The sequence below is a fragment of the Streptomyces sp. 796.1 genome (assembly GCF_047525675.1).
Lineage (GTDB): Bacteria > Actinomycetota > Actinomycetes > Streptomycetales > Streptomycetaceae > Streptomyces.
Genome location: NZ_JBLIWA010000018.1, coordinates 50,722 through 107,152 on the forward strand (window position 1 = coordinate 50,722; position 56,431 = coordinate 107,152).

Annotated in this window: 48 protein-coding genes, 1 pseudogene and 3 CRISPR repeat arrays (1 of these 52 cut by a window edge); of the genes and pseudogenes, 30 read left to right on the forward strand and 19 right to left on the reverse strand. The window is 72.8% G+C overall.

Annotation, left to right across the window (positions count from 1 at the left end):
• On the forward strand, positions 1–1,950 hold a 1,950-nt coding region (locus ACMA1D_RS14240; protein ID WP_414724316.1), incomplete at its 5' end, for an ABC transporter ATP-binding protein.
• A gap of 356 nt (positions 1,951–2,306) precedes the next feature.
• On the opposite strand, the gene ACMA1D_RS14245 is transcribed toward ACMA1D_RS14240, so the two are convergent.
• Complete coding sequence (locus ACMA1D_RS14245; RefSeq protein WP_414724317.1) at positions 2,307–2,765, reverse strand: hypothetical protein; 459 nt, start codon at positions 2,763–2,765, stop codon at positions 2,307–2,309.
• Between the two features lie 190 nt (positions 2,766–2,955).
• Here ACMA1D_RS14245 and ACMA1D_RS14250 point away from each other — a divergent pair, with 190 nt between their 5' ends.
• The gene (locus ACMA1D_RS14250; protein ID WP_414724318.1) at positions 2,956–4,377 is read left to right on the forward strand and encodes a S28 family serine protease; all 1,422 of its coding nucleotides are present in this window, start codon (positions 2,956–2,958) and stop codon (positions 4,375–4,377) included.
• Between the two features lie 227 nt (positions 4,378–4,604).
• On the opposite strand, the gene ACMA1D_RS14255 is transcribed toward ACMA1D_RS14250, so the two are convergent.
• Entirely contained in the window at positions 4,605–5,513 is a 909-nt protein-coding gene (locus ACMA1D_RS14255; RefSeq protein ID WP_414724319.1) for a LysR family transcriptional regulator, read from the reverse strand.
• 141 nt (positions 5,514–5,654) lie between these two features.
• Here ACMA1D_RS14255 and ACMA1D_RS14260 point away from each other — a divergent pair, with 141 nt between their 5' ends.
• Positions 5,655–6,620, forward strand: coding sequence for an EamA family transporter (locus ACMA1D_RS14260; protein ID WP_414724320.1), 966 nt, complete (start codon positions 5,655–5,657; stop codon positions 6,618–6,620).
• A gap of 226 nt (positions 6,621–6,846) precedes the next feature.
• Here the strand turns inward: ACMA1D_RS14260 and ACMA1D_RS14265 are convergent, their stop codons facing one another.
• Both ACMA1D_RS14265 and ACMA1D_RS14270 read right to left on the reverse strand, forming a co-directional pair.
• Positions 6,847–7,722, reverse strand: a complete 876-nt coding sequence (locus ACMA1D_RS14265; RefSeq protein WP_414724321.1) for a sugar phosphate isomerase/epimerase family protein — start codon at positions 7,720–7,722, stop codon at positions 6,847–6,849.
• A 318-nt stretch (positions 7,723–8,040) separates the two neighbouring features.
• Entirely contained in the window at positions 8,041–9,423 is a 1,383-nt protein-coding gene (locus tag ACMA1D_RS14270; RefSeq protein ID WP_414724322.1) for a LacI family DNA-binding transcriptional regulator, read from the reverse strand.
• A gap of 1,239 nt (positions 9,424–10,662) precedes the next feature.
• On the opposite strand from ACMA1D_RS14270, the gene ACMA1D_RS14275 reads away from it, so the two are divergent.
• Together ACMA1D_RS14275 and ACMA1D_RS14280 are read left to right on the forward strand one after the other, a co-directional pair.
• Complete coding sequence (locus ACMA1D_RS14275; RefSeq protein ID WP_414724323.1) at positions 10,663–12,954, forward strand: ATP-dependent RecD-like DNA helicase; 2,292 nt, start codon at positions 10,663–10,665, stop codon at positions 12,952–12,954.
• A gap of 102 nt (positions 12,955–13,056) precedes the next feature.
• Positions 13,057–14,346 carry a citrate synthase gene (locus ACMA1D_RS14280; protein WP_414724324.1) on the forward strand — a complete coding sequence of 430 codons (1,290 nt, stop codon included), beginning with the start codon at positions 13,057–13,059 and terminating at the stop codon, positions 14,344–14,346.
• A 177-nt stretch (positions 14,347–14,523) separates the two neighbouring features.
• Here the strand turns inward: ACMA1D_RS14280 and ACMA1D_RS14285 are convergent, their stop codons facing one another.
• The 7 genes from ACMA1D_RS14285 to ACMA1D_RS14315 all read right to left on the reverse strand — a co-directional run bounded on the left by ACMA1D_RS14285 (position 14,524) and on the right by ACMA1D_RS14315 (position 22,454).
• Positions 14,524–15,036 carry a TetR/AcrR family transcriptional regulator gene (locus ACMA1D_RS14285; protein ID WP_414724325.1) on the reverse strand — a complete coding sequence of 171 codons (513 nt, stop codon included), beginning with the start codon at positions 15,034–15,036 and terminating at the stop codon, positions 14,524–14,526.
• 715 nt (positions 15,037–15,751) lie between these two features.
• Complete coding sequence (locus tag ACMA1D_RS14290; protein ID WP_414724326.1) at positions 15,752–17,176, reverse strand: MFS transporter; 1,425 nt, start codon at positions 17,174–17,176, stop codon at positions 15,752–15,754.
• Positions 17,177–18,306: 1,130 nt separating this feature from the next.
• Entirely contained in the window at positions 18,307–18,567 is a 261-nt protein-coding gene (locus tag ACMA1D_RS14295; RefSeq protein WP_349990911.1) for a heavy-metal-associated domain-containing protein, read from the reverse strand.
• A gap of 131 nt (positions 18,568–18,698) precedes the next feature.
• Positions 18,699–18,896, reverse strand: coding sequence for a helix-turn-helix transcriptional regulator (locus tag ACMA1D_RS14300; protein ID WP_414724327.1), 198 nt, complete (start codon positions 18,894–18,896; stop codon positions 18,699–18,701).
• 190 nt (positions 18,897–19,086) lie between these two features.
• Complete coding sequence (locus ACMA1D_RS14305) at positions 19,087–20,142, reverse strand: Gfo/Idh/MocA family oxidoreductase (protein ID WP_414724328.1); 1,056 nt, start codon at positions 20,140–20,142, stop codon at positions 19,087–19,089.
• A gap of 76 nt (positions 20,143–20,218) precedes the next feature.
• A complete protein-coding gene (locus tag ACMA1D_RS14310) occupies positions 20,219–21,235 on the reverse strand; it encodes a Gfo/Idh/MocA family protein (protein WP_414724329.1) in 1,017 nt (338 codons plus the stop codon).
• 298 nt (positions 21,236–21,533) lie between these two features.
• Complete coding sequence (locus tag ACMA1D_RS14315) at positions 21,534–22,454, reverse strand: sugar phosphate isomerase/epimerase family protein (RefSeq protein ID WP_414724330.1); 921 nt, start codon at positions 22,452–22,454, stop codon at positions 21,534–21,536.
• A 305-nt stretch (positions 22,455–22,759) separates the two neighbouring features.
• On the opposite strand from ACMA1D_RS14315, the gene ACMA1D_RS14320 reads away from it, so the two are divergent.
• The 12 genes and pseudogenes from ACMA1D_RS14320 (at position 22,760) to ACMA1D_RS14375 (ending at position 39,240) form a co-directional block, all read left to right on the forward strand.
• Complete coding sequence (locus ACMA1D_RS14320) at positions 22,760–23,848, forward strand: 5-dehydro-2-deoxygluconokinase (RefSeq protein WP_414724331.1); 1,089 nt, start codon at positions 22,760–22,762, stop codon at positions 23,846–23,848.
• A 283-nt stretch (positions 23,849–24,131) separates the two neighbouring features.
• Positions 24,132–25,019 carry a deoxyribose-phosphate aldolase gene (locus ACMA1D_RS14325; RefSeq protein ID WP_414724332.1) on the forward strand — a complete coding sequence of 296 codons (888 nt, stop codon included), beginning with the start codon at positions 24,132–24,134 and terminating at the stop codon, positions 25,017–25,019.
• A gap of 112 nt (positions 25,020–25,131) precedes the next feature.
• A pseudogene (iolB, locus tag ACMA1D_RS14330) lies at positions 25,132–26,061 on the forward strand (5-deoxy-glucuronate isomerase); the annotation flags it as partial.
• A 200-nt stretch (positions 26,062–26,261) separates the two neighbouring features.
• Positions 26,262–28,133: a 3D-(3,5/4)-trihydroxycyclohexane-1,2-dione acylhydrolase (decyclizing) gene (iolD, locus tag ACMA1D_RS14335; RefSeq protein WP_414724333.1), complete on the forward strand. Its 1,872-nt coding sequence runs from the start codon at positions 26,262–26,264 to the stop codon at positions 28,131–28,133.
• A gap of 251 nt (positions 28,134–28,384) precedes the next feature.
• The gene (locus tag ACMA1D_RS14340; RefSeq protein WP_414724334.1) at positions 28,385–29,878 is read left to right on the forward strand and encodes a CoA-acylating methylmalonate-semialdehyde dehydrogenase; all 1,494 of its coding nucleotides are present in this window, start codon (positions 28,385–28,387) and stop codon (positions 29,876–29,878) included.
• A gap of 270 nt (positions 29,879–30,148) precedes the next feature.
• The gene (locus ACMA1D_RS14345) at positions 30,149–30,604 is read left to right on the forward strand and encodes an iron chaperone (protein ID WP_414724335.1); all 456 of its coding nucleotides are present in this window, start codon (positions 30,149–30,151) and stop codon (positions 30,602–30,604) included.
• A gap of 616 nt (positions 30,605–31,220) precedes the next feature.
• Positions 31,221–31,709 (forward strand): ATP-binding protein, encoded by a 489-nt coding sequence (locus tag ACMA1D_RS14350; RefSeq protein WP_414724336.1) that lies wholly within the window; start codon positions 31,221–31,223, stop codon positions 31,707–31,709.
• A 346-nt stretch (positions 31,710–32,055) separates the two neighbouring features.
• Complete coding sequence (locus tag ACMA1D_RS14355) at positions 32,056–32,316, forward strand: hypothetical protein (protein ID WP_414724337.1); 261 nt, start codon at positions 32,056–32,058, stop codon at positions 32,314–32,316.
• Positions 32,313–32,519, forward strand: coding sequence for a hypothetical protein (locus ACMA1D_RS14360; RefSeq protein WP_414724338.1), 207 nt, complete (start codon positions 32,313–32,315; stop codon positions 32,517–32,519). Before ACMA1D_RS14355 ends, ACMA1D_RS14360 begins: the two co-directional genes overlap by 4 nt.
• Positions 32,520–32,875: 356 nt before the next feature.
• Positions 32,876–33,387: a CRISPR direct-repeat array (repeat unit 24 nt; unit sequence CGGACCACCCCCGCTCGCGCGGGG).
• Between the two features lie 448 nt (positions 33,388–33,835).
• Complete coding sequence (locus ACMA1D_RS14365) at positions 33,836–34,258, forward strand: hypothetical protein (RefSeq protein WP_414724339.1); 423 nt, start codon at positions 33,836–33,838, stop codon at positions 34,256–34,258.
• A gap of 1,544 nt (positions 34,259–35,802) precedes the next feature.
• Positions 35,803–36,951, forward strand: coding sequence for a methyltransferase domain-containing protein (locus ACMA1D_RS14370; protein WP_414724340.1), 1,149 nt, complete (start codon positions 35,803–35,805; stop codon positions 36,949–36,951).
• A 212-nt stretch (positions 36,952–37,163) separates the two neighbouring features.
• Positions 37,164–37,559: direct repeats of the CRISPR family, unit length 29 nt; unit sequence CGGAACACCCCCGCTCGCGCGGGGACCAC.
• Between the two features lie 185 nt (positions 37,560–37,744).
• Positions 37,745–38,016: direct repeats of the CRISPR family, unit length 29 nt.
• A gap of 474 nt (positions 38,017–38,490) precedes the next feature.
• A complete protein-coding gene (locus ACMA1D_RS14375) occupies positions 38,491–39,240 on the forward strand; it encodes a class I SAM-dependent methyltransferase (protein WP_414724341.1) in 750 nt (249 codons plus the stop codon).
• Between the two features lie 84 nt (positions 39,241–39,324).
• Here ACMA1D_RS14375 and ACMA1D_RS14380 read toward each other — a convergent pair whose 3' ends face one another.
• From ACMA1D_RS14380 to ACMA1D_RS14395, 4 genes are all read right to left on the reverse strand, one after another.
• On the reverse strand, positions 39,325–39,513 hold the full coding sequence (locus ACMA1D_RS14380; RefSeq protein ID WP_414724342.1) for a DUF397 domain-containing protein: 189 nt from the start codon (positions 39,511–39,513) through the stop codon (positions 39,325–39,327).
• 121 nt (positions 39,514–39,634) lie between these two features.
• Complete coding sequence (locus tag ACMA1D_RS14385; protein WP_414724343.1) at positions 39,635–39,823, reverse strand: DUF397 domain-containing protein; 189 nt, start codon at positions 39,821–39,823, stop codon at positions 39,635–39,637.
• A 125-nt stretch (positions 39,824–39,948) separates the two neighbouring features.
• A complete protein-coding gene (locus ACMA1D_RS14390) occupies positions 39,949–40,155 on the reverse strand; it encodes a DUF397 domain-containing protein (RefSeq protein WP_414724344.1) in 207 nt (68 codons plus the stop codon).
• Complete coding sequence (locus ACMA1D_RS14395) at positions 40,152–40,955, reverse strand: helix-turn-helix domain-containing protein (protein WP_414724345.1); 804 nt, start codon at positions 40,953–40,955, stop codon at positions 40,152–40,154. The genes ACMA1D_RS14390 and ACMA1D_RS14395 overlap by 4 nt, the downstream gene beginning before the upstream one ends.
• A 271-nt stretch (positions 40,956–41,226) precedes the next feature.
• On the opposite strand from ACMA1D_RS14395, the gene ACMA1D_RS14400 reads away from it, so the two are divergent.
• The 7 genes from ACMA1D_RS14400 (at position 41,227) to ACMA1D_RS14430 (ending at position 46,897) form a co-directional block, all read left to right on the forward strand.
• The gene (locus tag ACMA1D_RS14400; protein ID WP_349991680.1) at positions 41,227–41,442 is read left to right on the forward strand and encodes a hypothetical protein; all 216 of its coding nucleotides are present in this window, start codon (positions 41,227–41,229) and stop codon (positions 41,440–41,442) included.
• Between the two features lie 89 nt (positions 41,443–41,531).
• A complete protein-coding gene (locus tag ACMA1D_RS14405) occupies positions 41,532–41,885 on the forward strand; it encodes a hypothetical protein (protein ID WP_414724346.1) in 354 nt (117 codons plus the stop codon).
• Complete coding sequence (locus tag ACMA1D_RS14410) at positions 41,882–42,352, forward strand: hypothetical protein (protein WP_414724347.1); 471 nt, start codon at positions 41,882–41,884, stop codon at positions 42,350–42,352. The genes ACMA1D_RS14405 and ACMA1D_RS14410 overlap by 4 nt, the downstream gene beginning before the upstream one ends.
• Before the next feature lie 380 nt (positions 42,353–42,732).
• Positions 42,733–43,173, forward strand: coding sequence for a cupredoxin domain-containing protein (locus ACMA1D_RS14415; RefSeq protein ID WP_414724348.1), 441 nt, complete (start codon positions 42,733–42,735; stop codon positions 43,171–43,173).
• A gap of 172 nt (positions 43,174–43,345) precedes the next feature.
• Entirely contained in the window at positions 43,346–43,822 is a 477-nt protein-coding gene (locus tag ACMA1D_RS14420) for a hypothetical protein (RefSeq protein WP_414724349.1), read from the forward strand.
• 193 nt (positions 43,823–44,015) lie between these two features.
• On the forward strand, positions 44,016–46,322 hold the full coding sequence (locus ACMA1D_RS14425) for an FUSC family protein (protein WP_414724350.1): 2,307 nt from the start codon (positions 44,016–44,018) through the stop codon (positions 46,320–46,322).
• 245 nt (positions 46,323–46,567) lie between these two features.
• On the forward strand, positions 46,568–46,897 hold the full coding sequence (locus ACMA1D_RS14430) for a hypothetical protein (protein WP_414724351.1): 330 nt from the start codon (positions 46,568–46,570) through the stop codon (positions 46,895–46,897).
• A 219-nt stretch (positions 46,898–47,116) separates the two neighbouring features.
• Here ACMA1D_RS14430 and ACMA1D_RS14435 read toward each other — a convergent pair whose 3' ends face one another.
• Genes ACMA1D_RS14435 through ACMA1D_RS14445 form a run of 3 tightly spaced genes read right to left on the reverse strand, consistent with a single transcriptional unit; the run spans position 47,117 to position 50,641 of the window.
• Positions 47,117–47,875, reverse strand: a complete 759-nt coding sequence (locus tag ACMA1D_RS14435) for a succinate dehydrogenase/fumarate reductase iron-sulfur subunit (protein WP_414724352.1) — start codon at positions 47,873–47,875, stop codon at positions 47,117–47,119.
• Positions 47,872–49,938: a fumarate reductase/succinate dehydrogenase flavoprotein subunit gene (locus ACMA1D_RS14440; RefSeq protein WP_414724353.1), complete on the reverse strand. Its 2,067-nt coding sequence runs from the start codon at positions 49,936–49,938 to the stop codon at positions 47,872–47,874. The genes ACMA1D_RS14435 and ACMA1D_RS14440 overlap by 4 nt, the downstream gene beginning before the upstream one ends.
• Before the next feature lies 1 nt (position 49,939).
• Entirely contained in the window at positions 49,940–50,641 is a 702-nt protein-coding gene (locus ACMA1D_RS14445) for a succinate dehydrogenase cytochrome b subunit (RefSeq protein WP_414724354.1), read from the reverse strand.
• 84 nt (positions 50,642–50,725) lie between these two features.
• Here ACMA1D_RS14445 and ACMA1D_RS14450 point away from each other — a divergent pair, with 84 nt between their 5' ends.
• The 4 genes from ACMA1D_RS14450 (at position 50,726) to ACMA1D_RS14465 (ending at position 54,017) form a co-directional block, all read left to right on the forward strand.
• Positions 50,726–51,658, forward strand: coding sequence for a LysR family transcriptional regulator (locus ACMA1D_RS14450; RefSeq protein ID WP_414724355.1), 933 nt, complete (start codon positions 50,726–50,728; stop codon positions 51,656–51,658).
• A 430-nt stretch (positions 51,659–52,088) separates the two neighbouring features.
• A complete protein-coding gene (locus ACMA1D_RS14455; RefSeq protein ID WP_414724356.1) occupies positions 52,089–52,577 on the forward strand; it encodes a hypothetical protein in 489 nt (162 codons plus the stop codon).
• A gap of 112 nt (positions 52,578–52,689) precedes the next feature.
• Positions 52,690–53,127: a hypothetical protein gene (locus ACMA1D_RS14460; RefSeq protein WP_414724357.1), complete on the forward strand. Its 438-nt coding sequence runs from the start codon at positions 52,690–52,692 to the stop codon at positions 53,125–53,127.
• A gap of 242 nt (positions 53,128–53,369) precedes the next feature.
• Positions 53,370–54,017 carry a hypothetical protein gene (locus ACMA1D_RS14465; RefSeq protein ID WP_414724358.1) on the forward strand — a complete coding sequence of 216 codons (648 nt, stop codon included), beginning with the start codon at positions 53,370–53,372 and terminating at the stop codon, positions 54,015–54,017.
• On the opposite strand, the gene ACMA1D_RS14470 is transcribed toward ACMA1D_RS14465, so the two are convergent.
• Positions 53,966–54,718 carry a hypothetical protein gene (locus ACMA1D_RS14470; protein WP_414724359.1) on the reverse strand — a complete coding sequence of 251 codons (753 nt, stop codon included), beginning with the start codon at positions 54,716–54,718 and terminating at the stop codon, positions 53,966–53,968. The two genes, ACMA1D_RS14465 and ACMA1D_RS14470, sit on opposite strands and share 52 nt — an antisense overlap.
• A 234-nt stretch (positions 54,719–54,952) precedes the next feature.
• Here ACMA1D_RS14470 and ACMA1D_RS14475 point away from each other — a divergent pair, with 234 nt between their 5' ends.
• Together ACMA1D_RS14475 and ACMA1D_RS14480 are read left to right on the forward strand one after the other, a co-directional pair.
• Positions 54,953–55,333 carry a hypothetical protein gene (locus ACMA1D_RS14475; protein ID WP_414724360.1) on the forward strand — a complete coding sequence of 127 codons (381 nt, stop codon included), beginning with the start codon at positions 54,953–54,955 and terminating at the stop codon, positions 55,331–55,333.
• Positions 55,334–56,234: 901 nt separating this feature from the next.
• Positions 56,235–56,431: the 5' portion of a thioesterase II family protein gene (locus ACMA1D_RS14480; RefSeq protein ID WP_414724361.1), read on the forward strand. Its footprint extends 658 nt past the window's final position; only the first 197 of its 855 coding nucleotides appear in the window; it begins with the start codon at positions 56,235–56,237; the stop codon falls past the right edge of the window.

Consider the following 56,431-nt stretch of genomic DNA (forward strand, 5'->3'; position numbering starts at 1 on the left):
GGCCCCACGGAGGCCGGCGCAGCCCGGTCCGGCGCCGGCGCGGCGGGGCAGGCCGGCGCGCCCGCCGCGGGCCCCGGCGTCGCCGCCGCGATGGCCGGCATGCCGGCCACGCCCGAACTCCTCGCCAAGGTCGCCGCCCTGCCCCCGGCGACCGACACCCCCGACATCGACGAGGCCGCGGCGACCCGCCCGGAGCGCGACTACGGGCTGCGCCAACTGCTGCGCGGCTTCGGCAAACCACTGGCGCTCAGCCTGCTGCTCGTCTCGCTGGACGCGCTGGCCGGGCTGTTGCTGCCGGTGCTGATCCGGCACGGCATCGACCAGGGCGTGCAGCGCATGGCGCTGAACGCGGTGTGGGCCGCATCCGGCCTGGCCCTGCTGGTGGTGCTCGGGCAGTGGGCCGCCCAGATCGGCGAGACCCGGATGACCGGGCGCACCGGTGAGCGCGTCCTGTACTCGCTGCGCGTGAAGATCTTCGCCCAGCTCCAGCGGCTCGGCCTCGACTACTACGAGCGCGAGCTCAGCGGCAAGGTCATGACCCGGATGACCACCGACGTCGACGCGTTGTCCACGTTCTTGCAGACGGGTCTGGTCACCGCGCTGGTCAGCCTGCTCACCTTCTTCGGCATCCTGGTCGCGCTGCTGGTCATCGACGTGGAACTGGCCCTGGTGGTCTTCGCGACGCTGCCCGTGCTGATCGTCGGCACCGTCTTCTTCCGACGCCAGAGCGTCAAGGCGTACGAGTTGGCCCGCGAGCGGGTCAGCGCCGTCAACGCCGACCTCCAGGAGAACGTCGCCGGGCTGCGCATCGTGCAGGCGTTCCGCCGCGAGGACAGCGGCCAGCAGCGGTTCGCCGAGCGCAGCGACGCCTACCGGCAGGCCCGGGTGCGCGGCCAGTGGCTGATATCGGTGTACTTCCCGTTCGTCCAACTGCTGTCGTCGGTGGCCGCCGCGCTGGTGCTGATCGTCGGCGCCGGCCGGGTCAGCGACGGCACGCTCACCGCGGGCGCGCTCGTGGCGTACCTGCTCTACATCGACCTGTTCTTCGCCCCCGTGCAGCAGCTCTCGCAGGTCTTCGACGGATATCAGCAGGCCACCGTCTCGCTGGGCCGGGTGCAGGAGTTGCTGCGCGAGCCGACGACGACGCCGGTGGCCGAGGCGCCGCGGCCGGTGCAGCGGCTGCGCGGCGACATAGCCTTCGATGACGTGCAGTTCCACTACGGCACGGGCGAGCAGACCGAGGCCGCGCTGACCGGCATCGACCTGCGCATACCCGCCGGCCAGACGGTGGCCTTCGTCGGCGAGACCGGTGCTGGCAAGTCCACCCTGGTCAAGCTGGTGGCCAGGTTCTACGACCCGTCAGCGGGCCGGGTGACCGTGGACGGCACGGACCTGCGCGAGTTGGACCTCGCGCAGTACCGGCACCGGCTCGGCGTGGTGCCGCAGGAGTCCTACCTCTTCCCCGGCACGGTGCGGGACGCCATCGCGTACGGGCGCCCCGACGCGTCCGACGCGGAGGTGGAGGCCGCGGCGCGGGCGGTGGGCGCGCACGACATGATCGCCGTGCTGGACGGCGGCTACCTGCACGAGGTCACCGAGCGGGGCCGCAACCTCTCCGCCGGGCAACGGCAGTTGATAGCCCTGGCCAGGGCGGAGCTGGTGGGTCCCGACATCCTGCTGCTCGACGAGGCGACCGCCGCGCTCGACCTGGCCACCGAAGCCCTGGTCAACCAGGCCACCGACCGGCTCGCCGGGGCCCGTACCACGCTGGTGGTGGCGCACCGGCTGACCACGGCCGCGCGCGCGGACCGGGTGGTGGTCCTGGACCACGGCCGGGTCGTCGAGGACGGCACGCACGAGGAACTGCTGGCGCGCGACGGGCGGTACGCGCGGCTCTGGCACGCCTTCACGGGGGGCGATAAGGCCACGACGGCTGCGGTCGCGGGTTGACGGGCCCGCGCCCGGGCGCCGCGCCGCCGCCCCGGCTCGCCCCAACCCCGCGCCCGGGCGCCCGCGCAACGGTCCCGGCCCGTCCTGCCCCCGCCGGACGCCCGCGCCCCTGCCCCGTGCCCGTGCCCGTGCCCGGCTGTAAGGCCGGTTCAGCCCGGCCGCCCTGTCCTAGGACCGGGCCGCCGGCCCGTACCGGCCGCGGCATCACCCCAACGGGCGTACCGTCAGCCGGTCACTCCAGCCGGTCATCCCAGACGGCCACTCCGGACGGGGCGCCCCAGGTCGGTCACCCGGGCGGGGCGGGGCAGGGGGGCGCGGGGGCAGGCCGGACCGGGTCAGCCGAGCCAGCGCCCGGGCTACGGCTCCATCCCGCTCGCGCGGGCGATGGCCTCCACCTCGCGGCGGTCCGCCTCCCGTTCGGCCGCCTCGGCGGCCACCCGGCGTCTGTGCCGGTCGAGGAAGTCCGGGTCGCAGGCGCGGTCCTGCGGCACGAGGACCTTCATGCCCTTGGCGTAGGGCGTGTCCCCGAGGTCCACGACGACCCGCTCGTCCTGCGAGGTCAGCAGCCCGAACAGGACCAGGAGCTCGGCCTGGAGGTCGGGCGTGAACAGCTCGCGTTCCTCGGGGCCCATGCCCAGTTCGTAGGTGCCGCCGCGCACCGCGGGTGAGACGCTGAGCTCGCGGAGCAGCCGCATCAGGAGTTCGAGGGACGGCGGATCGATGCGCTGCGCGAGATCACTCAGGTGTTGGCGTAACCGTTCGGCCCGTTCGCTCGGTTCGGGGGCCGCGGGCCCCTGGGGTTCCTCTCGGTCCATGCCGACAGCATGGGTCATCTCACCCAACGAGGGGAGGGGGCCGACACAGCGTAACGGCGGCCGGCCGGGCGCTCCGGGGCCGGGACGGAAGTCACTGCACCCCCTGCGAACTGGGGCTAGCCGTTCGCAGGTGCTCCCTATAGGTTCACGGCGACCACTGTGAACTTTGTGAAACTCCTGGGGAGGGCGAATGCACAAGTCGCTCAGATGGCTGCTCACGCTGGTGGTGCTCATCGGCACCGTCAGTGTGGGCTCTGCTTCGGCCGGTACGGCCACCGCCGCGGAACCGGACGACATCAAGGAACGCATCCTCGACATACCGGGGATGAGCTTCATAGAGGAGAAGCCCTACGACGGGTACCGCTTCCTCGTCCTCAACTACGAACAGCCGGTCGACCACCGGCGCCCGTGGAAGGGGACGTTCAAGCAGCGGATCACGCTGCTGCACAAGTCCGTCGACCGCCCCACGGTCTTCTTCACCTCCGGCTACAACGTGAGCACGAGCCCGCGCCGCAGTGAGCCGACGCAGATCATCGACGGCAACCAGCTCTCCATGGAGTATCGCTTCTTCACCCCGTCCCGGCCGCAGCCGGCCGACTGGAAGAAGCTCGACATCTGGCAGGCCGCCAGCGACCAGCACCGCCTGTACCAGGCCCTCAAGCCGATCTACGGCAAGAAGTGGCTGGCCACCGGCGGCAGCAAGGGCGGCATGACGGCGACGTACTTCCGCCGCTTCTACCCGCACGACATGGACGGCACCGTCGCGTACGTGGCCCCCAACGACGTGGTCAACCACGAGGACTCGGCGTACGACCGGTTCTTCGCCCGGGTCGGCAACCGCGAGTGCCGCGCCAGCCTGACCGCCGTGCAGCGCGAGGCCCTGGAGCGCCGGGACCGGCTGGTCGCCCGCTACCAGAAGTGGGCCGACGAGCAGGGCCGCACCTTCACCGTGATGGGCAGCGCCGACAAGGCGTACGAGAACGCCGTGATCAGCCTGGCCTGGGCGTTCTGGCAGTACAGCCTGGAGAAGGACTGCGCCGACGTGCCCGCGCCGACCGCGTCCGACGACGTGCTCTACAACTACATCGACAAGATCTCCGGCTTCGAGTCCACCACGGACCAGGGCCTGGCCGGCTACACGCCGTACTACTACCAGGCGGGCACCCAGATGGGCTGGCCGACGGTGCAGTACAGCAAGCTGCGTGACCTGCTGCGCTACCCGGGCATCGACGCGCCGCGGCACTCCGTCCCGGCCGAGATCCCGATGCGCTTCGACCCGCGCCCGATGCGGGACGTGGACCACTGGGTGCGCCAGCACGGCCAGCAGATGCTGTTCGTCAACGGCCAGAACGACCCGTGGGGCGCCGAGCCGTTCCACGTGAAGCAGCGCAACGACTCGTACGTGTACACGGCGCCCGGCGCCAACCACGGTGCCAACATCGCCGGGCTGCCCGCCGCGCAGAAGGCGAAGGCGACCGCGCGCGTCCTGGAGTGGGCGGGCGTGCAGCCGGCGGCCGTGAAGTCCGGCGCGCAGACGGCGAAGCCGCTGGCCGCGTACGACAAGAAGCTCGACCGCCAGGAGTTGACCCGCGAGTCCGCACTGCGGCCGTAGCGGAGGCGGCTGGTCGACACCGGTACGTGCGCGCGTGGCCGGCCGGTGTGGTGACTCGCCGATGCGGAGGGGCGTCCGGATTCCGGGCGCCCCTCCCGCGCGTCCGGGCGCGGGACGGCGCGGCCGATTGCGGCAGGCCAGGCTGGGGTGGCCGGTGCGCGGCGGGGCCGCGGGCCATGGACTGCGGGTCGTAGCTGGCGGGGTGCGCGAGTGGGGCGCCGCGCGGGTCAGCCGGCCGCGCGGTGCGGCCAGTGCTCCTGGAGGATGCGTACGGTCTCGGTGATGGCCGGGCGGCGGGCGGCGCCAGGGCGCCAGAGCGCGTACAGCCGGCGCACGGGGGTCGGTTCGAGCGGTACGACGACGACCCCGTCCGGCACCGGGCCCCGGCCGAGGCGCGGCACCAGGGCGATTCCGAGACCGGCCGCGACCAGCGCCAACTGGGTGTGGTACTCGGCGACCTGGTACGCCAGGTCGGGTTCGTGGCCGGAGGCGCGCAGCGTCCGCACCAGCCAGTCGTGGCAGACCGAGCCGGGCGGCTGGCAGATCCACCGCTGGTCGGTCAGGTCGGCGCGGCGCAGCACGGCGCGGCCGGCGAACGGGTGGTCGCCCGGCACCAGGACGTCGGACGGGTCGTCGCCGATCACCGCCCGCTCCACGCCGTCGGGCGCCGGCAGCGGCGAGATGTCCCAGTCGTGGGCGACGGCCAGGTCGATCACGCCGCGGGTCACCAGATCGGGCGAGAGGTGCGGGTCCACCTCGATCATCCGGGTGTCCAACCCGGTGTGCCGGGTGGCGAGTTCGGCCAGTACGGAGGGGAGCAGACCGCGCGCGGCCGAGGCGAACGCGCCGATCGCCAGCCGGCCCGACGGCTGCCCGCGCCGCTCTTCGAGCGTGGTCTCGGCGCGCTCCACGATGGACAGCAGTTCCTGCGCGGTGTCGGCCAGGTGCTGCGCCGCGTCGGTGAGGGCAATGCCGCGGCCCTGCCGTTCGAGGAGTGTGGTCCGGGTCTCCCGCTCCAACTTGGCGATCTGCTGCGAGATGGCCGACGGGGTGTAGCCGAGGGCGATCGCCGCCGCACTGACCGAACCGTGTACGGCGACCGCGTGCAGCGCCCGCAACCGCGCCAGGTCCAACATGTGTCCGCCCCCTCCGCCCCTCGCCCGTATCGCCTTGTCGGCCCCACCGCCCGCCTCGGGGCAGCTTGTAGCAATGCTTCATCCAACCATGAAGACACTTGCGCTGGTGCTACAAGGTTCGGCGGAGCGATGCTCGACGGCATGCGACCCGTTCACATCGCCCTGGCCGTGTTCGTCGCCGCCGCCTGGGGCGTCAACTTCGTTGTCATCGAGATCGGACTCGACCACTTCCCGCCGCTGCTGTTCTGCGCCCTGCGGTTCGCCGCCGCTGCGGTACCGGCGGTGTTCCTGATCGGCAGGCCGCAGGTCGCCTGGCGCTGGGTGATCGGGGTGGGGCTCGCGCTCGGCGTGGCCAAGTTCGGGCTGCTCTTCATCGGCATGCAGCAGGGGGCGCCAGCGGGGCTCTCCTCGCTGGTGCTCCAGGTGCAGGCGGTGTTCACGGTGCTGTTCGCCGCCCTCGTACTCGGCGAGCGGCCCGGCCCGGCACGGCTGGTGGGGATGGGTGTGGCACTGGTCGGCATCGCGGTGGCCGCGGTGGACGAGGGCACCTCGGGCCCGCTCGTCGGGCTGGGCCTGGTGGTGGCCGCCGCGCTCTGCTGGGGCGTGTCGAACGTGCTGACCCGCAAGGCCGCACCGCCGGACGCGCTGCGGTTCATGGTCTGGGTGAGCGTGGTGCCGGTGCTGCCGCTGGTGGTCCTGTCGCTGCTGTTCGAGGGCCCGGACGCGGACCTGGAAGCGCTGCGCGGCCTCGACTGGAGCGGCCTCGGCGTGATCGCGTACGTGGCCTGGTTCACCACCCTGTTCGGCTTCGGCGCCTGGGGCCTGTTGCTGCGCACGTACGACGCGTCCGCGGTCGCCCCGTTCTCGCTCCTCGTGCCGGTCTTCGGGATGTCGTCCGCGGCCCTGCTGCTGAACGAGGAGGTGAGCCCGCTGCGCTGGCTGGCCGCGGTGCTGCTGGTGGGCGGAGTGGCGCTGACCTCCTTCGCCGGCGTCCGACGCGGGGGGCGGGCTGGCGGCGGGCCCGACGGGCGGGCCGGGGCGCGGGCCGGCGGGCCCGGCGATCGGGTCGCGGCGGAGCCGGCGGGGAGCGCCACTGCGGCGCGGTGACCGCTGCGGGCTGCGGGCTGCGGGGCGGGGGCCGGCCCGCGTCGGTGACCGGCCCCGGGAGCGGACCCGAAGCCCGGGGCCGAGAGCCGAGCCTGGAGCCGAACCACCGCGAACCCGGGCCCGAGCCCCAACCCGAGCCGGCACCCCAACCCGAGCCGGCACCCCGACCCGCGCGCGGGGCTCGGCCCAGCGTCGGGGCCTGAGGGGGGGCGTACGGGGCCCGCCACTACGGCCGGGCCTCGGCCCCCCGGCCAGCGGTGCCGCGCCGTGCGTCCTGCGACGCCTCGGCCAGGAGCGCGTGCAGCCGGTCGCGGCCGGCTGCGAGCAGCGGTGCCAACTCGGCCGCCTGCGGGTACCAGCGCTTCTCGTACTCCCAACACACCCACCCCGTACGGCCGGGGCCGGGCAGCGTGGTGCCCGTCGCGTCCTCGCGCAGCCACTCGGCGAGGCACGCGCGCAGCGGGAGCACCCCGGCGCCGAGCGGCAGCGGGGTCGTGTCCTCGGCCGACGCGACGTCCTTGACCTGCACGTAGCCCAGGTGCGGGGCGAGCACCGCGTACGAGGTGGCCGGGTCCTCGCCGCCCAGCCAGGTGTGCAGCACGTCCCAGACGGCGCCGACGTCGAGGTGGCCGACCGGACCGAGCGCGCGGCAGACGGCGGCCCCGGTGCGGTGCGAGTCGTGGGTCTCCAGGAGCACGCGCACCCCCACGTCGTGGGCGTACGGTGCGGCGGCGGCCAGTCGGCGGGCGGCCGTCGCGTCCGCCTCGTCAGGGTCCTGGTCGCCGCCGCCGGGGAAGACCCGGACGTACTCCGCGCCCAGGTCGTGGGCGAGCGTGAGGAGTTCACGCAACTCGGCGAGGACGGGTGCGTCGGGGCCTGCGGCGGCGACCTGCACGTAGCCGGCGACGGTGAGGACCGCCACGCCCGCCGCGCGGAACTCCGCGGCCACCGCCGTTCGTTCGGCCGGGCCGAGTCCGAGGTGCACCGGCTCTTCGGGGTGGGCGCGCAGTTCGACGCCCTGGTAGCCGTGTTCGGCCGCCAGTCGGACGACGTCGCGTACGGGCAGGCCGGGCAGGCCGAGGGTGGAGAAGGCGAGCTTCATGCGGGGCTCCAGGACACAGGTGCGCGCGGGCGCAGACGGCAGGACACAGGGGTGCGCACGGGCGCACACAGCCGAAGGGGGTACGGCACGCCGGGCGGTCGGCCCGGCCGGACCAACGCCGGCACGGGCCCCGCCCCGCGCCACCAGGGCTGTCGTTACCTCCGCGTGCCCCCAGAGGTCACTGTTACACCTGTGGGTGTGCCACTGCCGGTGGTTGCCCCCGGCTCCTGAACCGGTCGGTGACCGGCCCGCGACTGCCCACCGTCCCAGGGGCGCCCCAGCGACTGGGGCCCCCGTCGGCTCGGCACCGCCGACGGCTCACGACGTCTCGGCGGGGTCGGTGGGCGGTGGCGCCGTGGAGTTACGGATCATCAGCTCGGCGCGGATCATGGCCACGCCGCCGGGGGGCGCGGCCTCCCGACCCAGCGCGAGCCGGCCGGCCCGCGCGCCCGCCTCGTACAACGGCAGCCGTACGGTGCTGAGCGCCGGGGCCGCGTCCACACTGAACGGCAGGTCGTCGAAGCCGGCGACGGACACGTCCCGCGGAATGCTCAGGCCCATGTCGCGCAGGGCCGCGCAGGCGCCGAGCGCCACCGTGTCGTTCGCGGCGACCAGCGCCGTGATGCCCGGCTCGCGCCGCAGGAGTTCGCAGGTCGCGTCGTACCCGGAGGCCCGGTCGTACGCCCCGTGCACCACCAGCGGCAGGTCCGCCGGCGGCGCCGGCGCCGGCTCAGCGTGGGCGCCCCCGGCCGGCGCAGCGGCGGGCGCGCCGGTCAGCGGCCCGTCAGGGTCCGGGCCGTCCGCGGGCGCCGGGGCAGTGGACCCGTCCCGTACGGCGCGCAGTTCCGCGCGGGTGGCCGGCGGTACGGGGGCCAGGCGCGGCGCGCTGTCGGGGGCGGGCGGGCCGCCGTCGGTCCGCTGGCCGGCCGGGCCGCCGGCCTGGGGCACCTCGGCGGGCGTCGGGATGCCGTGCGCGGCCAGCGCGGCGAGGTGGCCCTCAAGGCGGTGCCGGGTGGTGGTGCGGTCGGCGGGCCCGGCGATGTAGCCGATCCGTCGGTGGCCGAGGGTGAGCAGGTGCTCGGTGAGGCGGCGGGCGCCCCCGCGGTTGTCGAAGGTGAGGGTGAGCGCGCCGGGCACCGGCGGTCGGCCGCAGAGCACCACCCGGGTGCCGGCCGAGGTGAGCCGCGCCACCCGGGCAGCCAGCCGCTCCGTGTACGCCGGGTCGTCCGCCGCGCTGCCGGTGAGCACCACGGCCCCGGCGCGCTGGCGCTGCAACAGGGTGAGGTAGGTGAGTTCGCGCTCGGGGGAGCCGTTGGTGTTGCAGACGACGGCTAGCTTCTCGGCGCCACCGGCGCTGGCCGGGCCCGTCGGCGCCTTGGCCGGGGGACCGCCGATCGCCGCGCCCCGTGCGTCGGGCCCGGGAGCCGCGGGCGGCCCGCCGCCGATCTCGGCCTGGATGGCCCCCGCCATGATCCCGAAGAACGGGTCGGCGATGTCGTTGACGAGGATGCCCACGAGGTCGGAGTTGGCCGCGGCGAGCGCGCTGGCCGGCCCGTTGACCACGTAGTCCAGGTCGTCGACGGCCCGTAGCACCCGGGCCCGAGTGGCCTCGGCGACCGGATAGTTCCCGCTCAGCACCCGGGAGACGGTGGCCGCCGACACCCCGGCCCGCGCCGCCACGTCCGCCAGGGTCACCGTCATCGCTTCCGCTCCATCCGCCGTCCTTCACCCCTACTGTCGTCGGTGCTGCCGAACCGGCCGTCGTGTCGATCGTGTCGTTGGTCGCGCCGCGGACCGTGGTCCTGCGGCTGGCCTTCGTGGTCCTGCCGGTGCCCACGGCGCGGCCCCGGCACGGCGCGGCGGCGCGCGGGGCGGCCCGTCCGCACGGGGCGCCGGGCCCCGTCGCCGAGCGGCCGGCGCCCGCCGGGCACGACCGGAGTGCCGGGCCGTGGTGCGCTCTGCGTACGCCCCCGGCCAAGGCGCAGGGTAACGGTGCCGGGTGCACGCACGGTGGCGGGCACCCGTCGCCCGCCCCACCGGCCGCCCCGACCGGGGCCCGCGTACGGCGTTTGGAACGGTGGGAGGCGTCGTACGTGACGCGCGGGCGCGCGGAGCACCGTGCGGAGGAGGCGCCCCGTATGCAACTCCCTTGCCGGGGGCGCTGGTTGCTGCCGCGGCCGGTCGGCGGTGCGGCGTGCGGCGGCGGTACGCGCGCGTGTGGGAGCGGGCGGCGACGTTGGGCGCGCGGGCGGCCAAGGGGCGTCCGGGGAGGGGCTGTTGGGGCTGGCGGGCGGGCGGGGCGGGGGACGGAGCGGTGGCGGAGCTGCCATGGGCTGGCCCAGGGAAGTGCGAGCGGGGCGAACCCCGGGCGACCCCGGGGGAGCCACATGGTAACCACGCCCGGGCCGGCTGCCGAGGCCACCTTCCACGGCCGTCGGCGGAGCGGCCCCCGGGCGGCTCCACCGGGCGTTTCCGCAGCCCGCGCGCCGTCCCGCCGCAGCACGTACCCGCTGACCGCACGTAACGGATAGATAACAGCGAGAAATCGTGCAACCCTTCCCGGCCGCAGGGGGTCGTTACTGTCACTGGCTCCTGCGGAGGGGAATCTGGGGGGATTTCGAGCGGAGCCAGTGGAGGGGGAACCTGAGGGGTCTGGTCCTTGACCGGGCCCCTCAGGAACAGCCGGCCCCGCCGCCGCCCCCTCAGGGACTCGACCCCGTAGTTCCCTCGCGAATTCGGGCCCGCCGCCCCGCAGTCCCGCAACCTCCCCCTCCCTCGGGGCCCTGTCCCCGACCAGCCGGCCGCGAACCGGCCACCACCTGGCGCTTCGTGGCGGGAGTGCGGCACCGCGGGGGCTGCGCCCGGCCCTGGGCGCGGTGCTGGTGGCGGAGTTATCCACAGGCTCGCACGAGTGTCGGACTCCGGCGGTACGGTCGCCTCATGTTCAAGCTCGCGGTGGTCGAAGGGGTCCTGGAGCGGATCACCTACTCCAATGAAGAGAACGGCTACACGGTCGCGCGGGTCGACACCGGAAGGGGCTCCGGTGACCTGCTCACCGTCGTCGGCTCGCTGCTCGGTGCCCAGCCGGGGGAGTCGCTGCGGATGGAGGGCCGTTGGGGCTCCCACCCGCAGTACGGCAAGCAGTTCACGGTGGAGAACTACACGACGGTGCTGCCCGCCACCGTCCAGGGCATCCGCCGGTATCTGGGCTCCGGCCTCATCAAGGGCATCGGGCCGCGGATCGCCGACCGCATCACCGAGCACTTCGGGGTGGAGACGCTGGACGTCATCGAGCAGCAGCCGGAGCGGCTGATCGAGGTGCCCGGACTCGGCCCCAAGCGGACCAAGATGATCGGCGCCGCCTGGGAGGAGCAGAAGGCCATCAAGGAGGTCATGGTCTTCCTCCAGGGCGTGGGCGTCTCCACCTCGATCGCGGTGCGCATCTACAAGAAGTACGGGGACGCCTCCATCTCCGTCGTCCGCAACCAGCCCTACCGCCTCGCGGCCGACGTCTGGGGCATCGGCTTCCTCACCGCCGACCGGATCGCCCAGGCCGTCGGCATCCCGCACGACAGCCCGGACCGGGTGATGGCGGGCCTCCAGTACGCACTGTCCCAGTCCGCCGACAACGGCCACTGCTATCTGCCCGAGGAGCAACTCATCGCCGATGCGGTGAAGTTGCTCCAGGTGGACACCGGCCTGGTCATCGAGTGCCTGGGCGAGTTGGCCGAAGACCCGGAGGGGGTGGTGCGGGAGGCGGTCCCAGGGCCCGCCGAAGGGGAGCCGGTCACCGCCGTCTACCTGGTTCCCTTCCACCGCGCGGAGCTCTCGCTGGCCGGGTCGCTGCGCCGGCTGCTGCGCGGCGAGGAGAACCGGATGCCCGCGTTCCAGGACGTCGACTGGGACAAGGCACTGGCCTGGCTGGCCCGGCGCACCGGCGCCGACCTCGCGCCCGAGCAGCAGCAGGCGGTGCGGCTCGCGCTCTCCGAGAAGGTGGCCGTGCTCACCGGCGGCCCCGGCTGCGGCAAGTCCTTCACGGTCCGCTCGGTCGTCGAGCTGGCCCGGGCCAAGAACGCGAAGGTGGTGCTCGCCGCGCCCACCGGCCGGGCCGCCAAGCGGCTGTCCGAGCTGACCGGGGCCGAGGCGTCCACCGTGCACCGCCTCCTCGAACTCAAGCCCGGCGGGGACGCTGCGTACGACCGGGACCGACCGCTCGACGCCGATCTGGTGGTGGTGGACGAGGCGTCGATGCTGGACCTGCTGCTCGCGAACAAACTGGTCAAGGCCGTGCCGCCGGGGGCGCACCTGCTGCTCGTCGGCGATGTGGACCAGCTTCCCTCGGTGGGCGCCGGCGAGGTGCTGCGGGACCTGCTCGCCCCCGACAGCCCGGTGCCCGCCGTCCGGCTGACCCGGATCTTCCGCCAGGCCCAGCAGTCCGGGGTGGTCACCAATGCGCACCGGATCAACTCCGGGGTGCCGCCGCTGACTCAGGGCCTGCCCGACTTCTTCCTCTTCGTGGAGGACGACACCGAGGAGGCCGGGCGGTTGACGGTGGACGTGGCCGCGCGGCGCATCCCGGCGAAGTTCGGGCTCGACCCGCGCCGCGACGTCCAGGTGCTCGCCCCCATGCACCGCGGCCCCGCCGGCGCCGGCACCCTCAACGGCCTGCTTCAACAGGCCATCACCCCGGCCCGCCCCGACCTGCCCGAACGCCGCTTCGGCGGGCGCGTCTTCCGCGTCGGGGACAAGGTCACGCAAATCCGCAACAACTACGAGAAGGGCGCGAACGGCGTCTTCAACGGCACCGTGGGCGTCGTCACCGCGCTGGACAACGAGGAGCAGCGGCTGACGGTCCGCACGGACGAGGACGAGGAGGTCGGGTACGACTTCGACGAGCTGGACGAGTTGGCGCACGCGTACGCGGTGACCATCCACCGCTCGCAGGGCAGCGAGTACCCGGCGGTGGTGATACCCGTGACGACCGGGGCGTGGATGATGCTCCAGCGCAATCTTCTCTATACGGCGGTGACCCGGGCGAAACGCCTCGTGGTCCTGGTGGGCTCCCGGCGGGCGCTGGGGCAGGCCGTCCGCACCGTGAGCGCGGGCCGGCGGTTCACCGCACTGGATCACCGGCTGGGTGGCGGCGGGGCCCGGGCCGTACCCGCCGGGTTTCCGGAATCGGAGATAAGGGGGCAGGATGGGCATGATGGCGGCACTGAGTGCCGCAATTAGGTCCGATGGCCGACCCCGAGTGCACGTTCATCGTCCAAATGGGGGAAGGTAGAGCTAGTCAGGGCACCTCGAAGAAGAGGCACAACGTCGGTGAGGGATGACGTGAGCGACAACTCTGTAGTACTGCGGCACGGGGACGGCGAATACACCTACCCGGTGATCGAGAGCACCGTCGGCGACAGCGGCTTCGATATCAGCAAGCTCCGCGCCCAGACCGGTCTGGTGACCCTGGACTCGGGATACGGCAACACTGCTGCATACAAGTCCGCGATTACCTACCTCGACGGTGAGCAGGGCATTCTGCGCTACCGGGGCTACCCGATCGAGCAGCTTGCGGAGCGCAGCACCTTCCTGGAGACGGCGTTCCTGCTGATCAACGGGGAGCTGCCGACCGTCGACGAGCTGGCGACCTTCCGTAACGAGATCACCCAGCACACGCTGCTCCACGAGGACGTCAAACGCTTCTACGACGGCTTCCCGCGTGACGCGCACCCGATGGCGATGCTGTCGTCCGTGGTCAGCGCGCTGTCGACGTTCTACCAGGACAGCCACAACCCGTTCGACGAGAAGCAGCGCCACCTGTCGACGATCCGGCTGCTCGCCAAGCTGCCGACGATCGCCGCCTACGCGTACAAGAAGTCCGTCGGCCACCCGGTCGTCTACCCGCGCAACGACCTCGGCTACGTCGAGAACTTCCTGCGCATGACCTTCTCGGTGCCCGCCGCCGAGTACGACCTCGACCCGGTCGTGGTCGGTGCGCTGGACAAGCTGCTCATCCTGCACGCGGACCACGAGCAGAACTGTTCGACCTCCACGGTGCGCCTGGTCGGTTCGTCGCACGCGAACATGTTCGCGTCGATCTCGGCGGGCATCAGCGCGCTGTGGGGCCCGCTGCACGGCGGTGCCAACCAGTCGGTGCTGGAGATGCTGGAAGGCATCAAGAACACCGGCGGCGACGTCGACACCTTCATCCGCAAGGTGAAGGACAAGGAAGACGGCGTGAAGCTCATGGGCTTCGGGCACCGCGTCTACAAGAACTTCGACCCCCGGGCGAAGATCATCAAGTCGGCGGCGCACGACGTCCTGTCCGCGCTCGGCAAGTCCGACGAGCTGCTGGACATCGCGCTGAAGCTGGAAGAGCACGCGCTGGCCGACGACTACTTCGTGGAGCGCAAGCTCTACCCGAACGTCGACTTCTACACCGGCCTGATCTACCGCGCGATGGGCTTCCCGACCGAGATGTTCACCGTGCTCTTCGCGCTCGGCCGGCTGCCCGGCTGGATCGCCCAGTGGCACGAGATGATCAAGGAGCCGGGTTCCCGCATCGGTCGTCCCCGCCAGATCTACACGGGCGTCGTCGAGCGCGACTTCGTCCCCGTGGAGGAGCGCTAGCCCAGAACGGCGAGGGGCGGCGGCCGGACCGCGTGCGACTCCTCGCCGGGTGCTCCACCGCAAGCCACTGACGCTCATGACTACCGCCACGCCGGGCGGGCCGCACCACGGCCCTGCCCGGCGTCGTGGTGTTCCGGGGCCGGGGCGCACGGCCGGGCCCGCACCCCGCGCCGGTGGTCAGTCCGTGGCGTGCGGGAGCAGCATGCGCAACATCTCCTCGAACTCGGCGACCCCCGGCGGGGTGTCGGTCAGGAGCGCCTGGAGCAGCAGCCCGTCAATGGCGGCGACGACGACCCGTACCCGGGTGGGGTCGTCGGTGTGGGCGCGGGCGAAGTCGGCCGCGGCGTCCAGCCACACCTGGGTGACCTCGCGCAGCTCCGGGCGGCGGGCGGCCAGCAGGTAGAGCTCGTACTCGGCGAGCAGATGGCCGGGCACGGCGACCACGTCCGCCATGAGCCGGGCCAGCGAGCGGCGGCTGTCGACCCCGCCGCCCGTCTCGGCCGCAAGGCGTCGCATGCGCGCGGCGTCCTCGGTCATCACGCTGGTGAGCGCAGCGCACAGCAGGTCGTCGATGCCGCGGAAGTAGTAGGTGGCCGAGGTGGTCGGCAGCCCGGCTTCACGCGCCACCGTGCGGTGGCTGACGCCGCTGGCGCCGTCCCGTTCGACGACGCGCAAGGTCGCCTCGATCAACGCCTGCCGCCGCCGCTCCCCCTTGACCCGCCGCCCGTCGGTGGCGGGTGTGGTGGGGCTGGTGGGGGGTGTGGTGCCGCGGGTGGCTGGCGTGGTGCGGTTCGCGGTGGCGGGCGTGGCGGGGCTGGCGGCGGGCGCGGTGCTGCTGCCTGGTGCGGTGGGGCTGGCGGCCGGTGTGGTGCCGCTGGTGCGGCTTCCCCCTTGCCCGTCGCCCTCTCGTCCGCCTTCCCCCGGTCCGCTTCCGCTCGCCCCCGGCCCGCCGCGGTCGGTCCGGTGCGACGCCTCACGTTCGTTCAGGACACGCTCTCCTCACCCGGCGGCCGAGCGCTCCCGCCCGACCGCGATCCGAGCCGGGGCCGCGGCCGGCCGGACCGGGCGCGGTGCGATCTGCCCCGGTACGACATCTCTCCGTACGACCTGCCTCGGGTACGCCACGGAGCCAGCCGCAGGGATGCGCACCCCCGCTACGCCGACCACTCCGCACGGGGCCGGCCCGACGGGGGCAGCGCCCCAGCAACCGTGACCGTACCCCGTCGGCCCGTACCCCGTCCGCCGGCGGGACGCGCCGGGGTGCGCCGGGACGCGCCGCCCCGTACGGGCCGATGAGAGCCGGGCTCGGCGCCGGGGCCCCGGGACGGAAGGGCGCCGGGTCGGCCACCGGGCACCGGCTGCACACCGGCCCCGCTTCCCGCTTCCCGCGTCGTACGCGACGGCCTCAGCCGGTCACGCACCGGGCGTCGTCGTCGGCCGGCGCGCCGGGACGCACGGCAGGAGCCACCTCCGAGCCGGAGGCCGTACCGACCCCCGGGCCCGGGGCGGAAGCCGCACCCGAATCCAGGCCCGGCCCCGGGGCCGCACCCGAACCCACCTCCGGGCCGGAGGCCGAACCCACCTCCGGGCCGGAGGCCGAACCCACCTCCGAGCCGGAAGCCGAACGCACCCCCGGGCCGGAGGCCAACCCCACGGCCCGCGTCAGCGGTCGATACCCCAGGACCGCCAGGACCGCCGCACCGGCGCCCGCCGTGATGGCCACGGCGAAGCCGCCGCGTGGGCCGTGGGCGTCGATCATGACGCCGGAGAGCGAGGAGCCGGCGGCGACGCCGGCGGCGAGGCCGGTCGTGGCCCAGGTCATGCCCTCGGTCAACCGGTGCGCGGGGACGGTGCGCTCGATCAGGTTCATGATCGTGATCATCGTGGGGGAGAAGAAGACACCCGCGAAGAACACCGCGACCATCAGCCCGAGCACGCCGTTGACCAGCAGGAACGGCAGGGTGGTCGCGGCCGTTCCGAGCACGCTGCACACCAGCAGGCGCGGCAGCGGCATCCGGGGCGTGACGGCCCCGAAGGCGAGCCCTGCCGCGCAGGACCCGACGGCGTACACGGCGAGGATCGCGCCGGTCGCGCCCGGCTGACCCTGTTCGTCGGCGAAGGCCACGCTCACCACGTCCACCGTGCCCACGATCGTGCCGCCGGCGAGCAGCGTGAGGACGAGCACGAGCAGCGGCCCCTCGCGCAGCGCCGACCCGCCGGACTCGCGGGCCCGGGGGCGTACCGGAGGTTCCGTACCGCGTTGTACGACGAACAGGGCGACGCCCACGGCCAGCAGTGCGGCGGCGATCAGCGGGCCCGCCTCGGGGAAGAGCGCGGTGCACAGCAGCACCGAGAGCACCGGGCCGACGATGAAGGTGACGTCCTCCACCACCGCCTCCAGCGCGTACGCGGTGTGCAGCGTCGGCGAGCTGCGGTACAGCTCGGTCCAGCGGGCCCGGACCATGGCGGCCATGCTCGGCATGCAGCCGGCGAGGGCCGCGAGCGCGAACAGTGTCCACACCGGCGCTCCGTAGTGCGCGCAGAGCAGCAGCAGACCGAGGGCGACGACGCTCACCGCGGTGGCCGGTGGCAGCACCCGGCGCTGCCCGTAGCGGTCGACGAGTCGGGATATCTGCGGTCCGACGAAGGCCATGGAGAGGGTGAACGTGGCGGCGACGGCGCCGGCGGTGCCGTACTGCCCGCGCAGCTCGGACAGCATCGTGATCAGCCCGATGCCGGTCATGGAGAGCGGCATCCGGGCGACGAAGCCGGCGGCGGAGAAGGCCCGCGCGCCGGGGGCGGCGAACAGCGCGGCGTAGGGGTTGGCCATCGCAGCTCCTGAGAAAGTGGGACGGTTGTACAAGTTTTTTATCACGGGTGGGCGCGGAGCCGCGTGGCGCGCGGGTGCGCAGGGGTGCGTGGGTACGCAAGTGGAGGGGCGGTGGCGTGCTGCCCTGGGGGTGGGTGCGGCGCGGTGGCCTGGGCGGCAGGGTGCGCCGGAGTGCACAGACGTGAAGAAAGTGAAACCGGCGTGCGCGGGCGCGGTGCCGGTGTACGGGGAGTGAGGGCGGGGGCTTCGACGCGCCCCTGCATACGGGGTGGGAAGGGGTCCCGGCGCCCGCGGGCGGCCCGCGTCGGGGGCGGCCGGAAAGGCGAAAGCGCCCCACTACCGATCCCCCCACGGGTCGGAGCGGGGCGCTTTCTGTTCCCCGGTGACGGATTCCCCCCACGGGACCCGGCCGGGAGCCTTGCTGGCCACGAGGGCCAGGCGCCCGCGAACTGCCGGGACGCGTACGAATCGGGAGGGCCGCTCAAAGCTCCCCGGTACGTCGCCCCGGCCACGCGAAGTCTGGAAACGTCCCCCAAGACGTCCCAGCACCACACAGTTAGACTCGCGACCCCCGCGAATGGTTACCCCCAACCCACTGTGATCTGCGTCTCTTGCCATATGGGTACGTAAAAGGGCAAGGGCCTCGATTTGAATTTCCAGGTGCTGGCGTATGGGTGTTGTGTTCCTTATGGGGATTTCGTGAAGGCGAAAAAAGATGGCGATCCGCTGCAACCGGCCCGTCGGTTGCGTGGGCGCGACGACTGGTTGCACAACCGAGGTGGCGATCTTGTGAGCGGGTGGGGGCTGCGGGTGACCCCGCGTGGCCCTGCGTGACTCCGCGTGGTGCCGGCTGGCACCGGGTGTCGGCGGGCTACCGGGCTGTCGGACTGCCCCGTCGGGCGCGGCGCGCATCCCGCCGGTCGTACGTCGTGCGCATCCCGCCGGCGGCGTGCCCTGCGCCGTCCCGCCGGCCGGCCCGCATCGGCCGGCCCCGCGCATCAGCCCGTACGCACATGTACGCGCACGTATGCACGCGCGCGTACGCATGGGGGCCGGGTTGTACGGAGCGCTGTTGCTCCGTACGACCCGGCCCCTGTCGTGCGTGGTGCCGAAGGCGTTGCGCCTCCGGGTCAGGCGGCGCGGCCCGTGAGTTCGTAGCCGGCCTCGTCGATCGCGGCGCGGACGGCCTCGTCGTCGAGCGGGGTGGCGGAGACGACCGTCACCTGGCCGGTGGCGGCCACGGCCTTGACCGAGGTGACCCCGGCCAGCGCCGAGACCTCTTCGGTGACCGCGCCTTCGCAGTGGCCGCAGGTCATGCCCGTCACCGCGTACACCGTGGTGACGTCGCCCTCGGCGGCCGGGCGGGGGGCGGTGTGGGACTCGGAGGTCATGGCGGTCTCCTTGGGGGTGAGGTCAGGTCGGTCGAGAGCGGCCGGGGCGGGCTCGCCGCGGCGTCTCATGGCCCTCATCTTATACCCCTGGGGGGTATCGAGTCACGGGGGCTCGGCTGCTCCGTGCCCGACTACTCGGCGCGCCGCCGGTTGCGTGGCCTCTGGAGCACCCAGTCCCGAATCGTGTCCGCGTACCAGAAGGGCTTGCCGTTCTCGACGACGTCGGGCGTCGGGAGCAGGCCGTGCTTGCGGTACGAGCGCACGGTGTCGGTCTGGACGCCGATGTGGGCGGCGATGTCCTGGTACGACCAGAGGTTGCGATCCGTCATCTCTTGGCCCTCCTCGGGCGCCGCAGTCGCGGCGGATCGGGCCGTCGGGGGAGCTGCGGCGACAGGTGTCGTTGAACGCTTGAGTTGTGCCCGGTGAACGACGCTGAGTGACCGAATGCGTATGTCTGTTGATGGTCTGTGACGGAATGGGCGGAAAAGCGTGACGATGGTGACCGCGGGGCGACGGAGGTCACGAAGCGTCGTTGGCGGGGCCGGGTACGAGATCGTCCATGAGGTCGTCCACGAGCGCGTGCACCTCGCTCAGTTGCACGGGCCGGTGCTCCCGCCGGGACAGCTCGCACGCCTCGGCCACCAGCAGCGCGCTCAGCGCCTCGTCGCCCGAGCACGGATTGCCCCGCTCGCCGCGTACGGCCTGGAGGAAGGCGGCCAACTCGGCCCGGTAGGCGGCCTGGAAGCGGTCGGCGAAGTCGCGCCAGGGGCGGGCGGGGCCCGGCGGGCCGTCGGGTTCCGCGGAGGTGAACGGCGTCCGGTCGCCGAGCCCGATGACCCACTGGGCGCGCTCGCCGGCGAGTTCGGTGCGCACGTCGTAGCCCGCGCCGTTGTACCGGGTCGCGGTCGCCGTGACCAACGTGTCGTCGTCCAGCGTGAGGACGGCAACCGCGGTGTCCACGTCGCCGGCGGCGCGGAAGTACGCGGCGCCGGCCGCCGATCCGGTGGCGAACACCTCGGTCACCGCACGCCCCGTCAGCCAGTGCACGGCGTCGAAGTCGTGCACCAGGCAGTCCCGGATCAGCCCGCCCGAAGCGGGCAGGAAGTCGGCCGCCGGCGGGGCCGCGTCCGAGGTGACGGCCCTGATGGTGTGCAGCCGGCCCAACTCGCCGGTGCGCAGGGCCCGTCGGGCGGCCAGATAGCCCGCGTCGAACCGGCGCTGGAAGCCCAGTTGGAGCAGCGTGCCGGCTGCGCGCACCGCGCGCAGGGCCGCGAGCGTGCCCGGCAGATCGGTCGCGACGGGCTTCTCGCAGTACGTGGGCAGGCCGGCGCGGGCCGCGCGGGCGATCAGTGCGGCGTGCGAGGCGGTCGCGGTGGCGATCACCAGGGCGTCCGGCCGCGCGGCGAAGACCTCGTCCACGTCGGCGGCGGCCCGGGCGTCGACTGCACCGGCCAACGCGCGCGCCCGCGCGCCGTCCGCGTCGCCGATCAGCAACTCCGTGACGTCGTCCAGGCCGGCGAGGGTCGCGGCGTGCACGGCGCCGATCCGGCCGGCGCCGAGGAATCCGATGCGCATGGGTGGCTCCCGTGGCTCCCGTACGACCCGTCGTCCCCGTGCGAGTGGGGGGCGTCCGGGGCGGGCTGGTGGGGCGTCAGTGGTACGTGGGGCGCTCCGGCAGCTCGACCGGGGTGCGTTGGCCGGTGCCCTGGGCCTGTACGCCGGCCGCGCAGACGGCCGCCGCCGCGTACCCGTCCCAACAGCCGGGGCCCTCGACGGTGCCGCGGCGGGTGGCGTCCACCCAGCGCTGCACCTGGCGGTCGTAGGCGTCCGCGAAGCGCACCACGAAGTCCTGCGGGATCGTGCCGCCCCACTGACCCGCCGCCTGGGTGAAGAGGCCGGTCTCGTCGCCGGTGCGGGCGGTGCCGCGCTCGCCGACCGCCTCGCAGCGCACCTGGTAGCCGAAGCCGCAGTTGGCGAAGATCTCGACGTCGACGACGGCGCCGCCGGAGGTCTCGAAGAGGACGAGTTGGGGATCGCCGAGGTGGTCGGGGGCGGCCGACGAGGGCGCGGGGCGAAGGACGGTGACCGCGGTGATCTCCTGGTCGAGCAGCCAGCGGGTGGTGTCGATCTCGTGCACCACCGAGTCGTTGATCAGCATCTGGGTGGTGAAGCCGGGCGGTGTGGCGACGTTGCGGTGCTGGCAGTGCAGCATCAGCGGCCGGCCGATGGCGCCGCCGTCGATGGCCGCCTTCAGCCGCTGGAAGCCGGCGTCGTACCGGCGCATGAAGCCGACCTGGATGCGCCGCCGGCCGAGCCGCTGTTCGGCCTCCAGGACGCGCAGTGCCCCGGCCGGGTCGGGCGTGAGCGGCTTCTCGCACAGCACGGGCAGGTCCAGGTCGAGCGCCTGGAGCAGCGCCGCCTCGTGGGCCGGCCCGGGCGAGGCGATGAGCACTGCGTCCACCTCGGGCGAGGCCAGGGCCGCGGCGGTCTCGGTGTACGCGGCGCAGCCCTCGATGCGCTCGGCGACGGTCTTGGCCCGTTCCCCGTCGACGTCGACCACGGCGGCGACCCGGGCGCCGCTGGTGACCTCGTCGATGCGGCGGACGTGGTCGGCGCCCATACGGCCGGTGCCGATGACGGCGACCCCGAGGATGCGCTGCTGCGGCATGTGCGGATGCTCCTCTGTGCTGCGGGTGTGCTGCGGGTGTACTGCGTTGCGTACGAGGCCAGTGTGCGGGTGCGGGGGACGCTGCGCGTGTGGGCGGGTGCGTGGGGTGCGCGGCCGGGGCGGGCGGGTGCGGTGCGGGTTTCGGCGCCGGCGGGCCGCGTACGGGCGCGTGCGGGCGCGTACCGAGCGGGTGTGGGCCGGGTACGGGCGGTGCGCCGGCCGCACGCGCCGCACCTGCCCGCACCGGACCCGCCCGCCCCGGACCTGCACGCGCCGCACCCGTACGCCGGCCGTGGGATCAGGCGCCGCAGCCGCGCAGGTAGTGGCGGGTGCGGCGGGCGATGGGGAAGGGCCGGTCGGGTGGGCAGGGGTACATGTCCTGCTCCACGATGGCGAACAGGTCGACGTCCAGCGCCTGGGCGGCGGTGAGGACCGGCTCAAGCGCGGGCACCCCGGTCGGCGGCTCGCACATCACCCCGCGCCGCACCGCGGGCCCGAACGGCACCCCGTCCCTGACCACGTCCGCGAGGATCGCCGGATCGACCTGCTTGAGGTGCAGATAGCCGATGCGTTCGCCGTAGGTCTCGATGAGGCGGACGCTGTCGCCGCCGCAGTACGCGTAGTGGCCGGTGTCCAGGCACAGGTTGACCAGGTCCGGGTCGGTGGCGTCGAGGAAGCGGGCCACGTTGGCCTCGCCGTCGATGTGCGTGTCGGCGTGCGGGTGGACGACGATCTCCAGGCCGTACCGGTCCCGCACCTCGGCCGCCAGCCGCTCGGTGCCGGTGGCCAGGTCGCGCCACTGCTCTACGGTCAGATCCGGGCTCTCGATCAGCTCGGCGGTCTTGTCGTCGCGCCAGAAGGCGGGGATGACGACCAGGTGGCGGGCGCCCAGCGCCTGGGTGAGGGCTGCGACCCGGGAGACCTGCTCCCAGGTGGCGTCCCAGACGGCCGGGCCGCGGTGCAGCGCGGTGAAGACGGTGCCGGCGGAGACCGAGAGGCCGCGCCGGGACGTTTCGTCGGTCAGCCGCGCCGGGTCGGTGGGCAGGTAGCCGTACGGGCCCAGTTCGATCCACGCGTAACCGGCCTCGGCCACCTCGTCCAGGAACCGTTCCCAGGACACCTGTTGGTCGTCGGCCGGGAACCACACGCCCCAGGAGTCGGGCGCCGACCCGACGCGGATGCGGTCCAGGGCGGGGCGCGGGGGCTGGGGGGCGGCCATGGGGCGCTCTCCTCTCGCCGGTCGACGCTGACCGGACCGTGGGGATTCGCGTACGGGGCGGGCGGGGCGGTGGACGGCCTCGCTGGGTAGCTTTCCCGCCGCCCCAGCCACTGTCAAGAGTTCGTCCTGACATAAGGACGTCACGTCAATGTGGTGCGTGGCGGGGTACGTCCGTATGTCAGGACAAAATGTTGACAGGCTGCGTGAGGCGCCGTTAGACCTGTTCCCGCGAGGTGGCGCGGGGTGTGGGGTTCGGGCGGGGTGTCGAGTGGGTCAGTCGCAGTGAGGGCACCGAAGGGGCGAGCATGACGCAGCCGTACGACCTGATCACGATGGGCCGCATCGGAGTCGATGTCTACCCGCTCCAGATCGGCGTGCCGTTGGCGCGCGTCGAAACATTCGGCAAGTTCTTGGGTGGCTCGGCGACCAACGTGGCGGTGGCGGCGGCCCGGCTCGGCCGGACGGCGGCGGTGATCACCCGCACCGGTGATGACCCGTTCGGCGCCTATCTGCACGAGGCGCTCCGCGACTTCGGCGTGGACGACCGCTGGGTGAGCGCGGTGCCGCAGTACCCGACGCCGGTCACCTTCTGCGAGATCTTCCCGCCCGACGACTTCCCGCTCTACTTCTACCGCCAGCCCAAGGCCCCCGACCTGGAGATCCATCCGGACGAACTCGACCTGGACGCGGTACGGGCGGCCCGCATCTTCTGGATGACCGGCACCGGGCTCTGCGCGGAGCCCAGCCGCGCGGCGACGCTCACCGCGCTGGCGGCGCGGTCGGCGGACCGTGGGGTGGGCGGGGGCGCTGGCGGCGGTGCTGGTGGGTTGGGCGCGGGCGGCGGCGCCCCCGGGAGCGCGGACCCGGACGCCGCGACCGGACACGGCCCCAGCCCCACCACCAGCCCCAGCCCCGCCCCCACCCCCACCACCGCCACCGTCTTCGACCTCGACTGGCGGCCGATGTTCTGGGCCGATCCGGACGAGGCCAGGCCGTACTACGCCGAGGCGCTGCGGCACGCCACCGTCGCGGTCGGGAACCTCGCCGAGTGCGAGGTGGCCACCGGTGAGCGCGAGCCGCGGGCCGCGGCGGACGCGCTGTTGGCCGCCGGCGTGGAGCTCGCCGTCGTCAAGCAGGGTCCGGCCGGGGTGCTCGCCGTGCATCGCGACGGCAGCACCGCCGAGGTGCCGCCGGTCCCCGTCGAGGTGGTGAACGGGCTCGGCGCCGGCGACGCGTTCGGCGGCTCGCTCTGCCACGGGCTGCTGGCCGGCTGGGAGTTGGCGCGCATCATGCGGCACGCCAACGCCGCCGGCGCGCTGGTCGCCTCCCGGCTGGCCTGTTCGTCCGCGATGCCCACCGCGGGGGAGGTGGCGGACCTCCTCCAGCGTCAGTGACCCCGCGGGGTGCGACCCGAGGCGGCGGCCGGCCGAGTGGGGGAGCGCCCGCACCTGGCCGGTACGCCCCGCCCCGTGCGCGGTACGCCTCCGCTGGGCGCTGCGACCACGCCGTACTCCCCGCCCGATCTCGTCTCGTATCCGTGCCCGATCTCGTACGACCGCCGTACGGGCACGGGCATGGGCCGACCCACCCGCCCCCCGCACCACCGCCGGGGCTCGTCCTCCCGGCCCCGCCCCCGTCACCACCCCGCCCCACCACCCGTGAGAGTGAGCAGATCCCGTGACTATCCGTATCTCCGACATCGTGAAGGTGCGGACCCGGCATCCCGAGGCCATCGCGGAGGCCGCCGCGCGCCGGGCCAGGCGGCCGTTGGTGGGGGCCAGCGGGCGGCTCATGATCATCGCGGCGGACCATCCGGCGCGCGGCGCGCTCGCCGTCGGCGGCCGGGAGCTCGCCATGGCCAACCGGGTCGAACTCCTCGAACGCCTCTGCCTCGCGCTCTCCAGACCCGGCGTGGACGGGGTGCTCGGCACCGCGGACATCCTGGAGGACCTGCTGCTCATCGGGGCGCTCGAAGGCAAGGTCGCGATGGGTTCGATGAACCGCGGCGGGCTGGCCGGGGCGGCGTTCGAGCTGGACGACCGGTTCACCGGGCACCGTGCCGAGGACCTGGCCCGGCTCGGCTTCGACGCCGGCAAGCTGCTGCTGCGCATCGGCTACGACGATCCGGGTTCGCTGGACACCATGCTGTCGGCCGCCCGCGCCATCGACGCCATGGCGGCCCACCGGCTGCCGGTCTTCGTCGAGCCCTTCATCTCCCGCCGCATCGACGGCAAGATCGGCAACGACCTGAGCGCCGACGCCGTCGCGCACTCCCTCGCCATCGCCTCCGGCCTCGGCGGCACCTCCGCGTACACCTGGCTGAAGGTGCCGGTCACCGCGGAGCCCGAGGACATGGCGCGGGTCATGGAGACCTCCACGCTGCCCGCGGTGCTGCTCGGCGGCGACGTGGGCCGCTCGGCCGCCGACCAGGAGCGGGCGTACGAGCGCTGGCGGCACGCGCTCAAGCTGCCCACGGTGCAGGGGCTGGTGGCCGGCCGTTCGCTGCTGTACCCGGCGGACGGGGACGTGGGCGCCGCGGTGGACACGGCGGTGGGGCTGCTGTGAGCGCGCACCGGGCGACCGCCGCCGGCCGTCCGCCACCGAGTGGCCGCCGGCGGCGGTGGGAGCCCGCGCCCACCCCCGTACGAACGTCGAACGTCGAGCGAAAGACGAGCACATGAGTGTGACGACGCACCGTCAGCCACCCCGTTCCGACGGCCCGAACGGCCTGCACCTGCCGGCCGGCAGTGCGGGGGAGGGGCCCTACGCCCTGGCCGTCGATCCCGAGCGGGCCGGCTGGGGCTACTCCTCGCTGCGCGTGCTGCGCCTCGCGGCCGGCGCGGCGCACGAGTGGGCCACCGGGGACAGCGAGTGGATCGTGCTGCCGCTGGCCGGCGGCTGCACCGTGACCGTCGGGGAGCAGCGGTTCGCCCTGCACGGGCGGCCCGACGTGTTCAGCGGGGTCACCGACTTCGCGTACCTGCCGCGGGACGCAACGGCCCGCGTCGAGAGTGCGGCGGGCGGCCGGTTCGCGCTGGTCGGGGCGCGGTGCGAGCGGGTGCTGCCGGCGCGGTACGGGCCGGCGGCCGGCGTGCCGGTGGAGCTGCGCGGCAGCGGCACCTGTTCGCGTCAGGTCAACAACTTCGCCGCGGCCGGCGTCTTCGACTGCGACCGGCTGATCGCCGTCGAGGTGCTGACCCCCGGCGGCAACTGGTCCTCCTACCCGCCGCACAAGCACGACGAGCACCGCCCCGGCGTGGAGTCGGAGTTGGAGGAGATCTACTACTTCGAGGTCGCCGAGGCGCACGGCACGCCCGGCGTCGGCTACCAGCGGGTGACGCCGTCCGGGCGCGGGAAGGATTCCGACGTGCTCGCCGAGGTCCGCACCGGCGACGCCGTGCTGATCCCCGACGGCTGGCACGGCCCGTCCATCGCCGCCCCCGGCCACGACCTCTACTACCTCAACGTGATGGCGGGCCCCGGCGCCGAACGCGCCTGGCTGATCTGCGACCACCCCGACCACGCCTGGATCCGCGACACGTGGGCCGGGCAGCGGGTCGATCCCCGGCTGCCGCTGTACGGGGCACCGGCCGACGGCCCGGCGGGACCGGCGCCGGGGCCCACCGCGGAAGCCGCCCCGGCCACCTCCGGGACCTCTGCCACTCCGGAGACTCCAGCTACTCCCGGAGCCCCAGCTACTCCCGGAGCCCCAGCTACTCCGGGGGCCCCGGCCACCCCACAAGCCCCGGCCACCCCCGAAGCCTCCGCCACTCCAGAAGGCCCCACCCCACCCCCAGGAGACGCCCGATGAGCACCCGCCGGCTGACCGTCGCCCAGGCCCTGGTCGCCTTCCTGGCCGCGCAGCACACCGAGCGCGACGGCCGCACCCAGCGGCTGATCACCGCCTGCTGGGGCATCTTCGGACACGGCAACGTCGCGGGCGTCGGCCAGGCCCTGCTGGAGTCCGGCACCGACCTGCCCTACCTCCAGGGCCGCAACGAGCAGGCCATGGTGCACGCCGCCGTCGGCTACGCCCGCCAGCGCGACCGGCTCGCCGCGCACGCCGTCACCACCTCGATCGGCCCCGGCGCCACCAACCTGGCCACCGGCGCCGCGCTCGCCACCATCAACCGGCTGCCGGTGCTGCTGCTGCCCGGCGACACCTTCGCCACCCGGCCCGCCGACCCCGTGCTGCAACAGCTCGAAGTCCCGTACGCCGGTGACGTGTCGGTCAACGACGCGCTGCGCCCGCTCTCCCGCTACTTCGACCGCATCGCCCGCCCGGAGGCGCTGGTTCCGGCCGCGCTCCAGGCGATGCGGTTGCTGACCGACCCGGCCGAGACGGGCGCCGTCACCCTCGCCCTTCCGCAGGACGTGCAGGTGGAGGCGTACGACTGGCCGGTGGAGTTCTTCGCCGAACGGGTCTGGCCGGTGCGCCGCCCGGCGCCCGACCCGGCCGAACTCGCCGCGGTGGTACGGGCCGTGCGCGCCGCCCGCCGCCCGCTGCTCATCGCCGGCGGCGGCGTGCACCACAGCGCGGCCGAGGACGCGCTGCGCGCCCTCGTCGACGCCACCGGCATCCCGGTCGTCTCCACCCAGGCCGGCAAGGGCTCGCTGCGCCACGACCACCCGGCCGACCTCGGCGGCGTCGGCCACACCGGCACCGCAGCCGCCAACGACCTGACCCGCACCGCCGACCTGGTCATCGGCGTCGGCACCCGGCTCTCCGACTTCACCACCGCATCCGCCACCCTCTTCGCCGACCCGGCCGTGCGCTTCGTCGGCCTCAACATCGCCGGCGCCGACGCCGCCAAGCTCGCCGCCCTGCCGCTGGTCTGCGACGCCCGCGCCGGCCTGGAGGCGCTCGCCGACGCGCTGCGCGGACACCGCGTCGACGCGGCGTACGCGAACGAGTACGCGGCCGGCAAGGCCCGCTGGGAAGAGGTCGTCGCGCGCGTCTACGCGGCCCCCGACGACGCCAGGCCCACCCAACAGCAGGTGCTCGGCGCGCTCGACGCGGTCGTCGGCGACACCGACGTGGTCCTCAACGCGGCCGGCTCCCTCCCCGGTGACCTGCACAAACTCTGGCGGGCCAGGTCCCGGCGGCAGTACCACCTGGAGTACGGCTACTCCTGCATGGGGTACGAGATCCCGGCCGCCATCGGCGTCAGGCTCGCCGCGCCCGACCGGCCGGTGTGGGCGCTGGTCGGCGACGGCACGTACCTGATGCTGCCCACCGAACTGGTCACCGCGGTGCAGGAGGGCGTCAACATCAACGTCGTACTGATCCAGAACCACGGCTACGCCTCCATCGGCGGGCTCTCTGAAGCGGTGGGCGGCGAGCGGTTCGGCACCGCGTACCGCTTCCGCGCCGCGGACGGCAGCTACACCGGCCCGCCCCTCCCGGTCGACCTGGCCGCCAACGTCGCCAGCCTCGGCGTGCAGGTGCTGCGCGCGGCGACGGTTGGCGAACTGCGCACCGCCCTGGCCGCCGCCCGCGCCTCCGACCAGCCCACATGTGTCTATGTGGAGACCGAAACGGCCGACACAGTGTCCAGCGATCCGGGCACCCATGCGTGGTGGGATGTCCCCGTCGCCGAGGTGGCGACCCGCCCGGCGGCCACCCGGGCCCGGCAGGAGTACGAGCACCGTGCGCAGGCCCGCCGGCGCTACCTGTGACGCGTACGGGTGAGGCGTACGGGTGGTGGGTTTGGGCGGTGCCGCACGAGTGACGCGTAGGGGTGAGGCGTACGAGCGGTGCGTGCGGGTGAGGCGTACGAACAGTGCGTGCGGGTGAGGCGTACGGGGCGTCGCCCGCCCCCGACCGCGGCGCCCCGCCCGCGCCCCGTCTGCCGTCCCAAGGTGTCGCCCCGAAGCGTCGTCCCTACCGTCATCCCACGATGTCGTCTCAGGAGAAAGGTCCCGCTGGTATGCAGACCATCGACCACTGGATCGGCGGCAGGCCCGTCGACGGCACGTCCGGCGCGTACGGGCCGGTGACCGACCCGGCGACCGGTGAGCAGACCGCCTGGGTCGCGTTCGCCTCCGTCGCCGAGGTGGACGCGGCGGTGGCCGCGGCCCGCGCCGCCGCCACCGACTGGGGCACCTCGTCGCTGGCCCGCCGCACCGCGTTCCTCTTCCGCTACCGCGAACTCCTGGACACCCACCGCGAGGAGATCGCCCGGCTGATCACCGCCGAGCACGGCAAGGTGCACGCGGACGCGCTCGGCGAGGTCGCCCGCGGCCTGGAGATCGTCGAACTCGCCTGCGGCATCCCGCAGTTGCTCAAGGGTGAGCTGTCCACCCAGGTCTCCACCCGGGTGGACGTGGCCGCGATCCGGCAGCCGCTGGGCGTGGTGGCCGGCATCGTGCCGTTCAACTTCCCCGCCATGGTGCCGTTGTGGATGTTCCCGCTGGCCATCGCCTGCGGCAACACCTTCGTCCTCAAGCCGAGCGAGAAGGTTCCGTCAGCCGCGTACAAGCTGGCCGAACTCGCCGCCCAGGCCGGCCTGCCGGACGGCGTGCTGAACGTCGTCAACGGCGACCGGGTGGCCGTCGACCGCATCCTGGAGCACCCCGACATCGCCGCGGTCAGCTTCGTCGGCTCCACCCCGGTCGCCCGCCACGTGCACGCGGCCGGCACCGCCAGCGGCAAGCGGGTGCAGGCGCTCGGCGGCGCCAAGAACCACATGCTCGTGCTGCCCGACGCCGACCTGGACGCGGCGGCCGACGCCGCGGTCTCGGCCGCGTACGGCTCGGCCGGCGAGCGCTGCATGGCCATCTCCGCGATCGTCGCGGTCGGCGCCACTGCCGATCCGCTGATCGAGAAGATCGTGGCCCGCGCCGCCAAGATCGAGATCGGCCCGGGCACCTCGCCGACGGCCGAGATGGGCCCGCTGATCACCAAGGCGCACCGGGACCGGGTCGCCGAGTACGTGCGCGCGGCGCCCGCGCAGGGCGCCGACGTGGTCCTCGACGGTACGGGCTTCACGGTCGCGGGCCTTGAGGGCGGCCACTGGCTCGGCCTGTCGCTGCTCGATAGGGTCTCGGTCACCTCGGACGCGTACCGCGACGAGATCTTCGGCCCGGTGCTGAGCGTGTTGCGGGTGGAGAGTTACGAGGAGGGTGTGGCGCTGATCAACGCCTCCCCGTACGGCAACGGCACCGCCATCTTCACCCGGGACGGCGGCGCCGCCCGCCGCTTCCAGTTGGAGGTCCAGGCCGGCATGGTCGGCGTGAACGTGCCGATCCCGGTCCCGGTCGGCTACCACTCCTTCGGCGGCTGGAAGGACTCGATCTTCGGCGACCACCACATCTACGGCAACGACGGCGTGCACTTCTACACCCGCGGCAAGGTGGTCACCACGCGCTGGCCCGACCCCGAGGACGGCGGCGTGGACCTGGGCTTCCCCAGCCACGGGTGAGCTGACGGGGGTGGGGTTGGCCTGGGCCGGCCGGGCTGGGTGGGTTGGGCCTGGGCCGGCCGGGCTGATCGGGGTTGGCCGGGGTTGGTGGGTTGGGCCTGGGCCGGCCGGACTGACGGGGTTGGCCGGGCTGGTCGGGGCTGCCACCGCGCCCTCCGTACCCCCGGACGGCCGTCCCGCGGACGGACCGTCCGGGGTTCGGTTGTCAGTGCCCCGGGTTAGTGTCCCCACGCAAGATCGGCACCGCGCCGACTGACGAGGGGACACGCCATGGGCAGCAAGGCCGACGACAGCGCGCACGAGGGTTTCTCGCCCGAGGAGCGCGCGGCGATGAAGGAACACGCCCAGGAGCTGAAGAAGGCGTCCCGCCGCAGATCCCGCGCCGACAAGGAGGCGGAGGCGGCCCAGGACGTGGTCGACAAGATCGCCGAGATGACCGGCACGGACCGCACCATCGCCGAACGGGTGCACACCATCATCACCACCCAGGCCCCCACCCTGGCTCCCAAGCTCTGGTACGGCATGCCTGCGTACGCGCTGGACGGCAAGGTGCTCTGCTTCTTCCAGAGCGCCGGCAAGTTCAAGTCCCGGTACGCCACGCTGGGCTTCAACGACCCCGCCCAACTGGACGAGGACACCATGTGGCCGACCGCCTTCGCGCTGACCGAGGTGACGGACGAGGTGGCGGACCGCATCGCGGAACTGATCCGCCGGGCGGTGGGCTGAGGGGTCGGCGGGGTTCGCGGGGTCCGCTGGGTTCGCTGCCGCGGGGGGTTCGCGTTTCCTGCCTTTGCTTTTCTGGGTGAGCTTTCTGGGTGAGCTGTTCTGGGGGTGGCTTTTACGCGGGTAATTTCCCGGTACGGGCCGGGGCGCGGGTTCCGCGGGCGCATGGGGTGCCTTGCGTGGAATTCCCGTAGCGGCATTCCTCCGACTGTCTTCGTGGAGACGCGGAGACGCAGAGAAGGGGAGAAGCGGTTTCTCGGTAATCGATACGCGAAATTCGATACGCGGCATTCGATACTCGATAGGGTCGCCGAGGAATTCCGCCCCAGTCCCCCTGCCGTGAGAGTGACGGGCCACCGCGGGGCGGTCGGTGGGCTGATGGTCGTTTCGCGGTGGGGTGGGGGCGCGCCGCGCGGGAGGGACGCTCGCCGGCGCTGGTAGGGGGAGTGCGGCCGGAACATCCACCTCTGGCCCTGATGTGCGAACTATCGCTCATGAACCGAATGCGGGACTTTCTGCGTCCGGAGATGCACCGCTGCTTGCGGTCGCGAGGGCGTGGCGGCGCCCGGCGGCAAGGACACGGGCAGCGGTGGATCGTCCTTCACAGAGGGGAAAGCCCATGATCGCCGATGCCTCAGTCGCCCCCACCGTCCCCGTCACCCCGGCTGCCGCCCACGCCGTGCGGACCGCGCCCGCCCAGGTGGGCGCCTGGCGGTACACCCTGTACCTGCCGCACAGCCCGCTCGCCCCCGGGGTGGCCCGCGCCCTGGTACGGACCGTGCTGCGCGCGCATGGCCCCCTCGCCCTGCTGGACCGCGCTGAGCTGCTGGTTTCCGAGCTGGCCAGCAACGCGTACCGCTATGCGCGCGGTTCGGCTTCGCTCCGCGTGGACTGGCGGGCCGGGGTGCTACGGATCAGCGTGCGCGATACGAGTACCGAACTCCCGCAGCCGCCGGGCCCGGACACCGGTGACCTGTCCCAGGAGAGCGGCAGAGGGATGCGGCTGATCAGCGAGTGCGCCGACGACTGGAGCTGCTACCGGCTCGCGGGGCGCGGCCGGCAGGCGCGTGGAAGCGGCAAGGTCGTGTGGTGCGAGTTGATTGCTTGAGTGCTGCGCGGGCGGGGGTGTGGGGGTGCGGTTGGCCGGGGGAAAGTGGTGGCCCGGGTGAAGGGTGGCCGGGGTGAAAGGTGGGCAGCCGGCGCGGCCCTGCGCCCTCCGCGACGTACGCACCCTCGTGTGGTGATTCACCATTACATGGGCGGAACGACACGATAATGCCGAGAATATCCTTCTTTTGAGTGATAGCAGGCGCCCTATTTCGCTGCCACGATGCCCATGGGTCGCCCGAATTCCGCACCCCTCGCTAGATGGGTGAGAAGGATATCCAGCGGGGTCCGCGGAAGGAATTCAGGGCGGGCGGCCTTCGACTTCGGAAAAGAGAAAGGAAGAAGTCGTGGCATTCAACAATGTCGGTGGCGTCGTGACGCTGGCGGCCGGAGCTCAGACCGGCTGGACGTTCAGCTTCAACGGCGGCGACCGCGGTGCGCAGACGGCCTGGCCGGACGTCAAGCCGTCCGGGAACGGCCCGGCGCACATCGCGTTCAACCACAGCAAGCGCAAGAACGGCAACGGTTTCACCGAGTACGGCGTGGTGATCCGCAACGTCGGCGGCGAGCCCGGCACCCACAACCTCCAAGGAGGTGGCTTCTCATGAAGCTCACGGTTATCACCTCGCAGAGCGGCGAGGTCGTGGCCGTCCAGCAGGGCCACGCGTCGCAGGCGCGTAAGTCAGCGGAGTACGCGGTCATCGTCCCCAGCGAAGGCCAGACGCTGCACGAGGTGGAGGTCCCCGAGGTACACGCCTCCCACAGCCCGCAGGAAATCCTGCGGACGGTGGCGGCCCACCTCGCGCAGTAGCCGCACGGTACGGCGGGGCCGCCCGGTAGGGGCGGGCGGCAGCCCAACCGGTTGAAGCGGCCCCCTGACCACCCCACCCAGCCACAACCGGGTTGGCCAGCCCCGCTCATCCGGATTGCCCCGCTGGTAGGGCTGTTGCGGTGCGGTTCGCCGCAGTGGGCATCAGCACAGGAGTGCCCCCGGTGGGGTGGGTTTTCCGCCGGGGGTGCTTTCTTTTTTGGGGTGGGGCGGGGGCTGGGGTGCTCTGTTTGTGTGTGGGGGCAATGCCGCAGTTGCGTTGCGATCGCACCGAGGGTCGGGGGGCCCTGCTTGCGCGGGGAGCACTGGAACCGGGACCTTGCCCGGAGGAACAAATTCGGAACACCCCCGCTAGCGCGGGGACCACCGTAGGTCTGTGGGGGCGGCACCCGTATGGGTCGGAACACCCCCGCTCACGCGGGGACCACGAGCGCTCGGGTACGTAGGGAGCCCACCACGCCGGAACACCGCCGCTCGCGCGGGGACCACACCATCACCGAGGACGAGCTGCTCGCGCACGTAGGACCACCCCCGCTCGCGCGGGGACCACCGCGACGCCGACTGGTATCAGCTTGACGACGCCGGACCACCCCCGCTCGCGCGGGGACCACAACCCCACGCACAGGATCACGGCCACCATCGGCGGACCACCCCCGCTCGCGCGGGGCTCACTCGGCGTACAGCGTGGTGATCAGCCGACGCACCGGACCACCCCCGCTCGCGCGGGGGCCACCTCCTAGACGTCGACGACCCCAGCCGTGTGATCGGACCACTCCCGCTCGCGCGGGGCTCACGGGTACTGAACTCCCTGGCTGTAAGCGTCACTCGGACCACCCCCGCTCGCGCGGGGCTCACCCTTCCTGAGCTGCGACGTTAGACCGGCTTTGCGCTTACTTGACCATGGGTAGGGCTCATCATCTGTCCATAGTCTCAGGGGTGTGGTGGTGGCGCGGAGCGATTTGGTGGATACGGGCTGGCGCCAGTCTGATGGCATCTCGCGGGCCCTGGCAGGGGCGTATGCCCGGGGCGCCCGCCGCCTCTGACAGGCTGGGTCCATGGTCGATAGTGCAAGCGCAAGCGCAGCCCCGGGCGACGACTGGCCGCTTCGTGCCCGTGAGGCGTTTCTTGACGCGTTGTGGGGCCTGGTGGTCGTTGAGGACGGAGCCTCGGGTGGTGGTCCTGCGCCCTGGCTTGCGGAGGCGTTGGGTGGGTCGTCTGCGGCGGGTGGCTCGTCACTGTCTGCGCGGCCTACTGACGATGCGGAGGCCACTGCCCTGCACCGGGTGTTGGCTTGTGGTGTGGACCCCGATGACCTGACGGACGTGGTGCGCGAGATGCAGCACGAGGTCATCTACAACCTCTGCCAACTCCTCGATGATCCAGGTTTGTTGGGTATCGGGTTGGAGGGCGAGGACCCGCAGCCTCCGGAGTTCCGCTGGCAGCTCGCGGCAACCCGCACTGCCGCCCCCACGGCGTCCGCACCCTTGCATTCTCTCCACACGGCCCTGGACGCCCACGACCCCAGTGGCCGCGAAGGCGACCCCCGCGGTCGGCCCCTCCCCGCCTCTTTGCCGGGTCACCCCGCGTACGTACGCCTGGCAGTGGCCCAAGCCCGGGCGGGTGACCGCATGCAGGCGATCAAGACGTGGCGCGAGGCCACGGGCCTCCCGGCGCGTGAGGCGAAGGTGGCGCTTGACCGGGTTCTGGGTGAGGCGGAGTGAGGCTGGGTGAACGGACCCGAGTAGGCAGGGTCGTTGACGCCCGTGCCGCAGGGGGATGGCTGCCGCCGGCGTTGGTCTGGCTGCCCCGCACGTGCGGGGACCACATTGCTTCCACCTGAGCGGCAGGCCACGGGTCCGGACTACCCCCGCTCGCGCGGGGCTCGCCACCTTGACGGCTACCTCTACGACGCGGCCGTCGGAACACCCCCGCCTGATGGGCTACTACCACTCCACCTACGGAACACCCCCGCTCGCGCAGGGACCACGGGATCTCGCCGTCCGAACCCTCACGCCCTTCCGGAACACACCCGCTCGCGCGGGGACCACCGGGCAAGGGCGGCCTGCTGCGCCTTGGTCTGCGGAACACCCCCGCTCGCGCGGGGCTTACTACCGGCAGATCGCCGATGCGTCGGGCGTCAGCGGAGCACCCCCGCTCGCGCGGGGACCACGACCCGGCGTTTACGTTGCGGACCCACACTCATGGGTCACCCCCGCTCGCGCGGGGTTCACGTAGTGCAGGGCCATCACCGGCACGATGAACGCGGACCACCCCCGCTCGCGCGGGGTTCACGGCCTCCCGGGCAGTAAAGACCTCAGCAGCACCGGAACACCCCCGCTCGCGCGGGGCTCACTGGGTCTGGCCCCGGCCATGTGGAGTTCGCAGCGGAACACCCCCCCCTCACGCGGGGCTCACCGGTGCTTCGCGGTGTCGAGGCGGCGCAGGTTCGGAACACCCCCGCTCGCGCGGGGCTCACGACGACGGCATCCTCTACGAGACGACCTCCGGCGGAACACCCCCGCTCGCGCGGGGCTCACCGGGTCGGTTTGCGTGTCGGGGTTCGTGTCGTCGGAACACCCCCGCTCGCGCGGGGCTCACCCTTCCCGAGCTGCGACGTTAGACCGGCTTTGCGCTTCCTTGACCACGCGTGCGGTTCGCCATCCGCTCATACTCCCAGAGGCTGGGGCCGAAGCGCCGGATCTGAGCAAGGCCCGGGTAGCCGGGGTCCACCCCCGCCCCGCGGGGCACGTGTCCAGGTGATCCTGGGTGTTGGGGGTCTCATCGGATCAACCCCGCCCGCGCGGGCCCACCCCACAACACCAACCCAACCCACAGTGCCAACCCACCTGACCCACACACAACCACGCACCAAGTCGCCCCCTACATCCCGCCCCCACAAGAGGGGCGCGCCTGTCGTGCGGTGTGGGCGCTCAGTGCTTCGGGTGCTTCAACAAGTCCACTCCAGCGCCATGCCAGTGGCCCCGTCGGTCGACATGCTGGGTGGCGGGCGCCAGCGACGTACGTGCGGTACGCGTCGCCGGGAGCGTCAGTCGAGGCGCGTACGAGGAGTGGGGGCGATGGGCACACACGTCAGCAGGGCCGCCGGGCATGGGCAGGGTGGGGGCGAGGGTGAGGAAGGGGACGGTCACCCCGGGCAGCCGTGGACGCCGCCGCCTCCGCCGCCTCCGGACGGGGAGATGCCGCCCGGCGGCGGGACGCACCGCAAGTGAGGGCAGGCGCTGAACAGGGCCGCACTCGCGCTGAGTTGACACGATCGCTGCTCGATTCGGGCGTTCTCGCCGCCGACTGGGCGGCGGCGTTCGCGGCCGTGCCGCGGGCGGCCTTTCTGCCCGAGTTGGTCTGGGTGCACGACATGGCGACCGGCCGCAACACTCCCGTCGACCGCCGCGAGGACCCCGCGGCCTGGCAGCGGGCCGCCGACGCCAACGTACCGATCGTCACCCAGTGGGACGACGGCCAGCACGCGGGCCCGGAGCCGGGGAACACGCCGAGCAGTTCCGCCAGCATGCCGTCCGTCGTCGCCGGCATGTTGCGTGACCTGGACGTTCGCGATGGCATGCGGGTGCTCGAAGTTGGTACCGGCACCGGCTGGAACGCGGGCCTCCTCGCGCACCGGCTGGGCGGCGGCAGCGGGGTGGTGAGCGTCGAGATCGACGCGGCGGTGGCCGATCGAGCGCGCGACGCGTTGCGGTGCGCCGGTCTCGTGCCCGAGGTCATCTGCGGGGATGGTGCGGCGGGTTGGCCGCCGGCCGCACCGTACGACCGGTTGATCGCTACCGCGGGTGTACGCGCCGTGCCGCCCGCCTGGCGGGAGCAGGTGCGTCCCGGCGGCGTCGTGCTCGTCCCCTGGGGCACCCACTACAGCGACCAGGATGCGCTGGTCCGGCTGACCGTCGCCGCCGACGGCACCGCATCGGGCCCGTTCCTGCGCATGGTCGAGTTCATGAAGCTGCGTGACCAACGCCTGGACTGGAACCGTTTCCGCGACCACGTCCCCCGCTTCCCCGGCGCCGCCGAGGTGACCGCAACCCACCTCACGCCGGCTGACCTGGGCGACCGCTACGACGCCGTACGCTTCGCCATCGGCCTGCGCGTCCCCGCCTGCGCGCACGTGGTCAATCGCGTGGACGCGGCGACGACGCGGGCGTGGTTCTTCGACCTGAACGGCCCCTCCTGGGCTGCGGTGACGTTCCGCGGAACCGAGGCCGGAGCCGAATCGCCCGCCGCGACCGTCCACCAGTGCGGCTCCCGCCGCCTGTGGGACGAGGTGGAGGCCGCGTATGCGTGGTGGGCCGGAGCGGGCAGCCCTGGCATCGACCGCTTCGGCCTGACGGTCACGCCGGCGGGCCAGCGGGCTTGGTTGGACGATCGGTCCGACTCGTGGTGGGTGTGACGGCTGGTGCCGGGCGCCTCGCTTGGTGGAACACCCCCGCTCGCGCGGGGCCCACGGAACCGTGAGCCGCGGCCCCGCCGACCGCGACGGAACACCCCCGCTCGCGCGGGGACCACGCGGTAAGCGCGCTGCTCGCAGCCCTGATGTACGGAACACCCCCCGCTCGCCCCGGGGGACCACCCCCCGGGCTCCGCCAGGAAGCACCGCCGGATCGGACCACCCCCGCTCGCGCGGGGCTCACGTCCCCGCCTCCACGATGTGCAGCGCGCCCAGCGGAACACCCCCGCTCGCGCGGGGACCACGAGCGCCGGCAGGCCGGTGATGTGGTCATCTACGGAACACCCCCGCTCGCGCGGGGACCACCCCCGCCCCCGTGATCCGCGAGCGTCTGGGCCTGGAACACCCCCGCTCGCGCGGGGACCACACAACACCAAACCTGGACGCGGTGCCGCAGTTCGGAACACCCCCGCTCGCGCGGGGACCACCCCGTCGCCCTCCTCGCAGCCCTCTCCCGCGCCGGAACACCCCCGCTCGCGCGGGGACCACGTGCAGGTAGTCGCTGGTGTGCGCGTACTGGGCGGAACACCCCCGCTCGCGCGGGGACCACCCTTCCTGAGCTGCAACGTTAGACCGGCTTTGCACTTCCTTGACCATGGGTGGGGTTCGTCATCTGCCCATGATCTCAGGGGTGTGGTGGTGTCGCGGGGTGATCGGTGGGTACGGGCCGGCGCCAGTCTGATGGCATCTCGCGCGGGGACCACTCGCCCTTCGTTGCGCGGCTGTCGCGCATCCGTGGGCCACCCCCGCTCGCGCGGGGCTCACGAGATGGCCTTCCGCCGCGCCCTGGCCGTGGTGGACCACCTCCGCTCGCGCGGGGCTCACACGATGGCGGGCTCTGCGTTGTCGGCGAGATCCGGACCACCCCCGCTGGCGCGGGGCTCACGCTGTCCTGCGTGACCATGGGATCAGCGCCCGCGGACCACCCCCGCTCGCGCGGGGCTCACCACATGCCGGCCCGCCAGCGCATTCGCCACCGCGGACCACCCCCGCTCGCGCGGGGCCCACTCGTCCGTCTCGTCCTTGATCTGGTCGGCCAGCGGACCACCCCGCTCGCGCGGGGCCCACGGCGCAGACATCCGTACACCCGACCTGGCCGACCGGACCACCCCGCTCGCGCGGGGCCCACCCTTCCTGAGCTGCGACGTCAGAGCGGCTTTGCACATGCTCGACCCAAAGCGAGGCTCGCCACCCGCTCATACTCCCAGAGGGCATCGCCGAAGGATCGGGGGATCGGGGATCGGGTACAGGCCCGCATCTGCCTGACATGTCGACGGCCCGATCGGAGCACCCCGCTCCCGCGGCGCTCGCGCCCACGCCGTACGCGTCCGTCCGCGCCCGCGCCCTTGCCCGTTCGCGCCCGCCCGCGGTTACGCCCACGCGCGTGAGTGGTGCGCCCTGCGCCTCGCGTAGGCCGCGCGGTCCACGGGCACCCATACGCAAGGTAAGCGAGTGACTGCCGAGAGTGCGGGACGGTGTGGAGTGGGAAGTACGCAGTACGACGAGACGGCCGAAGTGTATGACGACACCTTGAACGTTCTCACCTATGCGCGGCACGCGGAGGAACCCACCTTCCGTGCGGTGATGGGGGACGTGAGCGGGCTCGACGTGTTGGATCTCGGTGCGGGTACGGGGATCTGGACCCGGCGGATCAAGCGGGCGGGGGCCGGCCGGGTGGTGGGTCTGGAGATCTCCGCGGCCATGGTGGAGACGGCCCGCGAGCGCGAAGCGGACGAACTTCTCGGCATCGTCTACCACGTCGGCGACGTGTCCCAGGTCCACGAGGACATCGAGCCGGCCGCCTTCGACCTCGTCACCGGCGTCAACGTGCTGCATTACAGCGCCAGCAGGGACGAGTTGGTGGCCATGTGTCGCACCGCGAGCCGGGCGCTGCGGCCGGGCGGGCGCCTGGTGACCAACTGCGCCAACTACGACATGGCCGATGAACCCGACTACTACGGCCCGTTCGGCATCACGGCCACCGTGCCTCGACCTCGCGCCGAGGGTTCGAAGGTGCGCGCGCACACGACGATGGGTGGGCGCCCGGTCGACATCGAGTTCTACCTGTGGCTGGCCAGCACGTACGAGTCCGCGTTGCGCGAGGCCGGTTTCACGCAGGTGCGCTGGCCGGCGTGGCAGATCTCGGAGGAGGGGATCGCCCAGTACGGGGAGGAGTACTGGCAGCGATACATCGACCACCCGCCGACGTTGGTCATTGAGGCGGTCAAGTAACCCCCGGCGTCGCCGCCTGACGGACTAGGCGAAGTCCCCGACCACTTGCCGCGTGGTCGGGGGCTCTGTCGTACGAGGTGGGTGTCAGCCCTGGAAGTCGCCCGCTTTGACGGCCGTGAGGAACGCGGCCCAGGTGGCGGGTTGGAAGGTGAGGGCTGGGCCGTGGGGGTCCTTGCTGTCGCGGACGGGGACGCTGGCCGGCGCGGCGGCGTCGATCTCGATGCAGTCGCCCGTGCTTCCGCTGTAGCTGCTCTTGATCCACCGTTCGGTCATGGGCCGCAACCTCCTTGAAGGATGTTTCTCAACTCTGCGACGTGGGCGTTCAGTTGAGCTAGGGCGTCGAGGTCCCCGAGGTATGTCGGTGATTGGTCGGCGCCTGTCGTGCGGCGTGTGGTCAGGCTTGGAAGTCGTCCGCCTTGACGGCCGCGATGAATGTGGCCCACGCGGCCGGTGCGAAGGTGAGCGCCGGGCCGCTCGGGTTCTTGCTGTCGCGGACGGGGACGCTGGCCGGCGCGCCGGCGTCGATCTCGATGCAGTCGCCCTGGGTGCCGCTGTAGCTGCTCTTGATCCACTGTTCGACCATGGGATCGCAACCTTTCAGGGTTGGGTTACTCAACTCTGGTGCACCCCCCGGCGGTTGCGCTAGGTCGCCGATGAGCCCCCGACCACTTGCCGCGTGGTCGGGGGCTCGGTCGTACGAAATGGGTGTCAGGCGTCGAAGTCGCCAGCCTTCACGCCCGTGACGAAGGAGGTCCAGGCGGCCGGCTCAAAGGTGAGGGCCGGGCCGTTCGGGTCCTTGCTGTCGCGGACGGGGACGGTGTTCGGGACACCGACGCCGACCTCGATGCAGTCGCCGCCGTTGTTGCCGCTGTAGCTGCTCTTGAACCACTGCGCCGCAGTGAGATCGGTGGTCACTGATATTCCTCCATCACGTTCCGGATGAACTGAGCGGACTCAGTTGTGGAGAGTGCGTCCGCCGCGAGTCGAGTGTAAGTGCGGGTCAACTGCTGTACGCGTGCGGGATCGTTGACGAAGTGGCCGCAATCGATGGATTCCGAATAGATCCAATCTCGCCCGCTGGGCATCGAAATGATCGTTAACGGAGCGCTGGGACGCACAACGAGTGGGTTGTCCATTGGGACGATCTGGATCACGAAGTTGGGTAGTTCAGTCAAAGCCAGCAGGTGTGCACACTGCTCTGCCATCACCTGCGGTCCGCCTAGAACCGTCCGCAGGGTGTTTTCGTCCAAGACGGCTGAGAGCAGGGGGCTCTCAGGGCCTGCTGCCAGGAACCGATCTTGTCGGCGGAGTCGAGCCTCAACGGTGCGTTTGAGGTCCTCGCGACTACGCAGCACGGGTGTGTACAGGGCGTGAACGTACTCTTCCGTCTGCATCAGCCCGGGGATGTTTTGGCTTTGGTAGATGCGCAGGGCGGTCGCATCTCGATCCATCTGAGCACGACGTGCGAACCAGTCGGGGCGATGAGTGGCCGGATACCAGTCCACCTCACGCCACAGATCCGACAGCTCATCGCCGACTTCCAGGAGTTCTTCCCACGCTACGACCTGCCGCTTGTCGGGTACGCGTTCGCCGGCCTCGATCTTCGCGACCATGGAGCGATCCAGGTGGGCGATTTTGCCGAGCTCGACTTGTGTCCGCCCCGCGCGTTCGCGGCTCTGCTTTATGAAGCGTCCAAACAACTGTGCGGCCGTCACGGCGAGTTCGTTTCCAGGCGGTGATGGGGACGCGCCCGCATCCCTATCAACTCCGCGTCCCCGACGTGCCATGGGGACCCCCTTCGGTGTGTGTCAGAACTTTCTCCGTCACGGCCGTGGGTCGGCTGTGGCCGGAACGGGTCATTCGTTGCGATCGTAGCCCCGACGGGAGAACTCTGTAAGTGCCTGATCACAACCGGTGATTGAGGTCGATGCCCGACGCGGAGCGCCGCCCGGGTGTTCGTCGTCCGCGTCCGGAACGAGTCGTTGCATGCAACACACCATGACCCTCAAGGTCTACCGCCAACGTCCCGGTGAGCCACCGATCCCCCTCGCCGCCCCCACCACCATCCGCATCGACCCCGAATCCCTCACCCGGAGCGAGTTCGAGGCGCAGCTCTGCTCCACCGCCTGGGCGCCCTGCCGTTGCCCGCGGCACCGGCAGGAGGGGGCGGCGTCGGTGTCGGGGCGGGAGGGGCGGTCGTGATGGGGGAGTTCGGGGTCGGGGCGGCGCCGGTGGGTGGCGGTGAGCCCCGGGTGCTTGCCGTTGCCGCGCGGCTGGGGACGCGGGCCCGCGTGTTGACCGGGGAGCACGCCGTACGGGCCGTCTGCGGCATCGTCCTGCGGTTCTTCCTCACCCGCGCCTGGCGTGACGAGCCGGCGTGCGAGTGGGCGGACGCCACCGACATCGAGTTCCAACTTGCTTACGAGGAAGCCCTGTTCGACCGCGACGATCGCGGCGCCACCGTACTGCGGCCCAACCCGCGCCGCGTACAGCTCGCGCTCGACGCCTTCGCCGGGCCCGGGAGTTTCTTCTGGTGTGACGGGGGTGACGGCGCCGGCGTCATGACCACCAACGGGAAGGCGCCCGCCGACTGCGGGCTCACCCCGGCAGCCGTCCGTACGAGCCTGGCCGGCGGTGTCTCGTGAGTGAGGATGCGCACGAGGTGTGCGTGACGTTGCTGGTGTGGCAGCCGGTGGACGCCGACGCGCCGGGCGAGGTGGTGGACGGGTGGCCGCAGGTGCTCCAGGTGCACGAGGGGTCGGGCGCGTGGCGGGCGCCCAGTACCGGGCTGCGGATCGGCGAGCGGGTGATGGAGGCCGCCGGGCGCATCGCCCACGCCATCGGGCTGACCCTGCCCAACAGCCATCGCGTACTCGCCGTCGACCAGCTTTCGGACACGCCGGACGAGGCGGAGCGGCTGGTCATCGTCGTGGACGGGGGGTGGGTGACGGGCGCGGACGCGGACGTGGCCGACGGCGGGGCGAGCCCCTGCGCGCACGTCTACCGGCACCGGCGGCGGTGGGCCTGCGTCGACGACCTCGCGGACGAGCGCACCCTCAGCGTCGCGTTGGCGGCTGCGGTCGCCAAGCTGCCGCCGTTCGTCATCGGTTAGTGGGAGGTGGGCGGGCCGCGGGCGCTGGGCTCCGTACGCCGGGCCTCCGTACGCCGGGCCTCCGCGCGTCGGGCCCCGTACGCCGGGCCCCTCGTATGGCGGCCCCCGTACCCCTGGCCCCCGGCGGGCTCCGTACCCCTGGCCCCCGCCGGGCCCCGTACGCCCCGCCCGCAACCCCGTACCGTGCGCCCACGCGCCCCGGGTCGTCGGGCGGGCGGGTGGGGGAGTGCGCGGCGCGGGCGGCCCGTCCGGGTGAGGGGCCGTACTGGTCGGGCCGGGCGGGGCGTTAGCCGAAGTGGCGCCGACGTCCCCGCACGACCTGCACGGGTGCGCAGGTCGGGGCCGTGCACCAGCGCCGCGAAGCCGACGAAAGGCCGCTCATGAAACGCCGCACCGTATCCGCTGACCCCGCTGGCCCTGCCGCCTCCGCCGACCCCGCCACCCTCGCCGTCACCACCCTCCCCGCCACCCCGCTCTTCCGGCTGATCGCCGCCCTGCTGGCGGCGCTCTCGCTCGGGCTGCTGCTCCAGCAGCCGTCGGCCGCCGCATCCGCCTCGGTGCGGCCCGCCGCCGAGGTGATCGTGATCATCGAGGACGGCCGCTTCGTACCGCAGAACGTCACCATCAGACGCGGTGACACCGTCCGCTGGACCAACAACGACCGCTTCGACCACACCGTCACCTCGTCCGACGGGCTCGGCTGGGACAGCGGGGTGCTCACCCCGGGGCAGAGCTTCCGGCGCGCCTTCCCGGTGCACGGCGTCTTCCGCTACCACGACCGGCTCAACCCGTCGATCACCGGAACCGTCGCCGTCCGGTAGCGGCGGCCGTGTTCCGCGGGCCCGGTACGGCGACTGCCGGCCGGGCCCGCCCGTGCTTGGCCGGGTGATCGATCCACCCGGGGTGCAACCTTTCGCGCGTCCCCCGTGTCTCTTCTAGTAACGCCACATAGGCGCGCTAATCGGTACAAAACTCTCCTTGGAGGGGATCACCATGATGCGCACTTCACGCCGCCCGCGGCGCACCGCCCTGCTCGCCGCCGGCCTGCTCGCCACCGCCGGGCTCGGCCTCGGCTTCGCCGGCCCGGCGTCGGCCGCCGTCGACCGGCCGTCCAGCGTCGATCCGGGCGGCAAGCAGTACGACGCGAAGCAGGTCCGCCACTTCCTGAAGTCCTTCTACGGTCACCACGGGCCCAGCGCCTGGGAGCGCGAACACCTGGTCACCGAGGAGCTGAAGGAGAAGGCCGCCCAGACCCCGGACTACGACCTGCTGCTCTGTGCCCAGAACACGCCCGAGGACATTGAGATCGGGCCCGTCACCACCGCGGCTTCGGCGGGTGTGGGCTGGGCGCCGGTCACCACGCACTGGGGCGAGGGCCAGGACACCCAGGTCTTCACCGCGTACGTGGGTCTTGATGCCAGCAAGCCGATGAAGCTGACCGACATCAGTTGCCAGGCGCCGGACGCCTGAGCGGTGCGCCGCGCGGTCGGGGCCGCGCGGTCGGGGTGATGGCTTCGAGGTGCGGGCCGGGGCGCGGTCGGGGCGCAGCCGGGGCGGCGCGGTCGGCGCGGCGAGTTCGAGGTGGGGGCCGGGGCGCGGTCGCCGCGGCCCCGCCCCGCCACCCTGCCCGCATTTGCCATGATCGGCGCCGTATTCTCGCCGTATGACCTGGTTGCGCGCACTCAAGGAGACCGCCCGCACCGGCCTGACCATCGAGCGCACCCGGCTGGAACCGCTGGTGGCGCTGCGCGGCGCGGGCGGGGTCGCCATCGTCATCGGGCTGATCCTCTGGCTCGGCTCGCCGCCGCTCGCGGTCGCCTCCGCGTTCGGCGCGTTCGCCTCCGGCGTGGCGACCTTCCAGCGCAGTTGGCGGCCCCGGCCGGTACTGGCGCTCGCCGCCGCGGCCGGGCTCGCCGTCAGTACGTTCCTCGGGTACGCGGCTGCCGCCCATCCGCTGCCCTTCGTCCTGCTGCTCGCGCTCTGGTCGCTGCTGGCGGGCATGGCGTGGGCGGTCGGGCCGGTCTCCGGGCTGGTCGCCACCCAGATGGTGGCCGTCATGCTGATCACGGTCACGCTGCCCACCTCGTTGCTCGGCGCCCTCGAACACGCCGTGCTGATCGCCTTCGGCGGGCTGGTGCAGGCGGTGCTCATCGTGCTGGTGCCGATCCGGCCGTGGGGCGCCCAGCGTGACGCGCTGGCCGACGCGTTCGCCGCCGAGGCCGACTACGCGCGCCGGCTGCGCGAGGACCCGGTGGCGCCCTTCGACCCGCAGCCCCTGATGAACGCCCGGCACGCCGCCTCGCTCACCCCCCGGCAGGCCCGCCGCCGACCCAGCGGGCTGCGCGGCTACCGGTCGCTGGCCGAGCGGCTGCGGCCGGTGCTCGCCTCGCTCGCCGATCCGGTGGTCGGCGCCCCGGCCACCGGGCCCGAACGGGACCGCGTACGCGCCCTGCTGGCCGCGGCGGCCACCGTGCTGGACGCGGTGGCGCACGCGATCCGCTGGGGCAAGCCGGTACGGCTGCCGGCCGAGGCGATGGAGGTCCTTGAGGTGCCGGCGACCGGGCCCGTCCTGCACGGCGCCGCGCGCCGCTCCGCGCTGCGGCTGATGGCGCTGCTCGCGGAGGTGGTGGAGTCGGCGGAGGAGCCGTTGGAGCGGGTGGGGCCGGGGGGAGAGGGGCGGGGGGTGTCGCCGGCGGGGCCCGGCGGGGCTGACGGTCCGGCTACTCCCGGTGGGGCTGCCCCCGGCCCGGCTACTCCTGGCGGGGCCGCTCCCAGCCCGGCTACTCCCGGCGCAGCCACGCCCAGCCCGGCCACCCCCGCTGGGGCCGCCCCCAGCGGTGCCACCCCCGCCGCTGGCGAGCTCACCCCGCCCGCCGAACAGACCGTCACCCGCAACGCCCTGCTGCGCCCCACCATGCCGCGCCTGGTGCCCGTCGCGTTGCGCGCCCTGCACCGGGAGGCGCGCTGGTCATCGCCCGTGCTGCGGCACGCCGTACGGCTCGCGGTCGTCGCCTGCGCCGGCTACCTGCTCGGCACGGCGTTGCCGTTCGGGCACGGCTACTGGGCGCCGATGGCTTCGGTGATGGTGATGCGGCCCGACTTCGAGCAGACGTACTCGCGCGGCGTCGCCCGGTTCGCCGGCACGCTGGTCGGGGTGGCGCTCGGCGGGGCGGTGGTGGCCCTGGTCCACCCCGGGGAGTGGGCCAGCGCCGGGCTCGCCGTCGGGTGCGTGGGGCTGATGTACCTGCTGATGCGCACCGGCTTCACCGTCGCCTCCGCGTGCATCAGCGCGTACGTCGTCTTCCTGCTCGGCATCGCGGGCGAGGGCTGGTCGCAGACGGTGCAGGACCGGGTGGCGCTGACCCTGCTCGGCGGAGTGCTGGCGATGGCCGCGTACGCGCTCTTCCCGGCCTGGGAGACGCCGAAGCTGCGGGACCGGCTGGCCGACTGGCTGCTGGCCAACGGCCGGTACGCGGTCGCCGTCTTCGGCGGCCACGCCCACCCCATCGAACGCCGGCCCCGGCACGTACGCGACGCCCTGCTGGACGCCCGCGCGGCCCGGCTCGCCTGGGCGCAGAGCGAGGCCCGCGCCCAGGCCGAACCCGTACGCCACCGCGGCATCTCGCGCCGCTCGGCGGGCGCGGCCCAGACGGCGCTGGCCACGATGGGCCGGGTCACGATGCTCCTGGAAGCCCACCCGCCGGACCGCGACGCGCGCCCCTCGCCGGCCGCCGGCGACTTCGCAACGGCCCTGCGCACCGCACTCCCACAGGCGACCGCCGCCGTCCGCGACCGCGAACCGCTGGACTGGCGCGAGGTGCACACGGCCCTGAACGCCTGGCGGACGTCCGAGGGCGGCGACGCGCTCCCGGTGCGCTGCGCGGAGTTGTTGGTGGACGCGCTGGACGAACTGGCCGGCGCGCTCTCCCGGGGGCCCGGCGGGAAGAATCGGGCGCGGCGGCGGGAGTGAGTGCGGGTGCGCGGCGTGGTGGGTACGAGGTGCGCGGTGCGGCGGGTACGGGGCGGGCGGTGCGGTGGGTACGTACGGGGCGGGCGGGGCGCGGTGGGCCGGCCGCATCAGGCCGATTCCCGCGGGGTGCCGCCCACAACTCGGCCACTCCCGGCCGGGGCACTGTCCAACCTCCACCAGGGCGGCTAGCTTCCTCTCGCCGTACACCCGACGCACCAACAGACGCACCAACAGGGGGAATCCACATGCCCATTCGTTCCCGGCTCGCAGCCGCCACCGTGACCCTCGCCGTGGCCGGCGCGGGGCTGCTCGGCCTCGCGGCGCCGGCCTCGGCCGACAGCCTGGGGCTCATCTGCCCGAGCCGCGCGGAGTACATCGACGGCAGCGGTGGCCACAAGGGGGCCCGCATCAGTTGCACCGGCGGCTCGTTCTTCCTGGCCATCAGATGCGAGAAGCTGGACTCCAGCCACTACCGGTATTGGCACTACGGCAACTGGGCCTCCTCCGGCGGCACGTCGACGGTGTGGTGCGACCTCAACGCCAAGATCATCGCGGCTGAGACCCGTACGTCCTGAGTCCTGTTCCGAAGGGCCCGGGGCGTCCGCGGTGGGCAGGGCGGGGCAGCGCGGGCGAGGAGCCCCCTGGTCCCACCCCACGGAAACGGCCCGGGGTCAGTACCCATTGACCCCGGGCCGCGTGGGGGCCCGTGCCTCGCCCGCAGGGGCCGCCCACGTTTTCCGGGTGCCGCGACGGTGGCGGCGGGGGTGGTTCGGTCGTACGGGCCGGCCCGGGGGTCAGCCGGTGCGGCGCTGGCCGCCCTTGAGCGTGGCGCGCAGGTACTCCCGGTTCATCGCGGCGATCGTCGGCAGCGGGATGCCCTTCGGGCAGGCCGTGGCGCACTCGCCGGTGTTGGTGCAGCCGCCGAAGCCCTCCGCGTCCATCGTGCCGACCATGTCGAGCACCCGGCTCTCGCGCTCCGGGGCGCCCTGCGGCAGCACGTTCAGGTGCACCACCTTCGCCGAGGTGAAGAGCATCGCCGAACCGTTCGGGCAGGCCGCCACGCACGCCCCGCAGCCGATGCACTCCGCGTTCTCGAAGGCCAGGTCGGCGGCGGCCTTGGGGACCGGCGTCGCGTGCGCGTCGGGCGCGCTGCCGGTGGGGGCCGAGATGAAGCCGCCCGAGCCGATGATCCGGTCGAACGCCGAGCGGTCCACCACCAGGTCCTTGACGACCGGGAAGGCCGACGCCCGCCACGGCTCGATGTCGATCGTGTCGCCGTCGGAGAAGTGCCGCATGTGGAGCTGGCAGGTGGTGGTGCGCTCCGGGCCGTGCGCCTGGCCGTTGATGACCATGCCGCAGGCGCCGCAGATGCCCTCGCGGCAGTCGTGGTCGAAGGCGACCGGCTCGTCACCGCCGAGGATCAGTTCCTCGTTCAGGTGGTCGAGCATTTCGAGGAACGACATGTCCTCGCTGATCCCGTCCACCTCGTAGCTGGTCATGGCCCCCGGCTCGGCGGGGCCTGTCTGGCGCCAGATGCGCAGGGTGAGCCTCATGCGTAACTCCGCTGGGTGGGGTGGACGTACTCGAATTCCAGGGCCTCGCGGTGCAGCACCGGAGCCTGGCCGGTGCCGGTGAACTCCCACGCCGCCGCGTACGAGAACGACTCGTCGAGCCGCTTGGCCTCGCCGCCCTCGGTCTGGCTCTCCTCGCGGAAGTGGCCGCCGCAGGACTCGTTGCGGTGCAGCGCGTCCAGGCACATCAGCTCGGCCAGCTCCAGGTAGTCGGAGATCCGGTTGGCCTTCTCCAGCGCCTGGTTCAGCTCCTCGCCGCTGCCCGGCACCTTGATCCGGCGCCAGAACTCCTCGCGCAGCGAGGGGATGCGCTCCAGCGCCTTGCGCAGCCCGGTCTCGGTGCGGGCCATGCCGCACTCGTCCCACAGCAGTTCGCCCAGCTCCCGGTGGAAGGAGTCCGGGGTGCGGTCGCCGTTGTTGGACAGCAGCGCGTACAGCCGGTCGGTGACGGCGGTGACCGCCTCGTGCACGGCCGGGTGGTCCCGGTCCACCGGCTCGTGCGGGTGCCGGGCCAGGTAGTCGTTGATGGTGGCCGGCAGCACGAAGTAGCCGTCGGCCAGGCCCTGCATCAGGGCGGATGCGCCGAGCCGGTTGGCGCCGTGGTCGGAGAAGTTGGCCTCGCCGACCGCGAACAGGCCAGGCACCGTGGTCTGGAGGTCGTAGTCCACCCACAGGCCGCCCATCGTGTAGTGGATGGCCGGGTAGATGCGCATCGGCACCTCGTACGGGTTCTCCGCGGTGATCCGCTCGTACATCTCGAAGAGGTTGCCGTACTTCTCCTCCACCGCCCCCCGGCCCAGCCGGGCGATGGCGTCGGCGAAGTCCAGGTAGACGCCCTGGCCGCCGGGGCCGACGCCGCGGCCCTCGTCGCACACGTTCTTCGCGGCCCGCGAGGCGATGTCGCGCGGCACCAGGTTGCCGAACGCCGGGTAGATCCGCTCCAGGTAGTAGTCCCGCTCGTCCTCCGGGATCTGCGCCGGCGGGCGGGTGTCACCCTTCGCCTTGGGCACCCAGATCCGGCCGTCGTTGCGCAGCGACTCGCTCATCAGCGTCAGCTTGGACTGGTGGTCGCCCGAGCGCGGGATGCAGGTCGGGTGGATCTGCGTGAAGCACGGGTTGGCGAAGTACGCGCCGCGCCGGTGCGCCCGCCAGATCGCGGTGGCGTTGGAGTTCTTGGCGTTGGTCGACAGGTAGAAGACGTTGCCGTACCCGCCGGAGGCCAGCACCACCGCGTCCGCGAGGTACGTGGAGACCTTGCCGGTCAGCAGGTCGCGGGCGACGATGCCGCGGGCCCGGCCGTCGATCACGATCAGGTCCAGCATCTCGGTCCGCGGGTGCATCTCGACGTGACCGGCAGCGATCTCCTTGGACAGCGCCTGGTACGCGCCGAGCAGCAACTGCTGGCCCGTCTGGCCGCGGGCGTAGAAGGTGCGGGAGACCTGCACGCCGCCGAAGGAACGGGTGTCGAGCAGCCCGCCGTACTCGCGGGCGAACGGCACGCCCTGCGCCACGCACTGGTCGATGATCTCCACCGACACCTCGGCGAGCCGGTGCACGTTGGACTCGCGGGCCCGGAAGTCGCCGCCCTTGACGGTGTCGTAGAACAGCCGGCGCACCGAGTCGCCGTCGTTGCGGTAGTTCTTCGCGGCGTTGATGCCGCCCTGCGCGGCGATGGAGTGGGCGCGGCGCGGCGAGTCCTGGTAGCAGAACTGGACGACGTGGTAGCCCTGTTCGGCCAGCGTCGCACCGGCCGCGCCGCCGGCGAGACCGGTGCCGACGACGATGACCGTGTGCTTGCGCCGGTTGGCCGGGTTGACCAGCTTCGCCTCGAAGCGGCGGGTCTTCCAGCGGTCCTCGATCGGCCCGCCCGGCGCCTTCTCGTCCACCAGCGGCAGGCCGATCCCGTACGCGGTGTAGTCGCCGCCGGGGGCGGTGGGGGTGGCTGTGTCTGTCGGGGTGGCGGTGCCCGTCGGGGTGGGGTTCGCCCGGGTGCCGGCCGGGGCCGGCGTCGCGCTCGGCCGGGTGTCGGGGGTCGTGTCAGCCATGTCAGTCCACCAATCCGAGCATCACGCTCACCGGGATGGAGATGAATCCGCAGGTCATCACCAGTGCCAGGCCGTTCGATGCGATCTTCAGGGCCCGGGTGCGGCGGGCGCTGGCCACCCCGAGGGTCTGTGCGGCGCTCCACAGGCCGTGCCGGACGTGCAGCCCGACGGCGACCATGGCGGTGATGTAGATCGTGTTGCCGTACCAGGTGCTGAAGGAGGCCACGAGGTTCTCGTACGGGTGGCCCGACTCGGCCCGCTCGTTCACCGTGAGCGTGGTGAGGTCCAGGATGTGCCAGATGATGAAGAGGGTGAGGATCACCCCGCCCCACCGCATGGTGCGCGTCGCGTAGCTCTGCTGGGGCCGCTGGTGCACGTACTTCTGCGGGCGGGCGGCCAGGTCGCGGCGGCTGAGTTGGTACGCGGTGATGCCGTGCAGGACCACCGCGGCCAGCAGCACCGGCCGCACCAGCCACAGGAACCAGCCGTGGTGCAGGATCGGCTCGCCGATGGTGCGCAGCCAGTGCCCGTAGCTGTTGAATTCGTCGGCGCCGAAGAAGACCTTGAGGTTGCCGGCGAGGTGGGCGATCAGATAGCCGAGCATGATCGCACCCGACACGGCCATGATCGTCTTCTTGCCGACGGTCGACCGCCATACAGAGCCGATGAGGGACGGGGCGCGGTCCCGGGTTGCCAGTGCCATGACACCCGACGCTAAAGACACCCCGTGCCATCAGTCCAAGACATGAAAGAGCTCGTTCCCATAGTTGCTGGCTATCATCCGAGCATGCAGCTACAACAGCTCCGCTATTTCGCGGCCGTGGCCGACGTACGGCACTTCACACGGGCCGCGGAGGCGCTGCACGTGGCACAGCCGTCCCTCTCGCAACAGATCCGGGCGCTGGAGCGGGAGCTGGGCGCCGACCTGTTCCACCGCGCCCGCGGCAACATCACCCTCACCGACGCCGGCGCCGCGCTGCTGCCGCTGGCCCGGCAGATCCTGGCCGACACCGAGACCGCCCGGCGCGAGGTGCAGGAGGTGGCACAGTTGCGCCGCGGCCGGGTCCGGCTCGGCGCCCCGCCTAGCCTCTGCGCCAGCCTGGTACCCGACGTGCTGCGCCGCTTCCACGACGAGTTCCCCGGCGTGGACCTGCTGGTGGACGAGGACGGCTCGCAGGACCTGGTCCGCACGCTGGGCGCCGGCGAACTCGACCTCGCCCTGATCATCAGCCCACAACCCAGCCAGGGCCCGGCCCTGGCCACCACCGAGCTGCTGCACGAGGAGCTGGTCGTGGTCTCCTCGCCCAGTTCCCTGCCCCCGGCCGGCGCCCGCTCCCGGATACGGGTCGGCGACCTGCGCGGCAAGCCGCTCGCCATGTTCCGGCGCGGCTACGACCTGCGCGAATTCACCACCGCCGCCTGCCGGGCGGCCGGTTTCGAGCCCACCCTCACGGTGGAGGGCGGCGAGATGGACGCCGTACTCGGCTTCGTCCGCGCGGGCCTGGGCATAGCGGTCGTACCCGGCATGGTCGCCGCCCGCTCCGGGCTGCGCATCACCCCCTTCGCCGGGGCATCCATGACCCGCACCATCGCGGTGGCCCACCGCAAGGACGTGGCCCCACCGCGCGCCGCCCGCGAACTGCGCCGGGTCCTGCTGGAGTACTTGCGTACGGCGGACCTGGGGGACACGGCGGTGTTGGTGAACCGGGGGCGGGGGTGAGGGGCGGGTGTGCTGGCGGGCGACCGGAGACGATGAGGGGCCCCGCCGGGCGCCGCCCTGCGGGGCGGGTGGCGACGCCGGGGAGGCTCAGCAATGCCGGCTGCGTGGTTTGAGCCATACTCCGGTGACGGACCCCCGTGCCCCTTTCTCGGATCTCGCGAGTTCCGTACAGCTCGCGCATTTGAACGGGATGCGAGCAAGCGGTAGAAGCGGTTTCACCGTGTCGCCATAAACTGGCCAAGATTCGTCCCGGTCTAGTCCTTTCCTGCCCTGCGTGCATAAGGTGATCGCTGTGCCTGTCTGCTGAACGAGTCGGCCCTGTGCGCATCGGCTTGACGGCTGGGGGCGGCGTTATATCCCACGCGGCGGATGCCCCTGTACGCCATCGTCGAGAAGTACAACCGCGTCATCCGGGAGTTCTGACTCGTCCATGCCGGCATCCGATCCGTACCAGATTCATGACGTTGCGGTGCTCACCGCCATCATGCTGGCTGGCCCTGCTGCCTTGATAGGGCTCGTCATATACCTGTGCTCGTCGCTCATGCGGTTCCGTCGGCACTCGCTATGCACGGCCTATCGCGACCTTTGTCTTTCGTCCCTCGCCGCCTCGCTGGCCCTGTACCTGTGGGGTTGCGCGCATGTCGTCTTCCGCGAGCGGCAGGAGGTCGGCAGCGAGTGCGCAAAGGCGGCGGGCGCGGGGGCACGGCGAGTGGAAGCGTTTCACGGCGACTTCGTTCCGCTCCAACTCGTATGCCGTACCGAGGGCGGAGGCACTTACACCGTTCTCATCCCCGACTACATCAATCCGTCCATAGTCGTCACCTCGTCGCTCGCCCTGGCCTTCGGCATTGCCGCATTCCTACTCCATCGCAGGCAACTCGTCAGCGACGGGGCAGGGAAGGAAGGTAAACCCTGTTGAGCCACGCCGAATGAGGTCGCCGTAAGGATCTCACCGCAGTTGGATGCCGTATTCATGCCACGCCCCGGCCCCGCGCCGGGGCGTGGCTAGTCCGACAAGGAGTTGCGTCGACATGCGCCCGCGCTCAGCACGTTCCGCCGCCTTAGCCCTCGCCGTGCTTCTCGCCGTCGGACTCGTGGCCGGTTGTGAGTGGACCGGGACCACGCCCGAGAGTTCCTCGCGTATTCAGGAGGTTCTTCCCGCCGACCCGGATGAGGCACGGTCGAAGAAGAACGCCGAGGACTTCCGGGCCTGGGTCGACGACCACGGAACGCCGCGCCAGCGCGAGGCCGTGACCCGCGTGCTGAACATCATCGGGGAGTGGGACGAGGAGACCGGCAACGCGTACGTCTCCACGGACATCAACGGGGGGATGTCGCCGGTGGAGGACAGCATGGCCTCGGCCACTGCCCTCGCCGAGGCGTTCGACCGGTGGCAGAACTCGGAGCAGGGCTTCGTCTCGGTGTACGACGTGGCCGGCAACGCGTTGATCGCCAACTACGAGTTCTGACTACGAGTTCTGACCGGTTGCGGCCCGCCCGCCGAGCACCCCGTGCGCCGCGCGTGACAAGGGGCTTGGTCCGGACCGGAGTTCTCCGTTCCCGCCGTCGCCGCCGGTCGTGGCGTGGTGGAGGGGTGCGGCCGGGGTGGCCGGCCCCGGGTGTGTGGTGGGGCTCGGGGCGTGGTGGGTAAGGTGCCTCGGCGTGGGGGCCGTGCTGTTCAGGGGGTGTGCTCGTGCCCGGGGGTGTGCTCGTGTCGGCATCCGATCCGTACCAGACGCACGACGTCACGGTGTTGACCACCGTCATGTTGGTCGGTCCCGTCGTGCTGGCTGGGCTGGTCACGTATCTGTGCGTGGCGCTCATGCAGCGCCGCCGGCGCTCGCCCGCCGCGGCCTGCCGTGACCTCGCCCTGCTGTCCGCGGCGACCTCGCTCGGCCTGTACCTGTGGGGCTGCCTGCACGTGGCCTTCACCGAGCGGCCGGAGATCGGCAGGGCCTGCGCGAAGGCGGCCGGGGTGCGGCCGGTGGAGTCGTTCCACGGCGACTTCGTGCCGCTCCGGTTGGTCTGCCGCGCCGAGGGCGGGGGCTCGCACACGGTCCTCGTCCCCGGCTACACCAACCCGTCCGTCGCCGTCACCCTCGCCCTCGCGGTGGTCTTGGGGGTGGTCGCCGCCGTGCTGTACGTCAGGCGGGGTGTGGGGGACCGGGGTGTGGGTCACCGGGGCGGTGGGGGCGGCCCGAGTGGGCCGGGCGCGGGTGGTTCGGGTGAGCCGGGTTCGGGTGACCCGGGCGGTGAGGGTGGTTCGGACGTGGGCGGCCCGGGTGCGGGTGGTTCGGGTGGGCGGGGTCAGTGGGCCGGTGGCGTGCGGAAGCCGCGGGCCAGCAGTTCCGAGCCGTAGCCGGTGCCGCCGCCGGTCTCCGCGCCCAGCCGTACGCCGCCGAGGTCGTAACCGGTGCGCAGTACGTCCTCGTGGTCCGCGGCCAGTACCACCCGCCGCGTGCTGTGCCGGAACTGGAGCACCTGCCACCGGCTGCCGACCGCGAACCGCGGCAGGTGGTCGGGGTGGACGCGGTCGGCGATGACGGTGGTGAAGCGGCGGGCGGGCGCGGGGCCGGACGGTCCCTCGGCCGCCGCGGCGGGGCCGCTCGCCGTGGCGGGGGCCGGCGCCCCGTTGGCCGGGCCAGCCCCGGCACCCGGTGCCACCCCCGCCTCGGGCCTGGGCGCCCCGGCCCCCTCGGGCCCGGCGGGCGCCACCACCTCCACCGCGACCAGCTCATAACTGCCGCTCTCGGTCTCCACGCTGGTCAGGCCGGTGACGATGGCGGTGCGGGGCGCGGTGTGGACCGCCGGCAGCTTGCGAAAGGCGATGCTGAACGCCAGCCACGCCGCGGCGCCCTGGAGCGGCAACCAGCCGGCCGCAAGCACCAGCACCAGCCACCGCGGGGCGTCCAGGGCGAGGGCCACGGCCGCGGGTGCGACCGCGACGACCGCCAGGACGTACGCGCTGATCCGCAACAGCCGCGACTCGGACCGCAGCCGGCGCGCGGCAGGCGGGTACGGTGCGTCGACCCCTGGCCCGGCGCCGTCGTCGCTCGTCATGGCTCCCCCTCGTCCGCCCCACCGGCCCCGCCCGCGGGCCCGGCAACCCCGTGTCCGTACGCGCCGACCCCGGCAGGGCCGGGCGGGCGGGCCCCATTGTCGCCCGGCGGTGGTGGCCGGGCCAGGGTTGGTGTGCCTGGTCAGCGGGGTGGGTGGGGCGGCCCTTGCGCGGCCCTTGCACGAACCTGGCGCAGGGGCCGGTTTTGAGTGGGCCGCAGGGGCTACCCGACAGCCATGAGCACGGAACAGAGTTCGGCGCGGGTGGGTGTGCACGTCTGTGGGTGTGACTGGGACGACGCGGACGCGGTGTTCCGGGTGTTGCGGGCCGCCTTCCCGGCGACCGCGGCCGACGAGTGGCCGGACGCGGGGCGGCCCGTGGACACCCAGTCCGACCGGCCGGTGGTGTGGTCGATGACGGTCGACACCCGCGAACCCGGTGCGCAGGCCCCCGCCTCCCGCCTCACGGAGCCGGTCAACGTCGACCTCTACGGCACGGAACCCCCCATCCACCAGGTACGCGACGTCCTCGGCCGGCACTTCTCGGTGGCCACCGAAGAGGCCGTCCCCGGCGATCAGGAGATGGAGGTCCGGATGCGCCTCGGCCCGACCGGCTGAGACCCCGGGCCGTGCGCCGCCGCGCCGCCGCGATCACGCCGCCCGCGCTGGTCGGACGGTGGTGCGGTGGCAGTGGCTGGATGGGGGCGTTCCGTTCTACGAGACGGGCGCGGCGGGGGCGCTCGGTGGCGCGTGGTCGCACGGCGGGGCGGTGGGCGGCTTGAGGTACGGGGCTTCGCCGCCCTGTCGTAGTGGCCAACTGTCCTGAGATAGAAGGTAGTTGGTGCGCGTGGCGGCCGGTCGTGGGTGGGCCGGCCGCCCGGGTGTGCCGGCGGATCGCGGAGGGTGTGAGCCCCTTGCGCACTCCCGTGCACCCCTGGCCAGGGGCGGACAGCGCATCGGACGGCTATTGAACATGGGCGACGGTTCTTTGTAGTTTGCTCGCCACGCCCAGCCGGGCGGATGCGGGTGCGCGCGGGGCTCTGGGGCCGCGGGCCCGCCCCAACTGGCCCACCCAACCGGCCCCCGCCCGCTCGGCCAACCGACCACCCAACCGGCGGGGACACCCAATCGACCACCCAACCGGCGGGGCCACCCAACCGGCCACCCACCCGGCGGGGCCACCCAACCGGCCACCCACCCGGCGGGGCCACCCACCCGATGAGGCCGGCCCCACCGGTCATCAGTCGGAGGTCGGAGGTCGGACCATCCGGGGCGCGGGCCGCCCCGCCACACAGGGCCCCCACACCGGGCCCGCCCCGACACACCGGGCCCGCCGCGCCCCAGGCCGGCGGGCCGCACCAGGTCGGACCAACGCCCAGCAACCCACCCCAGCTAGCGACACGGAAACCAGCATGGTCATAGGCAACACCCCGGGCGCCATCGGCTGTCCGGGCCACGAATCCACTCTGCCCGGGCCCGCGCGGCGCCGGGCGCCCGAACCGGGTAGCGGGGTCGTCCGATGAGGGCAGGGCCGGACCGGCTGGTCCTGCGCGAGGGCGGCCCGTTCCGCCTGATCTGTCTGCCGTACGCGGGCGGCTCCGCCAGGTCCTTCAGCGGACTGGTGCGCCAGGTCACCGAGGACTGGACGGTGGTCGCCGCCCAGCCGCCCACCGAGCAGACCGAAGGCAGGGCGCCCGACCTCAACGAACTCGCCGA

Coding starts and splice junctions, on each gene's coding strand:
- ACMA1D_RS14245 (WP_414724317.1), bottom strand. CDS start 2,765: ATGGACCGAGAGGAACCCCAGGGGCCCGCGGCCCCCGAACCGAGCGAA.
- ACMA1D_RS14250 (WP_414724318.1), top strand. CDS start 2,956: ATGCACAAGTCGCTCAGATGGCTGCTCACGCTGGTGGTGCTCATCGGC.
- ACMA1D_RS14255 (WP_414724319.1), bottom strand. CDS start 5,513: ATGTTGGACCTGGCGCGGTTGCGGGCGCTGCACGCGGTCGCCGTACAC.
- ACMA1D_RS14260 (WP_414724320.1), top strand. CDS start 5,655: ATGCGACCCGTTCACATCGCCCTGGCCGTGTTCGTCGCCGCCGCCTGG.
- ACMA1D_RS14265 (WP_414724321.1), bottom strand. CDS start 7,722: ATGAAGCTCGCCTTCTCCACCCTCGGCCTGCCCGGCCTGCCCGTACGC.
- ACMA1D_RS14270 (WP_414724322.1), bottom strand. CDS start 9,423: ATGACGGTGACCCTGGCGGACGTGGCGGCGCGGGCCGGGGTGTCGGCG.
- ACMA1D_RS14275 (WP_414724323.1), top strand. CDS start 10,663: ATGTTCAAGCTCGCGGTGGTCGAAGGGGTCCTGGAGCGGATCACCTAC.
- ACMA1D_RS14290 (WP_414724326.1), bottom strand. CDS start 17,176: ATGGCCAACCCCTACGCCGCGCTGTTCGCCGCCCCCGGCGCGCGGGCC.
- ACMA1D_RS14295 (WP_349990911.1), bottom strand. CDS start 18,567: ATGACCTCCGAGTCCCACACCGCCCCCCGCCCGGCCGCCGAGGGCGAC.
- ACMA1D_RS14300 (WP_414724327.1), bottom strand. CDS start 18,896: ATGACGGATCGCAACCTCTGGTCGTACCAGGACATCGCCGCCCACATC.
- ACMA1D_RS14305 (WP_414724328.1), bottom strand. CDS start 20,142: ATGCGCATCGGATTCCTCGGCGCCGGCCGGATCGGCGCCGTGCACGCC.
- ACMA1D_RS14310 (WP_414724329.1), bottom strand. CDS start 21,235: ATGCCGCAGCAGCGCATCCTCGGGGTCGCCGTCATCGGCACCGGCCGT.
- ACMA1D_RS14315 (WP_414724330.1), bottom strand. CDS start 22,454: ATGGCCGCCCCCCAGCCCCCGCGCCCCGCCCTGGACCGCATCCGCGTC.
- ACMA1D_RS14320 (WP_414724331.1), top strand. CDS start 22,760: ATGACGCAGCCGTACGACCTGATCACGATGGGCCGCATCGGAGTCGAT.
- iolD (WP_414724333.1), top strand. CDS start 26,262: ATGAGCACCCGCCGGCTGACCGTCGCCCAGGCCCTGGTCGCCTTCCTG.
- ACMA1D_RS14340 (WP_414724334.1), top strand. CDS start 28,385: ATGCAGACCATCGACCACTGGATCGGCGGCAGGCCCGTCGACGGCACG.
- ACMA1D_RS14345 (WP_414724335.1), top strand. CDS start 30,149: ATGGGCAGCAAGGCCGACGACAGCGCGCACGAGGGTTTCTCGCCCGAG.
- ACMA1D_RS14350 (WP_414724336.1), top strand. CDS start 31,221: ATGATCGCCGATGCCTCAGTCGCCCCCACCGTCCCCGTCACCCCGGCT.
- ACMA1D_RS14360 (WP_414724338.1), top strand. CDS start 32,313: ATGAAGCTCACGGTTATCACCTCGCAGAGCGGCGAGGTCGTGGCCGTC.
- ACMA1D_RS14380 (WP_414724342.1), bottom strand. CDS start 39,513: ATGACCGAACGGTGGATCAAGAGCAGCTACAGCGGAAGCACGGGCGAC.
- ACMA1D_RS14385 (WP_414724343.1), bottom strand. CDS start 39,823: ATGGTCGAACAGTGGATCAAGAGCAGCTACAGCGGCACCCAGGGCGAC.
- ACMA1D_RS14400 (WP_349991680.1), top strand. CDS start 41,227: ATGCAACACACCATGACCCTCAAGGTCTACCGCCAACGTCCCGGTGAG.
- ACMA1D_RS14415 (WP_414724348.1), top strand. CDS start 42,733: ATGAAACGCCGCACCGTATCCGCTGACCCCGCTGGCCCTGCCGCCTCC.
- ACMA1D_RS14420 (WP_414724349.1), top strand. CDS start 43,346: ATGATGCGCACTTCACGCCGCCCGCGGCGCACCGCCCTGCTCGCCGCC.
- ACMA1D_RS14425 (WP_414724350.1), top strand. CDS start 44,016: ATGACCTGGTTGCGCGCACTCAAGGAGACCGCCCGCACCGGCCTGACC.
- ACMA1D_RS14430 (WP_414724351.1), top strand. CDS start 46,568: ATGCCCATTCGTTCCCGGCTCGCAGCCGCCACCGTGACCCTCGCCGTG.
- ACMA1D_RS14435 (WP_414724352.1), bottom strand. CDS start 47,875: ATGAGGCTCACCCTGCGCATCTGGCGCCAGACAGGCCCCGCCGAGCCG.
- ACMA1D_RS14440 (WP_414724353.1), bottom strand. CDS start 49,938: ATGGCTGACACGACCCCCGACACCCGGCCGAGCGCGACGCCGGCCCCG.
- ACMA1D_RS14445 (WP_414724354.1), bottom strand. CDS start 50,641: ATGGCACTGGCAACCCGGGACCGCGCCCCGTCCCTCATCGGCTCTGTA.
- ACMA1D_RS14450 (WP_414724355.1), top strand. CDS start 50,726: ATGCAGCTACAACAGCTCCGCTATTTCGCGGCCGTGGCCGACGTACGG.
- ACMA1D_RS14455 (WP_414724356.1), top strand. CDS start 52,089: ATGCCGGCATCCGATCCGTACCAGATTCATGACGTTGCGGTGCTCACC.
- ACMA1D_RS14460 (WP_414724357.1), top strand. CDS start 52,690: ATGCGCCCGCGCTCAGCACGTTCCGCCGCCTTAGCCCTCGCCGTGCTT.
- ACMA1D_RS14470 (WP_414724359.1), bottom strand. CDS start 54,718: ATGACGAGCGACGACGGCGCCGGGCCAGGGGTCGACGCACCGTACCCG.
- ACMA1D_RS14475 (WP_414724360.1), top strand. CDS start 54,953: ATGAGCACGGAACAGAGTTCGGCGCGGGTGGGTGTGCACGTCTGTGGG.